Annotated in this window: 49 protein-coding genes (1 of these 49 cut by a window edge); 25 read left to right on the top strand and 24 right to left on the bottom strand. The window is 48.3% G+C overall.

Annotated elements, in window-relative coordinates; translation table 11 throughout:
• The 8 genes from alaS to BLS44_RS08915 all read left to right on the top strand — a co-directional run.
• A protein-coding gene (gene alaS, locus BLS44_RS08950) for an alanine--tRNA ligase (RefSeq protein WP_218127718.1) crosses the window boundary here: on the top strand, positions 1–690 show its 3' end. 1932 nt of this gene lie to the left of the window's left edge; the window shows 690 of its 2622 coding nt (coding positions 1933–2622); the start codon falls outside the window, past its left edge; the stop codon is at positions 688–690.
• Between the two features lie 1153 nt (positions 691–1843).
• Positions 1844–2719, top strand: coding sequence for an ion transporter (locus BLS44_RS08945; RefSeq protein WP_090389733.1), 876 nt, complete (start codon positions 1844–1846; stop codon positions 2717–2719).
• A gap of 2 nt (positions 2720–2721) precedes the next feature.
• On the top strand, positions 2722–3327 hold the full coding sequence (locus BLS44_RS08940; protein ID WP_090389732.1) for a hypothetical protein: 606 nt from the start codon (positions 2722–2724) through the stop codon (positions 3325–3327).
• A gap of 100 nt (positions 3328–3427) precedes the next feature.
• Positions 3428–4423: a PDZ domain-containing protein gene (locus BLS44_RS08935; protein ID WP_090389731.1), complete on the top strand. Its 996-nt coding sequence runs from the start codon at positions 3428–3430 to the stop codon at positions 4421–4423.
• 187 nt (positions 4424–4610) lie between these two features.
• Entirely contained in the window at positions 4611–6056 is a 1446-nt protein-coding gene (gatB, locus tag BLS44_RS08930; RefSeq protein WP_090389730.1) for an Asp-tRNA(Asn)/Glu-tRNA(Gln) amidotransferase subunit GatB, read from the top strand.
• A 70-nt stretch (positions 6057–6126) separates the two neighbouring features.
• Positions 6127–7296 carry a TlpA disulfide reductase family protein gene (locus tag BLS44_RS08925; RefSeq protein WP_090389729.1) on the top strand — a complete coding sequence of 390 codons (1170 nt, stop codon included), beginning with the start codon at positions 6127–6129 and terminating at the stop codon, positions 7294–7296.
• Between the two features lie 160 nt (positions 7297–7456).
• Positions 7457–8599: an ATP-binding protein gene (locus BLS44_RS08920; RefSeq protein WP_090389728.1), complete on the top strand. Its 1143-nt coding sequence runs from the start codon at positions 7457–7459 to the stop codon at positions 8597–8599.
• A 106-nt stretch (positions 8600–8705) separates the two neighbouring features.
• The gene (locus tag BLS44_RS08915) at positions 8706–9233 is read left to right on the top strand and encodes a YceI family protein (protein ID WP_090389727.1); all 528 of its coding nucleotides are present in this window, start codon (positions 8706–8708) and stop codon (positions 9231–9233) included.
• Between the two features lie 136 nt (positions 9234–9369).
• On the opposite strand, the gene BLS44_RS08910 is transcribed toward BLS44_RS08915, so the two are convergent.
• The 3 genes from BLS44_RS08910 to kbl all read right to left on the bottom strand — a co-directional run bounded on the left by BLS44_RS08910 (position 9370) and on the right by kbl (position 13252).
• Entirely contained in the window at positions 9370–10908 is a 1539-nt protein-coding gene (locus BLS44_RS08910; protein WP_090389726.1) for a S10 family peptidase, read from the bottom strand.
• Between the two features lie 135 nt (positions 10909–11043).
• Positions 11044–11862 carry a hypothetical protein gene (locus BLS44_RS08905; protein ID WP_176954359.1) on the bottom strand — a complete coding sequence of 273 codons (819 nt, stop codon included), beginning with the start codon at positions 11860–11862 and terminating at the stop codon, positions 11044–11046.
• A 202-nt stretch (positions 11863–12064) separates the two neighbouring features.
• A complete protein-coding gene (gene kbl, locus BLS44_RS08900; protein ID WP_090389991.1) occupies positions 12065–13252 on the bottom strand; it encodes a glycine C-acetyltransferase in 1188 nt (395 codons plus the stop codon).
• A 221-nt stretch (positions 13253–13473) separates the two neighbouring features.
• Between kbl and BLS44_RS08895 the strand changes: the two genes are divergently transcribed.
• The 4 genes from BLS44_RS08895 to BLS44_RS08880 are packed head-to-tail and all read left to right on the top strand — an operon-like array spanning position 13474 to position 20508.
• Positions 13474–14184, top strand: a complete 711-nt coding sequence (locus BLS44_RS08895) for a hypothetical protein (RefSeq protein ID WP_090389725.1) — start codon at positions 13474–13476, stop codon at positions 14182–14184.
• On the top strand, positions 14184–16937 hold the full coding sequence (locus BLS44_RS08890) for a TonB-dependent receptor (RefSeq protein ID WP_090389724.1): 2754 nt from the start codon (positions 14184–14186) through the stop codon (positions 16935–16937). Before BLS44_RS08895 ends, BLS44_RS08890 begins: the two co-directional genes overlap by 1 nt.
• Position 16938: 1 nt before the next feature.
• Positions 16939–18090, top strand: coding sequence for a DUF4249 domain-containing protein (locus tag BLS44_RS08885; RefSeq protein ID WP_090389723.1), 1152 nt, complete (start codon positions 16939–16941; stop codon positions 18088–18090).
• A 15-nt stretch (positions 18091–18105) separates the two neighbouring features.
• On the top strand, positions 18106–20508 hold the full coding sequence (locus BLS44_RS08880; protein WP_090389722.1) for a hypothetical protein: 2403 nt from the start codon (positions 18106–18108) through the stop codon (positions 20506–20508).
• Positions 20509–20653: 145 nt separating this feature from the next.
• On the opposite strand, the gene BLS44_RS08875 is transcribed toward BLS44_RS08880, so the two are convergent.
• Entirely contained in the window at positions 20654–22186 is a 1533-nt protein-coding gene (locus BLS44_RS08875; protein WP_090389721.1) for a helicase HerA-like domain-containing protein, read from the bottom strand.
• 212 nt (positions 22187–22398) lie between these two features.
• On the opposite strand from BLS44_RS08875, the gene BLS44_RS08865 reads away from it, so the two are divergent.
• From BLS44_RS08865 to BLS44_RS08850, 4 genes are all read left to right on the top strand, one after another.
• The gene (locus BLS44_RS08865) at positions 22399–22797 is read left to right on the top strand and encodes a hypothetical protein (protein ID WP_090389719.1); all 399 of its coding nucleotides are present in this window, start codon (positions 22399–22401) and stop codon (positions 22795–22797) included.
• 112 nt (positions 22798–22909) lie between these two features.
• Entirely contained in the window at positions 22910–23215 is a 306-nt protein-coding gene (locus tag BLS44_RS08860; protein ID WP_143019707.1) for a hypothetical protein, read from the top strand.
• Positions 23212–24258 carry a radical SAM protein gene (locus tag BLS44_RS08855; protein ID WP_090389717.1) on the top strand — a complete coding sequence of 349 codons (1047 nt, stop codon included), beginning with the start codon at positions 23212–23214 and terminating at the stop codon, positions 24256–24258. The genes BLS44_RS08860 and BLS44_RS08855 overlap by 4 nt, the downstream gene beginning before the upstream one ends.
• A 250-nt stretch (positions 24259–24508) precedes the next feature.
• Complete coding sequence (locus tag BLS44_RS08850; protein WP_090389716.1) at positions 24509–25207, top strand: response regulator transcription factor; 699 nt, start codon at positions 24509–24511, stop codon at positions 25205–25207.
• A gap of 321 nt (positions 25208–25528) precedes the next feature.
• On the opposite strand, the gene ruvB is transcribed toward BLS44_RS08850, so the two are convergent.
• On the bottom strand, positions 25529–26530 hold the full coding sequence (ruvB, locus tag BLS44_RS08845) for a Holliday junction branch migration DNA helicase RuvB (RefSeq protein ID WP_245729154.1): 1002 nt from the start codon (positions 26528–26530) through the stop codon (positions 25529–25531).
• 254 nt (positions 26531–26784) lie between these two features.
• Between ruvB and BLS44_RS08840 the strand changes: the two genes are divergently transcribed.
• The gene (locus BLS44_RS08840) at positions 26785–27252 is read left to right on the top strand and encodes a hypothetical protein (protein ID WP_090389714.1); all 468 of its coding nucleotides are present in this window, start codon (positions 26785–26787) and stop codon (positions 27250–27252) included.
• Between the two features lie 5 nt (positions 27253–27257).
• Here the strand turns inward: BLS44_RS08840 and BLS44_RS08835 are convergent, their stop codons facing one another.
• The 6 genes from BLS44_RS08835 to BLS44_RS08810 form a co-directional block, all read right to left on the bottom strand.
• Complete coding sequence (locus BLS44_RS08835; RefSeq protein WP_090389713.1) at positions 27258–28457, bottom strand: aspartyl protease family protein; 1200 nt, start codon at positions 28455–28457, stop codon at positions 27258–27260.
• Between the two features lie 206 nt (positions 28458–28663).
• Entirely contained in the window at positions 28664–29842 is a 1179-nt protein-coding gene (locus BLS44_RS08830; RefSeq protein ID WP_090389712.1) for a cysteine desulfurase family protein, read from the bottom strand.
• A gap of 56 nt (positions 29843–29898) precedes the next feature.
• Complete coding sequence (locus tag BLS44_RS08825; protein ID WP_090389711.1) at positions 29899–30414, bottom strand: LIC11966 family surface protein; 516 nt, start codon at positions 30412–30414, stop codon at positions 29899–29901.
• Positions 30415–30535: 121 nt separating this feature from the next.
• Positions 30536–31264 (bottom strand): ribonuclease III, encoded by a 729-nt coding sequence (gene rnc, locus BLS44_RS08820; RefSeq protein ID WP_090389710.1) that lies wholly within the window; start codon positions 31262–31264, stop codon positions 30536–30538.
• A 6-nt stretch (positions 31265–31270) separates the two neighbouring features.
• On the bottom strand, positions 31271–32521 hold the full coding sequence (fabF, locus tag BLS44_RS08815; protein ID WP_090389709.1) for a beta-ketoacyl-ACP synthase II: 1251 nt from the start codon (positions 32519–32521) through the stop codon (positions 31271–31273).
• 113 nt (positions 32522–32634) lie between these two features.
• Complete coding sequence (locus BLS44_RS08810; RefSeq protein ID WP_008587437.1) at positions 32635–32871, bottom strand: acyl carrier protein; 237 nt, start codon at positions 32869–32871, stop codon at positions 32635–32637.
• Between the two features lie 165 nt (positions 32872–33036).
• Between BLS44_RS08810 and BLS44_RS08805 the strand changes: the two genes are divergently transcribed.
• Positions 33037–33465, top strand: coding sequence for a GNAT family N-acetyltransferase (locus tag BLS44_RS08805; RefSeq protein ID WP_090389708.1), 429 nt, complete (start codon positions 33037–33039; stop codon positions 33463–33465).
• A 4-nt stretch (positions 33466–33469) separates the two neighbouring features.
• On the opposite strand, the gene BLS44_RS08800 is transcribed toward BLS44_RS08805, so the two are convergent.
• From BLS44_RS08800 to BLS44_RS08785, 4 genes are all read right to left on the bottom strand, one after another.
• Positions 33470–33946 (bottom strand): YcxB family protein, encoded by a 477-nt coding sequence (locus tag BLS44_RS08800; RefSeq protein ID WP_090389707.1) that lies wholly within the window; start codon positions 33944–33946, stop codon positions 33470–33472.
• A 186-nt stretch (positions 33947–34132) separates the two neighbouring features.
• Positions 34133–35092, bottom strand: coding sequence for a TraR/DksA family transcriptional regulator (locus BLS44_RS26485; protein ID WP_176954358.1), 960 nt, complete (start codon positions 35090–35092; stop codon positions 34133–34135).
• A 5-nt stretch (positions 35093–35097) separates the two neighbouring features.
• Positions 35098–38520, bottom strand: a complete 3423-nt coding sequence (gene ileS, locus BLS44_RS08790; RefSeq protein ID WP_090389706.1) for an isoleucine--tRNA ligase — start codon at positions 38518–38520, stop codon at positions 35098–35100.
• Positions 38521–38655: 135 nt separating this feature from the next.
• Positions 38656–39840: a TlpA disulfide reductase family protein gene (locus tag BLS44_RS08785; protein ID WP_262492847.1), complete on the bottom strand. Its 1185-nt coding sequence runs from the start codon at positions 39838–39840 to the stop codon at positions 38656–38658.
• 156 nt (positions 39841–39996) lie between these two features.
• Between BLS44_RS08785 and BLS44_RS08780 the strand changes: the two genes are divergently transcribed.
• Positions 39997–40440: a hypothetical protein gene (locus BLS44_RS08780; protein ID WP_090389704.1), complete on the top strand. Its 444-nt coding sequence runs from the start codon at positions 39997–39999 to the stop codon at positions 40438–40440.
• A 4-nt stretch (positions 40441–40444) separates the two neighbouring features.
• Here the strand turns inward: BLS44_RS08780 and BLS44_RS08775 are convergent, their stop codons facing one another.
• Both BLS44_RS08775 and BLS44_RS08770 read right to left on the bottom strand, forming a co-directional pair.
• Positions 40445–42376 carry a family 2A encapsulin nanocompartment cargo protein cysteine desulfurase gene (locus BLS44_RS08775; RefSeq protein ID WP_090389703.1) on the bottom strand — a complete coding sequence of 644 codons (1932 nt, stop codon included), beginning with the start codon at positions 42374–42376 and terminating at the stop codon, positions 40445–40447.
• The gene (locus BLS44_RS08770; protein WP_090389702.1) at positions 42360–43280 is read right to left on the bottom strand and encodes a family 2A encapsulin nanocompartment shell protein; all 921 of its coding nucleotides are present in this window, start codon (positions 43278–43280) and stop codon (positions 42360–42362) included. The genes BLS44_RS08775 and BLS44_RS08770 overlap by 17 nt, the downstream gene beginning before the upstream one ends.
• Before the next feature lie 216 nt (positions 43281–43496).
• Between BLS44_RS08770 and BLS44_RS08765 the strand changes: the two genes are divergently transcribed.
• The 3 genes from BLS44_RS08765 to BLS44_RS08755 all read left to right on the top strand — a co-directional run bounded on the left by BLS44_RS08765 (position 43497) and on the right by BLS44_RS08755 (position 48179).
• Complete coding sequence (locus BLS44_RS08765) at positions 43497–45893, top strand: TonB-dependent receptor domain-containing protein (RefSeq protein WP_090389701.1); 2397 nt, start codon at positions 43497–43499, stop codon at positions 45891–45893.
• A 66-nt stretch (positions 45894–45959) separates the two neighbouring features.
• A complete protein-coding gene (locus BLS44_RS08760; RefSeq protein WP_090389700.1) occupies positions 45960–47126 on the top strand; it encodes a PepSY-associated TM helix domain-containing protein in 1167 nt (388 codons plus the stop codon).
• Between the two features lie 9 nt (positions 47127–47135).
• Entirely contained in the window at positions 47136–48179 is a 1044-nt protein-coding gene (locus BLS44_RS08755; RefSeq protein WP_090389699.1) for an alpha/beta hydrolase, read from the top strand.
• A gap of 85 nt (positions 48180–48264) precedes the next feature.
• On the opposite strand, the gene BLS44_RS08750 is transcribed toward BLS44_RS08755, so the two are convergent.
• From BLS44_RS08750 to BLS44_RS08735, 4 genes are all read right to left on the bottom strand, one after another.
• Positions 48265–48549 carry a hypothetical protein gene (locus BLS44_RS08750; protein WP_143019706.1) on the bottom strand — a complete coding sequence of 95 codons (285 nt, stop codon included), beginning with the start codon at positions 48547–48549 and terminating at the stop codon, positions 48265–48267.
• 558 nt (positions 48550–49107) lie between these two features.
• Positions 49108–49731, bottom strand: coding sequence for a DUF998 domain-containing protein (locus BLS44_RS08745; RefSeq protein ID WP_090389697.1), 624 nt, complete (start codon positions 49729–49731; stop codon positions 49108–49110).
• A 64-nt stretch (positions 49732–49795) separates the two neighbouring features.
• Positions 49796–51010 carry a TlpA disulfide reductase family protein gene (locus BLS44_RS08740; RefSeq protein ID WP_090389696.1) on the bottom strand — a complete coding sequence of 405 codons (1215 nt, stop codon included), beginning with the start codon at positions 51008–51010 and terminating at the stop codon, positions 49796–49798.
• Positions 51011–51162: 152 nt separating this feature from the next.
• Positions 51163–52548 carry a sulfatase family protein gene (locus tag BLS44_RS08735; RefSeq protein ID WP_176954357.1) on the bottom strand — a complete coding sequence of 462 codons (1386 nt, stop codon included), beginning with the start codon at positions 52546–52548 and terminating at the stop codon, positions 51163–51165.
• A gap of 288 nt (positions 52549–52836) precedes the next feature.
• Here BLS44_RS08735 and BLS44_RS08730 point away from each other — a divergent pair, with 288 nt between their 5' ends.
• On the top strand, positions 52837–54123 hold the full coding sequence (locus tag BLS44_RS08730) for a DEAD/DEAH box helicase (protein WP_090389694.1): 1287 nt from the start codon (positions 52837–52839) through the stop codon (positions 54121–54123).
• 92 nt (positions 54124–54215) lie between these two features.
• Here the strand turns inward: BLS44_RS08730 and BLS44_RS08725 are convergent, their stop codons facing one another.
• The gene (locus BLS44_RS08725) at positions 54216–54596 is read right to left on the bottom strand and encodes a plastocyanin/azurin family copper-binding protein (RefSeq protein WP_090389693.1); all 381 of its coding nucleotides are present in this window, start codon (positions 54594–54596) and stop codon (positions 54216–54218) included.
• Between the two features lie 6 nt (positions 54597–54602).
• Positions 54603–55142: a DUF4142 domain-containing protein gene (locus tag BLS44_RS08720; protein ID WP_090389692.1), complete on the bottom strand. Its 540-nt coding sequence runs from the start codon at positions 55140–55142 to the stop codon at positions 54603–54605.
• Between the two features lie 450 nt (positions 55143–55592).
• On the opposite strand from BLS44_RS08720, the gene BLS44_RS08715 reads away from it, so the two are divergent.
• Positions 55593–55817, top strand: coding sequence for a hypothetical protein (locus tag BLS44_RS08715; RefSeq protein ID WP_090389691.1), 225 nt, complete (start codon positions 55593–55595; stop codon positions 55815–55817).
• Positions 55818–55987: 170 nt separating this feature from the next.
• Positions 55988–57058 carry a 3-oxoacyl-ACP synthase III family protein gene (locus BLS44_RS08710; protein ID WP_090389690.1) on the top strand — a complete coding sequence of 357 codons (1071 nt, stop codon included), beginning with the start codon at positions 55988–55990 and terminating at the stop codon, positions 57056–57058.
• Positions 57059–57132: 74 nt separating this feature from the next.
• Here the strand turns inward: BLS44_RS08710 and BLS44_RS08705 are convergent, their stop codons facing one another.
• A complete protein-coding gene (locus BLS44_RS08705) occupies positions 57133–57408 on the bottom strand; it encodes a hypothetical protein (RefSeq protein ID WP_090389989.1) in 276 nt (91 codons plus the stop codon).
• Between the last annotated feature and the right edge of the window lie 263 nt (positions 57409–57671).

Here is a 57671-nt window from a genome sequence, read left to right as displayed (position 1 = left end):
TTTGGGGAAAAATACGGAGATACAGTACGCGTGGTGACCATCGACCCCAATTTCTCTGTGGAGCTTTGCGGGGGCACCCATGTACCGCAAACCGGAATGATCGGCCTGCTCCTGGTCACTTCCGAATCCGCCGTGGCAGCGGGTGTACGCCGGATCGAAGCATTGACCGGTCCGGCAGCCTTCCGTTACCTGAGTGAAAAAGTAGCCGAATACAAACAGGTGGGCGAATTGCTGAAAGCCGCTAATCCTTTAAAAGCAATTGAAAAATTAATCACTGATAAGGCCGCACTGGAAAAGAAAGTGGAGCGACTGGAAGCCAAAGAGCTGGTGGGCATCCGTAACAGTCTCCTGCAAAAAGATGAAATCATCAACCAGGTGAATTTTATCGGCGATATCGTGGAAGTGAGCAACCCGGATGCATTGAAAAAGCTCTGTGGTGATCTGAAAAACCATCTGCGCGATTTTGTAGTGGTGCTTTGCGCCAATATCGGCGGTAAGGCTTCCGTAGCCATTGCCATTGCCGACACGGTGATAGCCGCAAAAGGCCTGGATGCCGGGCAGATCATCAAACAACAGGTAGCACCCATCATCAAAGGCGGTGGCGGCGGACAAAAAACCCTGGCCACGGCGGGCGGACAGGAAGCGGGCAACCTGGATCAGGTGATCCATGCGGTGAAAGCGTTGCTTTGATCCGGATCGGTGATATCAGATTTTTACCGTATATAATAATCCTTATTAACCGCATCGATCAGAAGACGCGGAGGTTGAGGCTATATCAGAAGTCTTTCATTTGTCATACTGAGTTTTTGATTTGCATAGCAAGATCGATGAGGCAATGACAAAATACGCTTACGGTCATCCTGTCCGCCGCGGCGGATCAGGATCTTGGGAATTCATGCATAGATGCCGAAACAATTGCCAATAACAGATTGCATTATGCATTGAAAATCAATTATACTTCTTTTTTTCTTCTTCCACTTTTTCTTGACAAAAAGTGGAGCAAAAGTCAAGGCCAAACGAATGCTCCGCCGTTTGGCCGGCCACGTACTGCACACCCGGATCGAAAAGCAACTTTACTCCTTTTGCGACGTAGTAGGTTGAAGATCCTGCTGCCTACTAAGAGCCTGTTTAAATTTTATTGATGGAATTTATTATGAAGCTATTTTGGAGCGAAACAAGGAAAATTTTGCAGGCATAGTAGGCCACTATGGCGAAAAATTTAACGCAGTTGCAGCCCAAAACAGCCATAATAAAGCCATTGAATGAATTTTAAACAGGCTCTTATTTAACAACACTTACTGCACTGCTTTTTTACCACCATGATCGCTTTTCGATAAAATAACCCGCGATGTAAAACGAGGCGCTACGCAACTTGCTGATTGCAGTAGGTACCATTCCGTTCCGGAGTAATTGTAGACAGAACCCGCTCGATGAAAGAGGAACAAAAAGGTGAACGTGTTCTTTCTTAGAAAGCAGTCTGCCGGGCAGTGAAAAGGGAACGCAAGCGGAATGGCGGCGGCGGATAGCGCGGAAAGTGTGTGGCCCGTCGCCAAAGCCTGAAGCGCCGGTTTCCCTGGTCCCGCCTCCCAGCGAAGAACAAACAGGCGGGATTCACCTCCTGGCGGACAAGATTTTTGCTCCGCTTTTCATCGACTGGAAAAGTGGAAAAGAAAGAAGCACGACCTTGAAATATTCCGATTTTTCGGGATCAGTTGTCATCTCCGCATTGATTAGGTTCATCTATCAAAAACTCGGCATGACAAAAAAAAGATTTTAAAAATAGATCCGGCCGTTCCGTATTGCCGACAGCCATAAAAACAGGCCGATTTATTATATTTGACCTATGTCTTTATTCCGGCTCATCCCCGACAGACCCGACGTGGTACAGGACCAGAACCGGCCCGACGAAAAAGGAACCTTCCGGGAATGGCTCTATATCACCATCTTCCAGGCCACCACCACAGCCGGAAAAATCTTTGATATCGGGCTTTTTATACTGATCCTATCCAATATTAACCTGTTGATGCTGGAAAGTGTTGAGTCCCTTGCCATACAGCATGCCCGGCTTTTTAAAACACTGGACACTGTTTTCCTGGTACTATTCTCTGTAGAATACCTCCTGCGCCTCTATTGTGTCCGCTCCGCAAAACGGTATGCTGCCAGTTTTTACGGCATCATCGACCTGCTGGCCATTTTGCCTTCCTATATGGAATTCTTCTACCCGCAATGGCATGTATTCATGATCGTACGCAGCTTCCGGCTGCTCCGGATCTTCCGCATCTTCCGGATGGTAAAGTTCCTGGATGAAAGCCGGATCCTGATGTTTGCACTGATCCGCGGGTTCCGGAAAATTGTGGTATTCCTTTTTTTTGTGGTGCTGCTGGCCATCTTCCTGGGATCGATGATGTATGTGGTCGAATTTCCGCATAACCCCGGGTTTCGCTCCATCCCCCAAAGTATTTACTGGGCCATCGTAACCATCACCACTGTAGGCTATGGCGATGTGGCCCCGATCACCGCCGTGGGAAAAGTCATTGCCTCTTTTATCATGATCCTCGGCTATTCCATCATTGCCGTTCCTACCGGCATTATGTCGGCCTCGGTGATCCAGGAAGAAAAAAGGAACCGTGGAAAACGATGCCCTCATTGCGATGCGGCCGGACATACACCCGGTGCTGTATATTGCAGTCATTGCGGGGAAAAACTTAAACCCGACTAACCATGGGGCCTTCAATGATCCTGGCGCAATTAACGCCTTTTGGCTGGACATTAATTGCCGTAATGATTGTATCCGTTTTTATCGCCCTGAAATTTCTTAAAAGAACCAACCCGGAGTCCAAACCCGGATGCGCCGGTGTGGCATATGTGGCTACCATCTGTTTTATTCTGTTTTTGTTTGTGCTCGTTTTTTTGCCCCTTTTATCACAGCGGATTTACCAGGGAATTACGGGCGAGCGGTCCGGCGGCTTTTTAGAATGGATAACGGTGGGCGGTTGTTTTGTAATGGTATCGGGTATGTTTTACCTGATGAGCTGGGGCATTGCCTTCGCCCTGGGGCGCAATACCCGGCGGTTTGCAGCCGTGGGCAGACAGCTCCTTGCCTGGTTCCTGATTCCGATGGCCATGCTCTTTATGTTTTCCGTGCTGTGTTATGCCGTATACCTCCATTTTGCGGGTCAAAAACAGCAACCTTTTTGGGTAATAGCCATCTGCCTGTTATTTGCGGTCGCACTCTTCTTCGGATGTTGGGGATACCTGAAAATGCTGGCCGATCAGCAGCGAACGTTGCGGAACAACAAAAACAACCGGCGCGGCAATAAACTTTAACATTTCCGAACATCTTCGTATTTCTCAAACCGCTTAACTTTGATCTACGAAAAGAAACGTATTTCTAAAACCTGGGTAAATTCCATAAATTATTAAAAAAATGAAGGCTCATTATGTACTTCTTGCGTTGCTGCTGCCCACAATGGGTTTTGCGCAAAACCGCAATCAAAACAAGGAAGCAGAACAGATCATCATTACAAAAAAAGGAGCAACCGATGGTCCCATGAACATCGTGATCGATGGCGATAAAGTTACCGTAAACGGCAGGCGGGTTGATGCCGACAAAGAAGCCGACATTACGGTCAAAAGAAAAAAGATCAAGGACCTGGATGTGTACAATGAGGAGGGCTTTCAGGATCGCGGGCGCTCTTTTAATTTTAATATGAATGGGGAGCGCGGGTTGGCACCCAACAAGGCTATGCTGGGAGTGGTAACCCAAAAAACCGATGACGGTGTAACGGTGGTGAACGTTTCGGAAGAAAGTGCCGCTGATAAGGCGGGTCTTAAAGAGGGGGATATCATCACTGCTGTAGACGGCAAAAAGATTGATGCACCGGATGAACTTTCAGCGGCCATAAAGGACAAAAATCCCGGAGATAAGGTTTCTATTGCCTACAAAAGGGATGGCAAAAGCTATACATCCCAGGCAACACTTACCAAATGGAAGGCCCCGGATACCATGGACCTGAACCAGGGTGGCGGCAACTCCTTTTCCGTACCGGATATTGATTTTAATGACCTGATGCGCCAGCTGCCCAACCAGCAGGGCAACGGGAGCCGCAACTTCAGATTTTATGGTGCGCCTGCCATGGAATCCAACGCGCCTAAGATCGGTATCCGCATCCAGGACCTGGAAAAAGGCGAGGGTGTCAAGATCCTGGACGTGGATAAAGGTTCTGATGCCGACAAAGCAGGCCTGAAAAGCGGAGACATTATCCGGGAGATCAACAACCAGGAGGTGAACAATACGGATCAGGCATCCAGGGCGATCCGCGGTACCCGGAAGGCATCTCTGGAGTTCAGGATCAGCCGGAACGGGAAAAGCCAAACCCTGACCGTCACCCAGTCTGCAAGAATAAAGACAGCTGATCTGTAGTTTTTTCAACCTTTCTTCCCGAAAAGCGTTATATCAGTAGCATAGCATCTATATGCTGATAGTTTTTAAGTTTTCGTGATTTAGGGTTAAAAGGCCGCCCCGGTTGAATCGTGGCGGCTTTTTTATGGCCGGTAAAACCGATCTCCTTGCGTATCTTCGCGGACCTGAACAATTGATACGGTAACACATGGAATGGAGTGAAAAATATGAAATCGTGATTGGCCTGGAAGTGCATGCCCAGCTGCTGACGGAAAGCAAACTTTTTTGCGGAGACAGTATTGCATTTGGTGCGGCACCCAATACCCATGTAAGTCCCATCACCCTGGCGCATCCCGGCAGTTTGCCCAAAATGAACCGGAAAGCGATCGAATACGCGGTAAAACTGGGACTGGCCTGCCAGTGTGAAATTGAACAAAAGAACTATTTTGCCCGTAAAAATTATTTTTACCCCGATCTTCCGAAAGGCTACCAGATATCGCAGCACACAACCCCTATTTGCAAAAACGGGCATGTAACCATTAAAACAACTTCCGGCACCCGGGACATTCGTCTGAACCGGATCCACATGGAAGAAGATGCGGGAAAAAGCATCCATGATGTAGATCCGTATAACACAGCAGTAGATTATAACCGCGCAGGCACTCCCCTTGTTGAAATTGTAACGGAGCCTGACCTGCGCAGCAGCGAAGAGGCTTTTGCCTATGTAACGGAATTGCGCAAACTGGTGCGTTACCTGGAGGTATGCGATGGTAATATGGAGGAGGGCAGCATGCGTTGCGACGCCAATATCTCCGTTCGTCTGAAGGGGACTGAAAAGCTGGGTACCAAGGTAGAAGTAAAGAACCTTAACTCCATCCGCAATGTAAAACGGGCTATTGATTTTGAAGCAGAGCGTTTAATGGGCCTGCTGGAAGCAGGAGAACCCATCCGCCAGCAGACACGGAGTTTTGATGCCGGCAATGGCACTACTTTTGCCATACGCGACAAGGAAGATGCCGAAGATTACCGGTATTTTGCCGACCCGGACCTGCCTCCCTTTGACCTGGAGGACGCGTTCATTGAAGATATCCGCCGGATGATACCGGCCCTGCCCGCCGAACGTATTCAGCAGTATATGACAGAATACCAGCTACCGGAATATGATGCGCACGTGATTACCGAAGAACGGGGTACCGCCGATTATTTTGAAACCATCCTGCAGCATACAAAAAATTATAAGGCAGCCTCCAACTGGATGCAGGGACCGGTAAAGACCTGGCTGAATGAAAACAGCCAGCCAATAGAAGCCTTCCCGCTAACACCGGCACAGGTAGCAGCCCTGATCCAGTGCGTAGATTCCGGGAAAGTGAGTTTTTCCATCGCCTCCGCAAAGTTATTTCAATTGCTGTTACAGCACCCGGAAGAACAGCCCCTGGCGCTGGCAGAAAAAAACAACCTGATCCAGCAATCGGATGCTGCAGACCTGGAACCGGTGATCGATGCTGTACTGGAAAAACTGGCCGCCAAAGTAGCGGAATACAAAAAAGGCAAAAAGGGATTGCTGGCATTGTTTGTTGGAGAGGTGATGAAGCAAACCAAAGGCAAGGCTGATCCGAAAAAGACCAACGAGATATTGTTGAAAAAATTGCAATAAACACATAGGACCTGTAAGGTGTTTTGCGTCGGCCCAAACCTTACAGGTCTGTTTTTGAAAAATCAAAATAATGAAACAACTCATCGCGATAGCATTCCTGGCGATCGTTTTTGCAGGATGCAAACAGGACAACAAAAAGAGTTTTACCGTAAACGGAGCCATTACCAATACCGAGGCCAAAAAAGTCTACCTGGAAGAAGTGCCCGTAGCTTCCATGCAACCTGTGATCGTAGATTCTTCAGATATTCAGAACGGGAAATTCACATTAAAGACCGAGGCGCTTGAAGCTGCCATTTACAATATCCGGCTGGATCAGCTCGATTTTCCGGTAGCATCCGTCATCAACGACGAAGCAACAGTGGACCTGAGCATTACGATGAGCACCCACAACCCCCAGTTACCTGAGAAGTTCGATGTAAAAAATTCTCCCGCAAGCCAGGCCATGAAGGAGTTTATGCTGGCCTTTAATGATAAAATGATCCGGTTGGTTAATAATGCGCATAAACTGGACAGCCTGCGTACCACAAAAGTAGCCGACAGTACCCTGGCACCGTTAATGCAAACCATTAAGCAGGATGGCACAGCGCTCCGGGCATATGCGCTGGGCGAGATCAAAAAAGGCGTGAACCCGGCCCTGTCTATGTTTGAGCTGGGATATTACCAGTCAACGGCAAACGGACAGGCCCTGGGACTAGAACCGCTCGATAATAAACAGGTGCTGGCCCTTATTGATGACGTTACCAAAAAATTCCCGAACCACGTGGCCGTTGCCGGATTAAAGATCAACCTGCAGCAGGAAATGAAAGCCGCGGAAGACCGTACCTGGATCGGAAAACCGGCACCCGACTTTACCCTGCCGGATGTTTCCGGAAAACCGGTGGCACTGAATTCCTTTAGGGGACAATACGTGCTGGTCGATTTCTGGGCCAGCTGGTGCCGCCCCTGCCGCGCTGAAAATCCGAACGTGGTAGCCGTTTTCAATAAGTATAAGGCCAAAGGATTTACCGTTTTAGGCGTTTCGCTGGATGACGACGCCAATTCCTGGAAGAATGCCATCCAAAATGATAAACTGGCCTGGACCCAGGTGAGCGATCTGAAAAAATGGGATTCACCGGTAGTCCCCATGTACAAATTCGGCGGTATTCCGTTTAACGTATTGATTGATCCGCAGGGAAAAGTTATCGCAGAGGGGTTGCGCGGCATGGACCTGGAAAATAAGCTGGCAGCCGTTCTCCCCTGATCCTGAACTTTTTAACAATTATCAGAATATCGTTTGTGTTTTTTGTGGATTACAATCCACAAAAAGAAATCATTTTATAGAATATACTCCACAAAAACAACACTTTTTAAGGAATACAATCCATAAAAGATAGTATATTTATGGAACACATTCCATAAATATGAAAAAAGAGATCAACCGGGTATTGGAAGATGTTTTATATAAACGCGTTGATTATAAAAAAGCCATTCTCCTCTTAGGTCCCCGCCAGGCGGGCAAAACCACGCTGGCCAGGCAGCTGGGAGCCCGGCTATCCAGCGATTATATCTATTTCAACGGGGATGAGATACAAACCCGTAGTTTATGGCAATCGCAACAGTTAACCCTGTTAAAACAGACCATTGCCCCTCATTCTATTATTCTTCTTGACGAAGCGCAAATGATCGAAGATGTGGGCCTTATCTGCAAGCAACTCCTTGATGCAGACCTGAAGAAGCAGCTGATCATAACAGGTTCCGCTGTGCTGGATATTGCAAACTCAACCCAGGAACCATTAACCGGCCGGAAATGGGAGTACAACCTCTATCCCATCAGTTATGCGGAATTGTATCAACACCAGGGGTTGCTGGAAACCAACCGGAACCTGGATGCCTACCTGGTATATGGGACCTACCCGGAAGTGGTAAGCGATCTACCCAATGCCATTGCCCTGCTCAACAATCTTACCAGCAGCTATCTTTACAAAGATGTGCTGGCCCTTACCGGTCTGCGAAAACCACAATTGCTGGATAAACTTCTGCAGGCCCTGGCCCTGCAAACAGGCAGCGAGGTATCCCTAAATGAGCTGGCGGCACTGGTAGGCGCCGATGTAAAAACGATAGACCAATACATTTACCTGCTGGAACAGGTTTTTGTGGTATACCGGCTCAATGCCTTTTCCCGCAATCTCCGCAACGAGATCAACCGTAAAAAAAAGATCTATTTTTATGACAACGGCATCCGGAACGCGGTCATTGGCGATTACAAACAACCGGCGCTTCGAAACGACCGGGGCGCGCTTTGGGAGAACTTCCTGATCACCGAACGTAAGAAATTACTGGCCTATAACGGTTTTTACGGGCGAACCTATTTCTGGAGGGATAAACGGGCCGAGATCGACTATATTGAAGAGATCAATGGTGAGATCTATGCCTATGAGTTCAAATGGAACCCGGAAGCCAGGACAAAATTCCCCGTTTCATTTGTAGAAGCCTATCGGCCCAAAGAGACAAAGGTCATCCACTCCAATAACTACCAGGAATGGTTGACTACTTATCCCTACTAAACGGGATCTTTACAAAATCTTAACCATCAATCTTAATCTAGGTTATTTTCTGTCCCTTGTTCCGGTACTAATTTTGTGTTATCAAATCACAAAAACAAATACGACTATGGCTACATGGACAATGGACCCGATGCATTCGGAAATAGGTTTTAAAGTAAGACACCTGGTAATTTCAAACGTATCCGGGAAGTTTACCAGCTTTGAAGGCACCGTTATTGCAGACAATGAAGATTTCAGTGATGCAAAAGTAACTTTTAGTGCAGATATCGACAGTATTTCAACCGGCCCTGCACAGCGCGATGAGCATCTGAAATCTGCTGATTTTTTTGATGCAGCCAACCACCCTAAGTTAACTTTTGAATCAACGGCCATCACTCCAAAAGGAGGCGATGAGTTTGAAATGACCGGGGATCTGACCATCCGCGGAACAAAGAAAAGTGTTACCCTGAATGTGGAACTGGGCGGTATCGGCCCCAATGCATACGGACAAACTGTTGCCGGTTTTGAACTGAACGGCAAAATAAACCGTAAAGATTTCGGACTGAACTGGAGCGCTGTTACTGAAGCAGGCGGTATTGTAGTGGCAGATGAAGTGAAATTACATATTAACGCAGAGCTGGTAAAACAGGCCTGATCCCCTAAAGGGAATGCTGTATAAGGCACTTTAAATATTAAATGTAGAAGGAGATCGTCTCTCAGGGAATGTTCCCGGTTTACTGAGAGATTTTTTTCCTTCTACATTTTTTATTTTGCAGTTATCATTTCATATTTCAATACCGGGCGGCCTTGCTGGGGATAGAAGCCCTGATAAATGCCCGGATCTGTTCCGTGCTTGTTTTCAGATCTTCTTTCCGCAGGTACATCATATGACCGCTGCGGAACCCCGCCCACTGGATGCGGTCTTTTAACTTACCGGAAGGATCCATCTGCCAGAGGTTATACTTGGCGTTAAAATAATCGCAGGCGCCGTCATAGTAGCCAGACTGCACCAGCAGGTGCAGGTAAGGGTTGGTAGCCATGGCACTCCGCAGGTTTTCACCGGTACGGTCATTGTCGTTATCCCAGGGCCATACGGATCCAAACACATTATAGGGATAATCCGTCTTATAATTCAGATCCTTCCTCAGGTACATATTGATCGGGGGGGTAAACGCATGCAGCCATGCAGTGAGTTCGGCATTAAAGTCCGGCCGCTCACCACCGTCCTTTTTATCAACGCCTTTATAGCGGGAGTCCAGGCGACCGATGGTAAACCCTTCATTCCGCAACAGTTCTTTCCAGAACAGGTTGGGGGAAATATCGAGGTTATTCTGCAGGATCACCTGCTGCGACAGCCCGGAGTAGGTTGCCATTTTCTCCGCAACAGACTTCCTGATCCCCTCATCCAGCTGGCTGCCCTTATTCAATGCAGGTAATAGCTGGTTCATGGTAAAATCTTCCACCTCCGGCAAAAAAGCCTCCAGCTCCTTCTGCTGAAAATTTGCAGCCAGTTTTTTATGATACCAGGCCGTGGCCGCAAAATAAGGCAGGCGCAAAGCAGCATCCGTTGCGGTTCCCCGCTCAATGCCCAGGGTGGTGGGCGATACCAGCACTACCCCGTTCAGGTACATCCAGTGTGCCTGTTGCAGCTCCAGCGCCAGCCCTGAAACCCGCGTGGTACCATAACTTTCCCCGATAAGGTACTTGGGTGAGCCCCAGCGTTCATACCGGGTCACAAACGTATTGATCCAGTCGCCCAGGTATTTAATATCAGCATTTACACCAAAAAATTTTGTTTTGGGCACCTCCTTTCCCACGATCCTCGAATATCCCGTGTTTACCGGGTCCACATATACAATATCCGCTACATCCAGTATAGAGTACGGATTTTCCTGGTAGCCGTAAGGTTGTACCGGGTAGCCTTCATCATCAATATTCAGCAGTACCGGGCCTGTGTAGCCGATATGCATCCATACGGAAGCAGATCCGGGTCCGCCGTTAAAGGAAATAACCAGCGGCCGGCTGGCCTTGCCCACATCCGTACGCTCATAATAGGTGTAAAATAATCCTGCAATGGCCTTACCATCTTCATCCCAAACAGGAAGGGTGCCCGCTACAGCCTTGTAGGGAACCTTCTGTCCTTTAATGGTTACCGTGTGATGGGTAATTACTGCGGCATCGGGGTTAAAACTCAGATCCGGCGATGCATTCTTCTTTTCTTCAGCCGGCCGTTCCTGTTTCGCGGGCTCTGTTTTGGGTTTGGATGTTTGCGTATATGCACTATTAAAATACAGGAGGGCCACACAGCAGCAGAAAATAAATTTATTCATCTGTTTATTTTTTTATTTGTCAGATGTCTTTTCACAGCATCTTTATTAAACCAAAACGGAAGGATCAAACCTACCGATTTTTTTTTAAAGGCAGATCCGTCAACAATATCGGAGATGGATGAGAACCGGCCATTCTTAAAGCAGTCTGCGGAGGAAAAAAGGCAACCCATGAAAATGATCCACATGGTCCGGAGCCGAATTTCCTGCAAACCCAAGCACTTTAAAATTCCCCTTATCAGCCTCGCTGATCTGCTGCATTCCTCCCGGGCCCTCTTTTAAAACAGGGATCGCCTTTAACTGCAGCAGCAGCAGCAGATAGTCCGCCGCTTCCGTGGTACTTACAAAAGTTCCCGGAAAAATCTCCGAATGTGTAAACAGCATTTGCTTGCCGGTTACCGGCAAAACGGCCTTCCGGGCAAATGCCAGAAAAGGTTCCAATCCTATGGAATCAATTAGGCCACCCTCTGCCAGTACTTTCCGTTCCGGAATATAGCTGGCGTGCAAGCCATCCAACAGCAATATGGTGTTTACAGAAGCAAAATCATCCGCGTCAGACAGAATGCTTCTGATAGCACCATACCCGGCACTGAATCCGCTTAAAATGATCTTCCGTTGCCGGATCCGGCTTTCCATATGTTCCTGAACGGTGTTCCAGATGGCTGTCACCAGCTTTTTAAACACCGTATCATTTTGAAAAGGCCGGGCATAGGCCCCGGATCCGGATCCGAGGTTTACCGAAACAGCAATGAGATTGGTTTTACTTTTTTCAGCTGTATAAGCCGGCACATAGTTCAGTCCGTGAAAGTGGATCAGCAGATCAGCCCATGCTGCCTTTTTTAGCCGGTTGGGAATGTATACAAATACCGGTTTGGCTAAAACACTGTCGATCGTATATGTAATGCCTTGCTGTACATCAAAGGCGATCCGCTTATGCCTGCGTGTGGTTTCCTGCATAGGTGAGGGATACTGATCCGGCACTTTTGCGGACTGAGCCGCTGCCGGACAGGACCAAAGTACGAATACAAAAACCGGGAGGCATCGCTGTAACAAAGTCATTTTACCAACGGTTCAGAAAAGATTGATATTCTAAAAACAATTCTCCGATAACTGGCAGCCGAAGACTGCCCCGAAGTTTGGGGGGGCTGATTGCTGCGCGCTATTTCAGTACTCCCAGCGCTTTCCCAACTTTTGTAAAGGCTGCAATTGCTTTGTCAAGATGTACCTGCTCATGACCCGCGCTCAGCTGCACCCTGATCCGCGCCTGCCCCTTGGGCACCACAGGAAAGAAGAACCCGATCACATAGATGTCCTCATCCAGCAACCTGGCAGCAAACTCCGCCGCCAGTACGGCATCATATAACATAATAGGTACAATCGGGTGATCGCCCGGTTTTATATCAAAACCTGCGGCCGTCATTTGAGTACGGAAATACTTTGTATTGGCCTCCAGCTTATCCCTGAGCGCCGTTGAAGAAGAAAGCATATCCAGCACCGCTATAGAACCGCCGACAATGGACGGCGCCAGGGTATTGCTGAATAAATAAGGTCTCGATTTCTGGCGCAGCATATCAATGATCTCCTTCCTCCCGGATGTAAATCCGCCGGAGGCACCGCCCAGCGCTTTGCCCAGGGTACCGGTAATGATATCGATCTTTCCCATTACGCCCCGGTATTCGTGCGTGCCGCGACCGGTTTTGCCCAGGAACCCGGAGGAGTGGCATTCGTCAATCATGATCACCGCATCGTATTGTTCTGCCAGTTCCACGATCTTATCGAGCTGGGCAATAGTGCCATCCATACTAAATGAACCGTCCGTTACAATGATCCGGCTGCGGGCGCCGGAAGCTTCTTTTAATTTTGCTTCCAGGTCCTCCATATTATTATGCTCATACCGGTAACGTTGTGCTTTGCAAAGACGCACCCCGTCAATAATACTTGCATGATTCAGTGCATCTGAGATAATCGCATCCTGGTCATTAAACAACGGCTCAAAAACACCACCATTGGCATCAAAAGCCGCTGCATATAAAATCGTGTCTTCTGTACCCAGGAATGCGGATATCTTTTGCTCCAGCTCCCTGTGAATGTCCTGCGTACCGCAAATAAACCGAACGCTGCTCATGCCATACCCGCGGGAATCGATGGTAGCATGCGCCGCTTTGATCACATCGGGATGGGAGGACAGCCCCAGGTAATTGTTTGCACAAAAGTTGATAACGGTTTTACCATTCACCAGGATCTCGGCGCCCTGCGGGCTTTCGATGATACGCTCTGTTTTATACAAGCCTGAAGTTTTTATTTCTTCCACCTCAGCTCCGATACGTTTTGTAAAATTTTCGTTCATATGAAAGAGTTTAGCTGCGCCGCAGGATCTCCGGGCACCCGGCAAAGGTGTTGAAAAAAGCCATACAAAAGAACGTTTTTACCGGCTTTGTTCAATCGGTTGAACCCGGCCCGGCTGTTGACAGACCCCACCGCCTGTTAAAATAACCACTGAAAAGATTTGCACCGGAACTGTATTTGCCTTATTTTTATCAATACAGCAACGACCATTGTTGACCGCCCATGAAAAAAGAAACAGTTCTAACGCTTTTTTTTATACTGCTTGCTACTGCCGATCTTTATGCCCAGCGGAGCGGTTCTTCGCTTTTCAAGGATCCTGTTTACCTGCCCGAGCGGTTCTATACCACATTTAGCAATGACCTGCCGATCTACAACGGACGGCTGTACCAGGGATACCTGCCTACCATAACCGGAACGCCGTTTATGGATGACGACCAATGGATGGAAGGCACGGTATTTTTTGACAGCACCTGGTACAAAAATACCCGGTTAAAATATGATGTGGTAGCCGGCGAGCTGGTGATTGAAAATCCCAATAAAATGCCGGTCATCCTTCCCGGGAGCCCGCTGTATGCATTTACCCTGGGGCAGGAACGGTTTATAAAACTGGGCCCCGGAAACAGTACCGTACTGCCTGCCGGCTTTTATGAAATACTTGACGAAGGTGCATTGACCGTATTAGCGCTGCGGAAAAAGATCATCCGCGAAACCACCGGCCAATCAACGGTAGAGCGGGAGTTCACCTGGAATAACCGGTTTTATATTTACAGGGATAAGGTATTCTACCCCGTTTCTTCCAAAAAGAACCTCTATGCCCTTATAAAAGAAAAAAGATCAGCCATTCATAAGGCTTTAAAACGAAAAAAGGCCCGATTCAGAAAGGATCCCGAAGCGACAATCCGAATGGCCGTTCAACTTTATAACCAGGACTAATGTTAAAACGGCTTTTTATATTCATCTTTTTTTCCAGCCTGTGCACCGCTATAACGGCACAAACCACGGTATCAGCGGCACAGGACAGTATCTTTGTCAAAGCTTATTTCTCGCAGCTGGAGCAGGAGTCCGGCTATTTTTTTTACTATAACAGGGAACAGATCGATTCCATAAAGATCCCCACCCCCCCTGCCGGCGGTTCCTTGTCCGAACAGTTGCAGCACGCGCTGAGCAAAACAATGCTGGCCTATGCTGTTGACCACCATGGAAAAAAAGTATACATCACCGGCAATTTAAAGATCCAGCTTTCATTGCCTGCCGGCACCTACTACCGTACCGGTGCGGCAATACCCGCATCAAAGACTGCTCCTTCGGCCGATTACGGATTGAACGATAAAGACCGGAAGATCATTACTTCAGAAGAAAAGATCTATGAAATCGGCAACCGGAACGGCCTGCATCATTCGCAGGCATTGCTTACCGGGAACATAAAAAGTGCCCGTACGGGTGAGCCCTACCCCAATGCCTCCATTGCCATCGACAATGCCTATTTTGCCAACTCTGATGCATATGGCAATTATTCGTTAAGCATTCCGCCGGGAAAGCACGTGCTCAACATTGTAGGACTGGGTATCCGGGAAATGAACCTGAACCTTGTAGTATATACGGACGGGCGCATGGATGTTTCTGTACAGGAACAGGTGCCCACGTTAAAGGAAGTGATCGTATCCTCTACCCAAACCCGGAACATCCGGAATGTGCAGATGGGCGTAGCGCGCCTGAGCATCCAGGAAATCAAGCGCATCCCGACTGTTTTCGGAGAAGCTGATATCCTGCGTGCAGTAACTACCCTGCCTGGTGTAAAAACGGTGGGAGAAGCCAGTACCGGCTTTAATGTAAGAGGTGGCTCCACGGATCAGAACCTGATCCTTTTCAATGATGCCACCATTTATAATCCTGCACACTTTTTTGGCATGTTTGCAGCGTTTAACCCCGAGATCGTAAAGGATGTAGAACTCTATAAAAGCTCGATACCTGCAAAATACGGCGGCCGCCTGGCGTCAGTACTGGATGTGAACAGCCGGGAAGGAAATAAGAAACAGCTGACCGGGTCGGCCGGGATCGGGCTGATCACCAGCCGTCTTCAGCTGGAAGGCCCTATTGTAAAGGACAAGACCTCTTTTATTTTCGGGGGACGTACAACCTACGCCAACTGGCTGATCAATCTTTTACCAAAGGAGTATGATCAAAGCCGGGCTTCGTTCCAGGATCTGAACCTCGGGATCAGCCACCGGATCGATTCCGGCAGCAGTATCTACCTGAATGCCTATTACAGTAACGACCGGTTCAACCTGAATAATGATACTACTTATGGCTATACCAACCGGAATCTTTCGCTGAAATGGAAAAAGAACTTCACCCGTCGTTTGCAGGCGGAATTCATCGGGGGGTATGACTATTACCGCTATAAGATCAGCGCCGATTCCAATATCATTAACGGGTTTAAACTCTTCTTTGATATACGCCAGCTTTACGGCAAGCTGAACTTCGTATATTTTATGAATCAGAAACATTCGTTTGATTTCGGGCTCAGCTCATTATCGTACTTGCTCCAGCCGGGCACTTTTGATCCGGCCAGCAGCCAATCGCTTGTACGACCCGATACAGTAAGCGCAGAACGGGCGCTCGAAAATGCCGTTTATGTTACGCACCGGTTCAATGCCACGGGGCAGCTCTCTTTCAGCACCGGCATCCGCTATTCGTTTTATTCTTATTTAGGGCCACAGGACGTGAGCAATTACCGGGAGGGCCATCCCCTCACGGATGACACCCGCACCGGCATTACCCACTATAATAAAGGGAAGTTTATTAATAATTACCAGGGCCCCGAGATCCGGTTTTCCATGCGCTATGCCTTTACACCTACGTTCTCAATAAAGGCAGGGTATAATACGTTAAGGCAATACATTCACTTACTGTCCAATACAACCGTTATTTCCCCCACTGATATCTGGAAACTAAGCGACCCCAATATCAGGCCCCAGATCGGCGACCAGGTTTCTATCGGATTCTATAAGAACCTGAAATCAAACACGATTGAAACATCGGTAGAGCTCTATTATAAAAATATAAAAAACTACCTGGATTATAAACCCGGCGCCACCCTGTTGTTGAATCATCATATAGAAACAGATGTGATCAGCACCAAAGGCAAGGCTTATGGTCTTGAGTTCCTGATCAAAAAGCCGGTGGGCAAGCTGAATGGCTGGGTCGGATATACTTATTCCCGTATCCTGCTGCGGTCTACCGATCAAAGTCTTGGCTTTGTGGTCAATAACGGAGCCGATTATCCGGCCAACTATGACAAGCCGCATGATATAACGATCGTTGGCAATTTCAGGATTAACCACCGCTTCAGCCTGTCGCTGAACTCCACCTACAGCACCGGGCGTCCCATCACCTATCCGATAGGCCGCTTTTACTACCAGGGATCAGAAAGAATGCTGTATTCCGACCGGAATCAATACCGGATACCGGATTATTACCGGACGGACTTCTCCATGAATATCGACGGCAACCATAAAGTGCACCAGAAGACCCACAACTCGTGGACCATTGGCGTATACAATCTTTTGGGAAGAAGAAACCCCTATTCGGTCTATTTTATCTCTGAAAACGGTGCTGTGAACGGGTACAAGCTATCCATTTTCGGAAGCGCCATACCATTTATCAATTATAACATACGTTTTTAAAATGAAACAGGGATCTTATTTTCAGATACTGGTCATCATTATTCTTTGCCTTTCATGCAAGGACCGGTATTACCCCGGGATCAATGCCCCCGGGACCGGCTACCTTGTGGTGGAAGGAACCCTGAATGCCGGCAACACCGCAACAAGCCTGCTGCTGTCCAGGACCGCCGCGGTTAACGGCGGCAAGGGAATCACCCCGGAGCTCAACGCAAGCGTTGCAGTAGAGGGTAACGATAATTCCGTAAAGCAATTAATCATGAATGCGCCGGGTAATTACCAGAACACCCTGGAATTATCTGCCAACAATCTTTACCGCGTCCGGATTAAGACTTCCGACGGAAAGGAGTACCTCTCGGATTTCGTACCGGTAAAAAAAACCCCGGAGATCGACAGCATCGGCTGGAAGCAAAACGAAAAAGGGATGCAGCTATATGTGAATACGCACGACCCGGCCAACAGTACCGTCTATTACCGGTGGGATTTTGATGAGACCTGGGAGATCAACAGTTACTACCACTCCTCGCTTATCTATGATTCGGCATCGCCCGACGCAGACAAGGCCGGGGTAAGGCCCCGGATCTTTCCGAAGGAAGACGTTTTTTATTGCTGGAAATACGGCCGGTCCAGCAATATCTATATCGGAAATTCTGCCAAACTCACATCGGATGTTATTTTTCAGCAACCACTTAACCAGATACCAGCCGGCGATGAGCGCCTGTCTGTAAAATACAGTATCCTGCTGCGCCAGTATGCTATGGATAAAGCCGCCTACGAGTTCTATGATCTGATGAAAAAGAATACGGAATCCATTGGAGACATCTTTGGTCCCCTGCCTTCCGAGCTAAGAGGGAATATCCATTGTACCAGCGATCCCGGGGAGCCCGTTATCGGGTACATTTCAGCAACGGCGCCCACCCAAAAGCGGGTATTTATCAGCCGGCCCGACAGATGGCCGTTCCAGCAATTCTGCGAAACAAAATTTGTGATCCAAAACAGGGACAGCACCCGGGAGGCTTTTTCTTCGGGAGTCTTTATCCCGATCGAAAATACTACGCGGGAGCCCCGCACGGATGGGTATTCGGCTTCTTCCGCATCCTGTATCGATTGTACGGCAAGAGGCGGAAACCTTCAAAAACCATCTTACTGGCCCTGATAATTTTGAGCAAACATGTATACGATCCTTCCTACTTTTCTTCGTTGTTCCCGGTTATTAATGCTCCTCATCGGTATGTATGCGCCCCAGGCTGCAATGGGGCAGTTGCAGGCAACAGAACCGGGATCAGCAAAAGAACAACCGGGGCGCGAAATCATTTTTGTTCACAGCGATAAGGAAGCCTACCTGGCCGGTGAGCTGCTCTGGTTCAAAGTGTACCTTCTGAATGCAGGCACACATATACCGGCCGGATACAACAGCATCCTTTATATTGAATTGGTAAATGACCAGGGACGGTCGGTCATCCAATCCAAGATCCAGACCACCCGGGGCACAGGAAAAGGCAGCTTTTACCTGCCGGTTAATATAGCCACCGGGGCCTACACACTTATTGCCTACACGAATCAGATGAAGCTGGGCGACGAAAGAGCGCTCTTTAAAAAAAGGATCCTTGTATCCAATACCATTGCCGCAGCAAACCCTCCGGCCCGCACGCCGCAGCCGGAGCCCATCATCCGTTTTTTTCCGGAAGGCGGCGCGCCGGTTGAAGGCAGCTCCTCAAAAACCGGGGTACAGGTACTGGACCCTCACACGATAAAAGGATTGCCGGCTACGGGGTATATTATAGAAAACAGTACAGATACCGTTGCCCGTTTTGAACTGCTGAAATTCGGCCTGGGCCAGTTTACCTATACACCGCTGCCGGGCAGAAAATATACTGCAGCAGTAACGGTGCCGGGAAAAGGCGTTATTAAAAAAGAACTGCCGGCGCCCAGGGCCGGCGGCTCCCTTTTGAGCATAACTGACAACGGAAACGATACTTACCTGGTCAAAGTAATACTCCAAAACACAGGCCCGCAAAAAATGACGCTGGTTGCACACAGCGAGCAAAAGAACAAATTTGCCACTACCATCGATCTGCAAACCCGCAATATTGCCGAGATCCCTGTCAGCAAATCCAAACTCGGAACAGGTGTGATCTGCTTTACGCTGTTTGATCAGCATCTTCAGCCCGTAAATGAACGCCTGGTATTTATCCCCGGCAAACGGCCTTCAAAAGCCGTAACCATCAGTGCCGGCAAACAGGAGCTGACTGCCAGGGACCGCACCTCTATACAGCTGGCATCTGCATTAGGGGGAGACAGTCTTGAAACCATACAGGGCTCCCTTTCTGTATACGCGATGGACAACAACAACAGTCCCGCAGCACCGGATATCCGCGCCTATCTGCAGCTTACAGCCGGTCTTTCAGGAAGTATTGAATCCCCGGAGTTTTACTTTACACCAGAAGCGGCCAACGGAAATTATATTGAGAACCTGATGCTCGTGAACGGGTGGCGGCGCTTCGATAACCAGGCACCTCTTTTTGACCCCGCTTTGAAATACCTGCCGGAGTATGACGGGCATATTGTTGCTGCAAGGGTCTTCAGCAACTGGAACCATCAGCCGGCTCCGGGGGTTTCCTGCCTGCTTACGGCGCCCTCGATCCCCTTTGGTCTTTACAATGGCACCAGTGACTCCTCGGGTATTGTCCGCTTCAATATAAAAAAATACTATGGACCGGGAGATATCTTTATAAAGCCAACCCCATCGGCCAACGCTGCCAACAATTATACTACGGCTGTCATTTCACCGTTTATCGACAGCGCCAACCGGTCTTTTACCCAGCCGCGCTATTTTCCTGACCCCGCAGACAGCGCGTACCTGCTAAAGCGCAGCATTGCGATGCAAACCGTCAACATTTATTATAAAGACAAGATCAATACCTATACGCCCCCCCCGGTAACGGATACCCTACCCTTCTATGGCAAGCCGGAGATCAGCTATCTCCTGGATGACTATAAACGTTTTTCCACAATGGAAGAAGTTTTGCGTGAGTATGTACAGTCGATCAATGTGGTGATGCGTGACCGCAAACCCCATATGACGATCTATGATGAAAAATACCAAAACGTGTACCGGTATGCCGTGCTCGTTTTGCTGGATGGGGTGCCCCTGGCAGACTATAACAGCATCTTTAACTATAACCCGTATAAAGTAAAAAGGCTGGACGTGGTTCCCCGCAGGTATGTGATCGGTTCATCCCTGTACTCCGGGGTAGTAAGCTTCCAGACCTATGAGTCCAAGTTTGACGGGTTTGAGCTGGATCCTTCTGCCATTGCGATCGACTATGAAGGGCTGCAGCTGCAGCGGGTCTTTTATGCACCCGTTTATGCCAACGGGGACAAAGGTGATCTGAGAGTACCTGATAACCGCACTACCCTTCTTTGGGAGCCGGATATACAGCTGACCGGCGGTCAGCCCTTAAAATTGGATTGTTTTACTTCAGACTTCAAGGGCACTTATAAGATCGTATTGCAGGGTATTTCCAGCAAGGGATCACCCGTTTTTTCGGAAGCAACATTTATGGTAAAATAATCCGGGGAAAGTGTACCATTAAAATATGGAATGTCCCCGGAGCCTGAGGGTAAGATCAAGAAGGGCATCCCCTCAAGTCTGAACACAGCGGCTTCCAACCAAAAGGTCCTTTTTTATTTTAAATTCCTCATTGGATATTCCAAATTTAAAAGAACCCCTTTTTTCTTCTGCCTCCCAGTCCTATAGCGCCCAGCAGCGAGCGTACAATGGTATTGCCCGCCGTACGTGCTACGCTTTTTACAATCGGGTTATCAAAAAAACCTTTCTCTTCGGCCACGCGTTTTGCGGGTTTTTCTTCACGCTCCTGTGCTGCTTTTTCAGCTGCATCATTCAGCTTTTGGGTCAGCAGTTCGTAGGCGCTTTCGCTATCGATCACTTCATTGTAATGCGCGGCAATTTTTGACCGAGCGGTAATACTGTCGATCTCCGCATCCGTCAGTACATCCATCCGGCTTTGAGGGGCCCGTAACATGCAATGCACCAGCGGTGTGGGAATGCCTTTTTCATTCAGCATAGTAATAAGGGCTTCCCCGATCCCTACCTGTGTAAGCAATTCATCCGTTTTGTAAAACGCACTCAGGGGATAGTTCTCGGCCGTCTGTTTGATCACCTTGCGGTCAGCCGCTGTAAAGGCCCGCAGTGCATGTTGCACCTTTAATCCCAGCTGGGCCAGTATAGAAGCCGGCACATCCATCGGGTTCTGCGTACAAAAAAACACCCCAACACCTTTGGAACGGATCAGCTTCACAATAGTTTCGAGCTGGCTGAGCAACGCAGCACTGGCTTCATTAAAGATCAGGTGTGCCTCATCAATAAACAATACCAGCTTGGGCTTATCCAGGTCTCCCGCCTCCGGAAGGGTGGCATAGAGCTCCGCCAGCAACTGCAGCATAAAGGTAGAAAACAACTTGGGACGATCCTGCAGGTCGGTAACCCTAACAATAGAGATCATGCCACGCCCGTCGTCACTGATGCGCATCAGGTCCTCGACATCAAAGCTGCGCTCGCCAAAAAACTGGTCGGCGCCCTGCTGTTGCAGCTCAATCACTTTTCTCAGGATCGTTCCGGTTGAAGTGGTCGATATTTTTCCATACGTTTTTTCGAGTTCGGCCTTTCCTTCATCACTCACATATTGCAATACTTTGATAAAATCTTTCAGATCCAGGAGCGGCAACCGGTGATCATCGCAGTACTTGAAGATCATGGCCACAAAGCCCCCCTGCGTATCGTTCAGGTCCAGGATCTTGGAAAACAGTACCGGGCCAAACTCCGTTACGGTGGCCCTCAGTCGGGTACCCTTTTCCTGGCTCAGCGTTAAGAACTCAATGGGATATGCTTCCGGCTTAAAGTCGATGGCCAGTTTCTGACAACGCTCTGCGATCTTATCATTGGCAACACCGGCTGCCCCTATGCCGCTCAGATCCCCTTTTATATCCATCAGCAGTACCGGGATACTGGCATCACTGAGCCCTTCTGCCAGCACTTGCAGCGTTTTTGTTTTACCCGTTCCGGTAGCCCCTGCGATCAGGCCATGCCGGTTCAGCGTTTTAAAAGGAATGTTCACATCCGCATCCGGTACCACTTCCCCGTTTAAAATACCCCTGCCTATTTTATAGCTTTCTCCTTTAAATGTATAGCCATCTTTTACGGCCTGTAAGAATTGCGCTGTGTCTGCCATGATTTAAAATTTGGTATTGCAATATTCCTTAAGTTTTTTGAAAAAAAGAATAAAAACGGAATAACCGGAATAGAAACCGTAGTTTTTATACGGTATTTACCCGCTCCAAAATACGTATAAATACGATAAAAAAACCGCAAATCTGCGCTGGTATCGCCCCTGCCGCCGGGATAATTTTGGGTCATTGAATCTAAAACAAAAAATACAATATTATGAAATCAAAATTATGGGTTGCTGCAATAGCTGTATTCATCCTTGCCGGGTGCAAGAAAAAAAAGGAAGACCTGCCCCCGGCTCCAAGCGTTGTGGGTTATTGGGAAGGTAAATATGGCAACGGAAATGCGGTGCCCGGGCAGCCTTATTTCTTCCTCTTCCGTTCCAACGGAACCGTAAGGGTTTATGCCGATAATGCCGATACCGCCTCCGCAGGTAAAGCAGAGGGCACATATATTGTAAGCGGCAACACGGTTAAAACCACTTATACCTACCCGCCCGCCACCTCTTATTCAACGCAGGCAGTAGTGGATGCAGGTTTTGCCACCATGGATGGCACCTGGGGAAGCGGAGCCAGCGTAAGCGGCAATGGAACCTTTCGCATTTTCAAAAAATAAGCATTCAAAGCCTTCCTTAAATATAGAGCGGAGTAGTCTGAAAATCCCCAACAGAGTAAGACGTGCATGCTGAAAAACGACAAGAGTAAGCGTAATACACAAAAAAATGATCATGGACAACATTAAAGAATTTGAAGCCGGTTTATTGAAAAAACTTGAAGCCAAAGACATGGATAAGATCGTTATCCGAAACATTTCAAGGGAGATCGTAAACCTTAAAAAAAGCGGGCTGTTAATTGACCAGGTCTATGTAAAAGGCGTGCCCCGGTTGGACCGCTATATCATCAACGGTATTGTTGATCCTGAATTCTGGAGCAAGTTCAATAACGTAGGCGGTATCTTCTCCCGGTTTGAAGTGTTTCCCTATGGCGTCATTGCCCACCAGGGATTTAAATTCAATGCTGAAATCGAAAGATGATGAATGAGCATTTTACAAAAGGGAGTTCTGCATGTGCAGCTCCCTTCCGTACCATCCAGCTGCACCCCACCCGCCGGTGCAACCTCTGCTGCAAACACTGCTATTCCAGCTCCTCCCCGTTGTTAAAGGAAAGCCTTGACCTCACAGCGCTCAAAACTTTTCTAAAATATGCCTATGACCAGGGATTTAACAATATTTCCCTGTCCGGGGGCGAGCCGTTACTATACAAAGATCTTGAGGCGCTGCTGCGGTTCACAAAAGAGCTGGGATACAACAATACAATGGCTACAAACGGGATGTTGCTGGGCGGTGCCAGGAACCGGTCGCTGCTGCAGTACCTTGACCTGGTTGCGGTGAGCGTTGACGGGCCTCCTCAGCTCCACGACTATATCCGCGGCCAGCAGGGTGCCTTTGAAAAAATGCAGCAGGGCCTGCAGATTTTAAAGGAACTGAACAAACCCTTCGGGCTGATCCATACCGTAACACCCGAAAGCTGGAAGGAGCTGATCTGGCTGGGAGCATTTGCCGCCGATGCCGGGGCCAAATTATTGCAGCTGCATCCGCTGGAGCTGTTTGGAAGAGCCCGGCAGGAGCTTGCCCAATGGGCCAATGATGACCTGCACCTGCACCGCACTTATATACTGGCCAACTATCTCAGCAGCAAATACCAGGGCCGGATGGTGATCCAGGCCGACCTGCTGCACCGGGACTATCTTCAATCCTTTCCCCAGGTTGTAAATGGCTTTGCAAGAAGCTGCAGCAATAAAGACCGGCTGGCCCAGGTGATCGATAATATTGTTATTGACGAAACGGGCGCAATTACACCGTTCGCCTATGGTTTTGACCCCCAGCTGTCGATCGGAACGCTCCATGATTTTGATGATACACTATTCGACCGCTACCTGGCGCATAACGCTGCAAAAATTGAAGCGATGATGGAGCAAACGCTCGCCCATGTCTTCGAAAACAAGGACCAGGACATTATTAACTGGAATGAAGTATGGGTTTACAACAGCCGGAACCCGCTGCAGGTATCTGCCTGAACGGGCGGGCTGTATTTCCTTGCAAAGGGCCCGTTTACAATGCGCCCGGCTATCCTATGGCGGATTAACGCCCTTTTTCCGGTTTCTCATTTATAAAGCAGCGCAGGCCCGGCCTGCAACCAAAGGCGGTACTCCTTATTGTAACCAATACAGGATACCGCCCGCTTTTTAACAAAAAATTCGTCTCCATTTGTTAGTCTATTAAAAAGCATTAACTTTATTTGCCATCTAATAACTCAAACGCAACAACATGGAAACAAAAAAACCGAGGATATTATTGTGTGAAGATGATCCCAATCTTGGGAATGTATTGAAGAATTACCTGGAGCTGAATGACTATGATGTTACCCTGGAGCGGGATGGCCGTCTGGGTCTGGCTGCTTTTCAGCGCGAAAAGTTTGATCTTTGCCTGCTGGATGTGATGATGCCCCACATGGACGGGTTTACCCTGGCAGAAGAGGTACGCAATGTGGATCCGGATATTCCCCTGTTTTTCCTGAGTGCCAAAACAATGAAGGAAGATATCATCCAGGGATATAAGCTGGGCGCTGATGATTATATCACCAAGCCTTTTGACAGCGAGGTGCTGCTTCTGAAGATCAAAGCCATTCTTAAAAGAAATGAAGAGCTGAACAAGGAAACAGAGAATAAAGAGTACCAGCTGGCGAGTTATCATTTTAATCCCAAACTGCGGCAGCTGATCCATAATGACAATACGCAAACCCTTTCTCCCAAAGAAAATGAGCTGCTGAAAATGCTGGCGGAGCATCTGAACGACCTGCTGCCCCGCGAGCAGGCGCTTAAAAAGATCTGGGGCAGCGATACCTATTTTAACGGAAGAAGTATGGATGTGTATATTGCCAAGCTACGCAAATACCTGAAAGACGATGAAAAGATCGAGATCGTAAACATCCACGGAAACGGATTCCGGTTGGTGGTGCAGGATTAAGTCTTTACCAGATAAAGTAGAAGACCCGCCTTTCAAAAAAAGCGCGGGTCTCTTATTTTAAGAGAAAGATCTTGACCGCTGCCAACCGCAACGCAGCTTTCGGACAACAGCGGCAACCAGGAGGCCTTTAGTATCTCGGCGCTCCGGTAGCAAACATAAAAGATACCTGCTGTATCATATATAAAATATGGTCCAATAAAATGCGAATCCACACCACCTCCCACAGAAACGGAACGTGTAGAAAGTCCATATCGGACCTGGTCAGCAACATATCCAATAAGAATAAACAGGCTGTTTTAACCGTCGTAAAAATGCCCCCTGCTAAAGCCCCAGTTCCAGGTTTACCGCGCCGCGGTTCCCCGGTTTTTTACCCAGGTGCTCATAGGCCTTATGCGTTACCTCCCGCCCCCTGGGCGTCCGTTGTAAAAAACCCTCCTGTATCAGGAATGGCTCGTATACTTCTTCGATGGTACCGGCTTCTTCCCCCACAGCAGTGGCAATAGTGGTGATGCCCACCGGCCCCCCTTTAAATTTTTCAATGATGGCCAGTAAGATGCGGTTATCCATCTCATCCAGTCCATACTCATCCACATTCAGGGCCTTTAGCGCATGTTTTGTGATGCCCGTGTCTATCACCCCATCGTTCAGCACCTGCGCAAAGTCCCTCACTCTTCTTAACAGTCCATTGGCGATCCTGGGTGTGGCCCGGCTTCTGCCGGCGATTTCGGCTGCAGCCTCATGGGATATCTTTACAGCCAGGATCTCGGCCGAGCGCAGGATGATCTTTTGCAACGTAGCAGCATCGTAGTACTCCAGGCGTGATTTGATGGCAAAGCGCGACAGCAGCGGGGCGGTGAGCAATCCGCTCCTGGTGGTAGCCCCCACCAGGGTAAAGGGGTTCAGGGAAAGCTGGATGCTCCGGGCATTGGGCCCGCTGTCCAGCAGGATATCCAGCCGGTAATCTTCCATGGCTGCATATAAATATTCTTCTACCACCGTGCTCAACCGGTGGATCTCATCAATAAATAATACATCATTGGGCTCCAATGAGGTCAGTAACCCGGCCAGGTCACCCGGCTTTTCGATCACCGGCCCGCTGGTCTCCTTTATATTAACCCCCAACTCGTTGGCAACGATCCTGGATAAGGTGGTTTTTCCCAAACCGGGAGGACCGTGAAAAAGGATATGATCCAGCGCCTCTCCCCTCATCTTGGCGGCTCTTATAAAAATAACCAGGTTTTCGATCAGTTGCGGCTGGCCGGCAAATTCCCGGATCTGGCCCGGCCGGATCGTGTTCTCAAAATCACTTTCCGAAGTGCTCATGCCCTGCTTTTCTCTGTTTAAATTGGGGTTGCTCATTGTTTTTCAAAGATATTATAAATAGGCATGGAAGCCCCGCTTCCTACGCCTGCAAACAACTGTTTTTTGCTGAAGCCCGTTTACAAGCGATTGGAGATCGAAGATATAACAAACAATCTCTGAATCATTTACGCCGTTGCTCACACTGTTTTGCCGAAAATCAGGGAATGTTCTGTTTCATTTTTTGTATTTTGCCCGTCTATAGTAAAAAAAGCAGTATGCGATCCCTTTTTTCTCTGGTTTTGGTGGTTTTATTGCTGACGCAATGTAAAAAGGCAGGCGATGCAGGGCCGTCCAATGCGTTTGCCGGTGACTCATACTGTGCCAATTGTAGTTCCGTTCGTTTTCATATTACCCTTTCCGACAAAAATACGGGCGACAGCTACATTGTTGCCCAAAGAATTTCCGGCTCGGACATTGAGATCCGGAATGCCCTGAACCAGCTGATCGGAAGCTCCAATATCTCGGTAACATTCCCGGATGATCTGAAAGGCGTTATCGTTTTCCCAATGCCGGACCGGTCCCGTTTCTTCCTGAAGATCAAGACCAATATTTTAATGGATGTATCCTACACTTCAAAACTCAACAACTCCGGGCAATATGAGATCAGTAATCTTAAAGTAAAAGACCATACGGCGTCCCTTCAAAAAATCGCTGACGGGTACCTCATAAAGATAGACCTGTAGCCCGCCTATTTCCTTAAAATATTGATAACATGCATTTCTGTGGATTGCAGCACCCCGTTGCGGCGGTATATGATCTTTACCTTTCCGTAAGTTGATTGCAGCGCCTGCTTCAGGTCATCCAGCCGCATTCCGAATTTATTATTGATCGCGATGATCTCATCGCCTTCTTTCAGCCCCGCCTTGTCCGCCGGCGACCCCGATGGGATCTTTCCCGTAATGGCGGCACCATCTACCAGGTAGAGTTCAATACCGGAATAGGCATAATCAAACGGTGCATTAAAAAACTGGTTGGGTGTAATATGGATCTGCTGCTTTTCATAGTTCAGGATCACATTAAACCTCCTGAAAATTTCATTGCCGATCAGTCCGCCCAGCGAAGGATAGGAAGTTACATTATAATCATCATTAAAAATATTCACCGGTACGTTCCGGAATTTGTACGGGCCGATACGTAATGATTTCATCACGGTGAGGTACATATCCACTTTTCCCCCCAGGCCTTCTCCCTGTTTCAGGTATTGTTTTCTCCTGGACTTCAGGAAGGAACTGTCATTCATAAAATCATCCGAGAACAATACGGTAAGACCGGCCCCCATGTCAAATAAATAATTAAAGACCCTTTTCCTGCTGTCGGCGATCGTCGATCTTGAATAAGGCAGCATCCGGATATAGGGACGGATCATATAACCGCCTTTCGGATATTTCATCGTTCCCTTTGTATAAAAGCCGATCTCCTGCCTTTCATAGTTGATCTTCAGAATATAGCGGCTCAAAACGGAATAGCCCATGATCCCGTCAATTTTCTGACCATAGAGGGATGTCAGCACCTCATAATCGATGATATGAAAATCCAGGCTGTCAATTTCATAATTCCCTAACCGCAGCCGCTGGTTCTTTAAAAAGCCTACTTTCCGTACGCCCCCGATCCCCCTGATGATCCGCTCCGGTGCACCGGGTTTTAACTTCAGGCCTTCAACGGTTGTGGAATCCAGCGAAATGCCTCCACTTCCCGTATCCAGGATAAAATTGAGCGAATCCTTAAAATCGTCCAGCAGGGCCTTGAACACGATCACCCCGCCGGTGAATTGTACAAAAGGGATGGTAACCAGGTGTTTGCTGGGCGGATCAATAAACTCCTCCTGTGCCTTTGTATAAAAAAAGCAGCACAGACAAAGAGCCGCACAAATGAAACGCAATCGAATCATGCATGATCATTAAAAAAGTACCTTATTAGAGCCTGTTTAAATTTTATTGATGGAATTTATTATGAAGCTATTTTGGAGCGAAACAAGGAAAATTTTGCAGGCATAGTAGGCCACTATGGCGAAAAATTTAACGCAGTTGCAGCCCAAAACAGCCATAATAAAGCCATTGAATGAATTTTAAACAGGCTCTTAAAGTTACTAAAAAATCAGTCACGAAGTAGCCAGGCAGGACTGCTGTTTCTAAGGGCTTCAATGGTATGTGTTACCTGCCGGATGACCAATGGTATTTCCTCCCCGGTGGTCTGCCGCCCCAGGCTAAAACGGACGGTTGCCCTCGCCAGCAGGTCCGGTACCTGCATGGCCTTTAATACATACGATGGGTCCAGCGACCCGGAAGTGCAGGCAGATCCTGAAGAAAGGGCAATATCCTTATTGAGCGCGGATAAGATCTCATTACTGCTCAGGTAGCCAAATGATGCGTTGCATACATGGGGTAGCCGTTCTGATCCATAGCCATTAATATACACTTCCGGAAGTTGCAGCAGCCCTTCCTCCAGTTTGTTTCTGAGGGCTCCAAGCCGCACGGCCTCATCAGACATGACCTCCCGGCAAATAGCAGCTGCTTTCCCAAAGCCTACAATACCCGGTACATTCAGCGTACCGCTCCGGATATTATTTTGCTGCCCGCCTCCTGTGATCTGGGCGGCCAGCTTTACCCGCGGATGCCTGCGGCTGATGTACAACGCACCCGTTCCCTTGGGGCCATACAGTTTATGACTGCTAAAGGCCATTATACCCAGGCCAGCGGCTTTTACATCAACAGGAAGTTTACCGGCGGCCTGCGTGGCATCCGAAAAAAACAGCACCTGGTGCTCCCGCGCAATATCTCCGATCTCATGCACCGGCATTACCACCCCGGTTTCATTATTGGCCCACATTATGGCAATAAGGATCGTGGCTGGTTTAATTGCTGACCGCAGTTCCTGCAAATCGACCTGCCCGTTGGGCCCCACATCCAGCCAGGTAATTTCCATACCATTCCTTTCAAGGTCTTTACAGGTGTCCAAAACAGCTTTATGTTCCGTTTTGGCAGTAATGATATGGTTTCCTGTCCCGGCATACAGTGTGCTAATACCTCTTAATGCCAGGTTGCAGCTTTCGGTAGCGCCGGAAGTAAAAATAATTTCCCCCGGTTCTGCGCCAATCAGGGCCGCTACCCGTTGCTGTGCTTCCTCCACCGCCGCCTGGGCCTTCCACCCGAAAGCATGGTTGCGGCTGGACGCATTCCCATAGTACCGGGTAAAATAAGGCAGCATTTCGGCTACCACCCGTTCATCGCAGGCAGTTGTGGCACAGTGATCAAGATATATCGGTAACCGGAGCATAAATCAAAAAAGCGCTGCTGGTTTTTTCCCGGCAGCGCCTTCTAAATTAACAAAAATTATTTGACCGGCTCTTCTTCCAGCCGGATCTTGTTCCTGGCTGCAAATGCTTCACGCTCCTTGACAAATGCATCATCCGCCAGGGTTTCCTCTTCCTGGAGCTTAATAATCAGTTCATTGACCTTGTTGTCGGCCATTGTTGTATCCTTTACATCCTTATATACCTTTGCAATTTCCGTATACGATCCGCTTACCGACTTCTTATAAAAATCGGCCAGCCGTATTGCAGCGTCCCGGTAGCTGATGTTCCCGTTATAATCCGGAAGCTCTTTAAGGTTTTTTGTAACAGAATCTATCTGGAGTGCAAACCTGCTCAGGTCGCCGGATGCCGGGTCCTCGCTACCCGTCACTTTCTGAACGGCAAACAGGATTTGCTGCATCTGGGTGATACGGGATGTTATATACCGGTCGTAATCTTCTGCACGGGTAAATCCTTTTTTACCTGTATCGCCACAGGAAGTAAGGGCGGCCATAAAGCCTGTAAACAGTGTTGCCATCAATAGGAAATGTTTCATTCGCATGATTTTTTGTTTTTAAATGACCCGAGAGCAATGTACCTGCCGGAGCAGAACCTTCTACGGGAGAAGCCGCTCCCAGCCGGATCTTTTGTATGTACGGATCTTATGAGCGCCAGGGTTACGTGCCCTCCTCATTGTTATTGATCCCAAGCGTAGTTACGGCAAGACTCGCCGCTATCTGGGATGCATCTTTTTTGTTGAAGGCTTTGCCCTGTGCTATTATTGCACCATCAACAACTGCACCAATTGTAAATAACCGCCGGCCATTTTCCAGTTTTTCTTCAATGGTTACAAATTCCAGTACCTTTCCCTGCTTGTTAGCCCAGCCATACAGCTTGTTTTTATGGTTAATTTCCCTGGATTCCAGTTCATCCATAAACATGTGCGGCGCTATAATGTAATTATAGACCCATTTGCTGGTTTTTTTATAACCCAGGTCCAGGTAAATAGCGCCTACCAGCGCTTCCAGTGTGTTTCCAAAAATATGGCTGCCCCTCAGTGTATGATCCTGCTTATTAAAGTGCGCCACCTTTTTCAGGTCCATTTTCAGCGCAACTTCGTTCAGTTGCTGCCGGTTCACCATTTTGCTGCGCATTTCGGTTAAGAAGCCTTCTCCCTGATAAGGATAACGCTTAAAAAGGTAATCGGCCACCAGGGCACTCAAAACGGCATCTCCCAGGTATTCGAGGCGTTCATTGTTTTCATCAACGCTTTCCCGTAGGGAACGGTGGGTAAGGGCGGTTTTATATAAGGAAATATTATCGGGTGCAAATCCCAATATGTTTCGTAACTGCTTTTTTAAAGCCGCATCGTTTTTCTCTTTAAAAATCTCTCTTATAAAATTCACAGATAACTATGAATATTTTTTTACGATCACACAGGCATTATGGCCACCGAACCCGAAGGTATTGCTCAGCGCAATATTCACAGGGCGCTCCTGCGCTTTGTTAAAGGTAAAATTCAATCGGTGATCCAGTTCCGGATCATCGGTAAAATGGTTAATAGTCGGAGGCACTTTATTGTGTATCACACTTTTGATACATGCAATGGCCTCAATGACCCCAGCTGCACCCAGGCAATGACCGGTCATGCTCTTTGTGGAGCTGATGTTCAGCTCATAGGCATGCGGGCCAAATACTTCAAGGATGGCCTTGGTCTCTGCAATATCCCCCAGCGGTGTGGATGTTCCATGTGTATTGATATAGTCCACATCTGTTGGCTGAATGTTGGCATCTTTTAATGCCTCTATCATTACATTCTTTGCACCCAGTCCTTCAGGGTGCGGGGCTGTAATATGATGGGCATCGGCAGTGGCGCCTCCCCCGATCACTTCGCAATAGATCCGGGCACCGCGTTTTTTTGCATGCTCCAGCTCTTCAAAGATCAGAATACCGGCGCCTTCCCCCATTACAAAGCCATCCCGGTCCTTATCATAAGGGCGGCTGGCCGTTGCGGGGTCATCATTACGCTCACTCATGGCCTTCATAGCATTAAAGCCACCTACTCCGGCTTCGCTGATCACCGCCTCACTGCCCCCGGTTACAATAATATCTGCTTTTCCCAGGCGGATAAGGTTCATCGCGTCGATCATGGCATTGGTGCTGCTGGCACAGGCACTTACCACGGCATAGTTAGGCCCCCGGAAATTATGCCGCATGCTGATCTGCCCGGCAGCAATATCCAGGATCATCTTGGGGATAAAGAACGGGTTAAAGCGCGGCGTTCCGTCTCCCTTTGCAAAATCCACTACTTCATTCTGGAAGGTGATGAGCCCTCCAATACCACTCCCCAGTACCACACCAATCCGGTCGGGGTTAATATTCTCTTTTGTAAGACCGGCATCCGTAACAGCCTGATCGCTGACTACCAGGGCAAACTGGGTAAAGCGGTCTACCTTGCGCGCTTCCTTCTTATCGAGGAACTGCGTAGGATCAAAATTCTTTACTTCGCAGGCAAATCGTGTTCTGAATTTACTGGCATCAAATAAGGTGATCGGTGCTGCACCTGAAACTCCATTCAACAACCCGTTCCAATAGTCATCAACCGTATTGCCCAACGGTGTTAATGCACCCATTCCGGTTACAACGATCCTTTTAAATTCCATAAATGGTTGTCCTTATTTTTTATGATAAAACCGCCTTTGTATATGGAGGACCACAGTCAAAGGCGGTGTATTTGTTGTTTTACTTTACCAAAGCCAAGTTGGCTGCCAAAAAACTACTTGGCGTGCTCTTCCAAATAAGATACAGCCTGACCAACAGTAGTAATTGTTTCGGCTTGCTCATCTGGAATAGAAATATTGAATTCTTTTTCAAATTCCATGATCAGTTCTACGGTATCCAATGAATCGGCACCCAGATCATTTGTAAAAGAAGCTTCATTCGTTACTTCTGCTTCGTCAACGCCCAGTTTGTCAACGATGATTTTTTTAACTCTTGATGCAATGTCTGACATATCTTATTAATTTAGTTATTGGTGCAAAAATAGAGTTTTTGACCAAAATTGCATCGGAAAGAAAAAAAAAACTAAAAATGCTCCGGAACACCTAAAAATCCTTAATTTACGATATAAATTCCAGCTTTAGCCACCTATGATCTTTATCAAATCTTAAACCGTTTTATGGCATTAAAAATTATAGATCATGGTTCAAAAGAGTACGGGCAGATGGTTGATCTCCGCAACGAGATCCTGCGAAAACCATTAGGGTTGCTGTTGACGGAAGAGGATCTTAATGCTGATAAAAACCATATCCTGATCGGAGCTTTTGAAGATGAAAAGATGCTGGGATGCTGTATGCTGGTAAAGCAGCCTGGCCAGGTGGTCCTATTACGGCAGATGGCTGTGATTTTCGATCTCCAGGGCAAGGGGATCGGCCGGGCGCTGATGCAGTTTGCCGAAAACATCGCCCGGGATATGGGATACCGGGAGATATCGATGCATGCCCGGAAAAATGCAGCCGGCTTCTATGAGAAAATGGGCTACCAGGAATCCAGCAACGAATTTACGAACCTCAGCATTCCCCACATTGTAATGAAAAAATATATCTGAGGCGTTACTTCCGTGTCTTATTCATCAGCAGGTTCCGGAATCCGGATACTTCATCACCGTTGGCAAAGGCTGATTTAGGCACCAGCAAAAACGATCGTTCATCAAAATACAGATGGAAGAAATGGGGACTTTCCTTAAACGAGTGCAGGGCGGTGTAGGGCCAGCTTCTTTTCCCCTTTGTGTGTTCCAGGGTAAAGTCCACATCGCTGAAGTACATGGTAAAATCATGTTTGAACGTTTCCGCACGCCGGTACACAGCTCCGGGCAGGATGAACCAAAAACTGATCATCAGCAGGAGCCATAAAAAAGAGTTGATCAGGAACGCTACAGGCGTGATCTTATGCAGTCCATACAATACCAGGGAAAGCATCGCAAATACATTTACCAGGATGATCATGATCCTGATCTCTTTTTTCGAAATAAAATGATAGCGTAATGCCTGGATCACCTGCTTTTTATTATAGCCGAAATGTATTGTCATTGTGTATAATTTGAGGCACGGGGCTAAAGATAAGTTTTAAACAGAAAACCGGGAGGAGGTTTGCCGATGCGTGCATAACTTTTGCGGACCGGCTTAAAAAGTGCGGCCTCCTTATGGTTCATGTTAAATATAAAAAGCGAACCCATTGTACAGGTTCGCCTTTTAATCTATTTTGATCTGATAAGATTAACGGTTCATCATCGATTTTGCCTCAATGCTTAATGTAGCATGCGGCACGGCACGCAGGCGGGCTTTGTCGATCAGGTGACCGGTTACCCGGCAAATGCCATACGTCTTGTTCTCAACACGCATCAGCGCTTTTTCCAGGTGATCGATAAAGGTGATCTGGCGGCTGGCCAGCTGGCTCAGCTGTTCACGCTCCATACTTACACTTCCATCCTCCATGGTCATGTAGCGCCCTTCATCCATATCGCCGCCTTCATCTCTGCGGGTGATCAGCCCCTGCAGGTATGCCAGTTCTTTTTTTGCTGCATCCAGCTTCCTTAAGATGATCTCTTTGAATTCAGTAAGGTCGTTGTCTGAATACCGTACCACAGAAGTTGCTTTTTCTATGGCTGGCGTATCCAGCACGCTCTTTGTGAAATCAGGCTGATATTTTACAGAGCTCTTTGTAGACAATTTTGGGACCACTACTTTTTTAGGAGCTTTTGCTGCTTTTTTATCTTCTTTTGTTTCTTTTTTTGCCACGCTTTTTTCTATTACAGGTACCAATTCTTTAACTGCAGGTTTCTTTACCGCAGCTTTCTTTTCATGCGCCGGGGCCGCTTTGCTAACCGGTTTGGGCGCCGTTTTTGCCGTTTTCGTTACCGCCGCCTTTGCGGTTTTTCCGTTGGCCGTGTTTACCGGCTTTGCAGGCGTTTTTGCTGCTTTACCTGCTGCCGGGCGTGCGGAAGCTCCGCTGCGCACAGCGGCTGTTTTTGGTGTTGCCTTGCTGCTGACCGCTGGTTTTGAGGCTGCTTTTGCCGGCGTTTTAGGTTTGCTGGCTTTCCCACTTGCTGCACTCGCGGATTTTGCCGGGGCTTTTGCCACCTTTCCGCCAGCCGCCTTTACAGGCGCTTTTGCAGAAACAGCTTTGCTGCCGGTAGCACGGGCAGGTTTTGCTGCGGTTTTCTTCTTTGTAGCCATTGTTGTTACCCTTTTTTTGTTACAATCGTATATAACTTATGTTCGTTCACTTCAATTTCGGTTCCGCCGGCTGAAATTGGACTAAATTCCAGCGCATCTGCCAAAATTTCTGCGCAAATATAGTCTTTATACGTGGTTAACGAATTTTTTAATGTAGGATTTGTGTCAATTTGCACAGTGATCCGGTCAGTTACATCGAAATCACTGTCCTTCCGTATTTTCTGTACCCTGTTCACAAATTCACGGGCATCTCCCTCCTGTTTCAGGTCTTCGGTTATTGTAATATCCAGCGCCACGGTCAGGGCTCCCTTGTTGGCCACCGTCCAGCCGGGAATATCTTCGCTGCTGATATCCACTTCGTTAAGCAGGATGGATACTTTTTCGCCATCGATATCCAGCTCCACAGCACCATTCCTTTCCAGTTCACTGATGTTCTCCTGGGTAAAGGCCGCCAGGGCACCGGAAACAGCTTTCATTTTTGCACCCAGCTTTTTACCCAGCGCCACAAAGTTCGGCTTGATCTTCTTTTTTATAAATCCTTCGGTATCAACCAGGTATTCTACTTCCTTGATGTTCACCTCGGATTTAATGAGTTCCTCCACTTTTTCCAGCTGTGCTTTCATTGCCGGGTTTAAAACAGGGATCAATACCTTATGTAACGGTTGACGCACTTTAATGTTCACTTTCTTGCGCAGGGAGAGGATGAGCGAGGAAATATCCTGTGCCAGCTGCATCCGTTCCTCCAGCTGCTGATCGATAAGGGTTTCATCAGCTTCCGGGAACAATACATGGTGCACCGATTGCAGGTTATAGCGGCTTGCTACCTCATTCAGGTTGCGGAACACCGCATCGCTGAAGAAGGGCGCAACAGGGGCCATCAGGCGTACCACGGTTTCCAGACATTCAAACAGGGTCTGGTAAGCGGCGATTTTATCTGCTTCATATTCTCCTTTCCAAAAACGGCGGCGACAAAGCCTTACATACCAGTTACTTAAATGTTCATCCACAAAATCTTCGATCAGGCGGCCGGCCTGTGTGGGCTCATAATCATCCATTGCCCGGGTTACATCCTTCACCAGTGTATTTAAGGAAGAGATGATCCAGCGATCGATCTCGGGACGCTCCGCTACCGGGATCTTTGCTTCACTATAAGTAAAGCCGTCCACATTGGCATAAAGCGCAAAGAACTGGTAGGTATTATATAAAGTACCAAAGAATTTGCGCTGCACTTCTTTGATGCCGTCGATATCAAACTTCAGGTTATCCCAGGGGGATGCGTTGGTAATTAAGTACCAGCGTGTTGCATCTGCTCCAAAGGTTTCAATGGTGGCAAAGGGATCTACCACATTGCCCAGGCGTTTGCTCATTTTGTTGCCGTTCTTATCCAGCACCAGCCCGTTGCTCACCACAGTCTTAAAGGCCACACTGTCAAACAGTAAGGCGGCTATTGCATGCAGGGTATAGAACCAGCCGCGGGTCTGGTCAACCCCCTCGCAGATAAAGCTGGCGGGGAAGTTGGTATCAAAGGGCTGGTTGAACGGATGCGGATCACCTGCCTTTAATTTTTCATAATTCAGCCCCCACTGGGCATAGGGCATGGCGCCACTGTCGAACCAAACATCGATCAGGTCCGGCTCCCGGTGCATAGGCTTGCCGGAATCGCTTACCAGCACTACTTCATCCACATAGGGCTTGTGCAGGTCAAGAATGCCATCATGCAGGTAATGTTTATTGACATCACCGCCCAGTACTTCGCTTGCTTTTTTGATCTCGGTATTCAATTCCTCTACAGAACCGATGCATTTCATGTCCGCGCCATCCTCTGTTGACCAGATGGGCAGCGGCGTTCCCCAGAAACGGCTGCGGCTCAGGTTCCAGTCTACCATATTCTCCAGCCAGTTGCCAAAGCGGCCTTCCCCGGTGGATTTGGGTTTCCAGTGGATCGTTTTGTTCAGCTCCACCATCCGGTCGCGCAGTGCCGTGGTCTTGATGAACCAGGCATCCAGCGGATAGTACAGGACGGGTTTATCCGTGCGCCAGCAATGGGGGTAATTGTGCTCGTATTTTTCCACTTTGAAGGCGCGGTTCTCCTTTTTCAGTTTTACGCTGATGTCTACGTTCACATCCACATAGTCCTTCTCATCTTTATAATCCTTTACATAGCGCCCGCTGAATTCACCGGTGCCTTCAATAAATTTTCCCTCACGGTCTACCAGCGTGAGGATACCGATATTGTTTTTCTTCCCTACTTTATAGTCATCTGCACCAAAGGCCGGCGCCGTATGAACGATACCCGTTCCGTCCTCGGTGGTCACAAAATCGCCCACCATTACCTTAAATGGAGTGGCGCCCGGGGTGATCTCCTGTATCTTTTCAAGGGAATTGGACTCAAAGGGCAATAATTGCTCATATTCCAGGCCATCCAGCTGACTGCCTTTGAATTCCGCAAGGGTCTTCCAGGGCAGCAGCTTGGTTTCAGCGGTGTAATTTTCAAGATCACCGTTTTCCCCCTCGGCTTTAAAATATTTAGATATCAATGCTTTGGCGATCACTACATTTACAGGAAGATGCGTATAAGGATTGAAGGTCTGTACCAGCGCATAGTCGATATTACCACCTACGGTCAGCCCCAGGTTGGAGGGCAGGGTCCAGGGTGTGGTGGTCCAGGCCATGAGGAAGACTTCGGCAGGCTCAGTCTCGGCAGGCTCAATCCCGGTGGGCGCAGAAGCAACTGCCTTTGAAAGGGCCTCAAAAAGAAAGATACTCTTTTCATTATGCAGGGCTTTGAACAACACAGTAGCACTGGTATCTTTTACATCCTTATACGTGCCTGGCTGGTTTAGTTCGTGCGAGCTTAAACCTGTGCCCGCTGCCGGGGAGTAAGGCTGTATGCTCACGCTTTTGTACAGTAACCCTCTGTTGTACAGCTGCTTCAGCAGGTACCAAAGCGTTTCGATGTATTCGTTCTTAAAGGTGATATAGGGGTCGTTCAGGTCTACCCAATAACCCATTTTGCGGGTAAGGTCATCCCATTTATCCTTAAACCGCAATACGGCTTCCCGGCATTTCTGGTTGTATTCCTCCACGGAGATCTTCTTTCCGATATCTTCCTTGGTAATGCCCAGCTCTTTTTCAACGCCCAGCTCTACCGGCAAACCATGGGTATCCCAACCGCCTTTGCGTTTTACCTGGAAGCCCTGCATGGTCTTATACCGGCAAACCAGGTCTTTGAGCGTACGGGAAATAACGTGGTGAATACCGGGCATACCGTTGGCACTGGGCGGACCTTCGTAAAAAACGAATGATTCAGCACCATCCCGGAGGGATACACTTTTCTCAAATGCCTGCTGCTCATTCCATTTCGCTAATATCTCCTGCTCTATGGAGGGCAGGTTCAAACCCGAATATTCTCTGTATTTCACACTCATAGTAGGTAAAAAATGAGTGCAAAGGTACGAAATATGGCAGAGTTGGAAGACGGAAAGTCTAAAGCCGGTAAGTTTAAAATGGCGCCCCGGTGCATGTAGTTTCGCCGGATATTTTTTGCGGGTTGTTTTAAGTATTTATTTTTGCCGTAACGCAATCCGGATCGCATCTTCAAGTGACTGCGTTCTTTCCTGATATCCAGTGCTTTTATACCGCACAACCCCATCCTGATCGATTAAGATCGTTGCCGGAATAGTATCACAGGCATATCCTTCAAAATCGCCGCCTGGAATGCACTGATCCGCAGATCCCTGCGGGGTATTGTATACGTGCACCCATTTTTCGAGCCTTGCTTTCGAAATATAAGCAAGCAGCTTCTGGTGGAATGTGTCCCATTTATCTATAACGCTTATAATTTCAAATCCCCTGCCTGCATATTTTTTACGCAGGTTTTCAAGATGCGGATTATAGGTAAGACAGGGGATGCAGGTAATACCCCATTGTTCTATCAGCACCACTTTCCCTTTGAATGTATTCAATGTTAAAATACTATCCTTCGTATACAGGATTTTGAAATCCGGGGCCGGTCTATCCAACTGAATTTTATCAAATGGAGTTGCAGGCGACACGACAGACGACTGTTTTTTTAACCTTTGGATATAATTAAAGCATAACACGCCCAGCGCGCTTTTTTGCAGTGTTTCCGGGAACCTGTTGTAAAACCTCAGTACCGAATCCGGAGATATTTTGGTTTTGTATTGATAGTACAAAAGATACAAGCTAAGTCCTGAGGTATTGTTCCCGGAAATATAGCGCAGGTCCATCTGTTTTATTTTCCCCCTTACAGGTGCTCTCTGCTGATCATTCAGGATGAGTTGCCGCCTCAGTTCATCAGCATTCCCGGAACCTGATCCGATCGCCTTCACCAACGAATCATGCTTACGGTCAAGCACATCAAGCTGACCTGAAACATCCTGCTTCATACGATCCCATGCAGCTTTCTCATCATACACTTTACTGCCCAGATAGTGCGCATGTTTCAGGTCGCCGTAATTATAAATCATAGATTGCTCCCCCGGTTCCAATACAAAGAAAATATTCAGGGTCTCATCATAGATAGGATATTTAGGATCGTTGTTTATAAGCGCCAGATCCAGACCCTTTACAGTGCCTGAAAATGTAAACCGGCCGTCCTGTATGGTGGCGGTGTCGGTCACCCATTGGCCATTACTATCCGTATGCCCCAAAATGACGGTTCCTGTATCGCGATCAGTTACTGTACCGTTTAGTACAAATTCCTGGGCGTTGGCAGTTCCATACAGTAATAAAAGGATCGCTATTATTATTTTTTTCAGATCGGAAATTTTCAGATATTAACGTTTTTACTAAGTTCGGTTTTTGGTTTGATTAAAACAAGCCCTTTAAAATTCAGATAAACGTTTGAACCCGCTGTTGCGAACCGGGATAAAAACGCGTTTATGTATAAAACAATCTCCATGAAACCGGTCATCCTTTTATTGGCAATTGCATGTCTTATATCCTGCGACAGGAAAAGCCCGGTTTCCGATGACGGGTATAATAAGGAGGGGCTGATCGTAAGTGAGAAAAAATACCAAGCCGTTACTACCAATAATTACACCATTTCAAACGCAACCATTGAGGGTGACTCGCTCTTTATCAGTTTTAGCGCCAGCGGCTGCAGCGGAATCAGCTGGGAAACTGCTGTTGTTGATGCAGGCAGGATTGCAGAATCCAACCCTGTACAACGCTACATAAAATTAAGCCTGAGCAATAAGGAATTGTGCGCTGCCGTATTTTCTAAAAAGGCAGGCGCTAACATCCGTTCCTTAAGGATGCCGGGCAGTAACACCATTTCCTTTAACCTGGCAGGCTGGAACCAACCCCTGCTATACCATTATTAATGGCTTACACCAGTTTCCACAAAACGGCAATAAACCGGTCTACGTCCTCGCAGGTGTTATAAAAAGCCAGGGATGGTCGCACCGTGGTTTCTACCCCCATCCGTCGCAGGATAGGCTGTGCACAGTGGTGTCCCGTTCTTACTGCAATGCCCTCATCGTTTAATGCCCTGCCTACCTCATCATTGCTGTATCCATCCATTGTAAAAGACAATACACTGGCCTTATGCGCTGCGGTGCCGATCCGGCGCACACCGGGTATCTGTTTAATCAGCCCTGTAGCGTATTCCAGCAGAAAATGCTCATATTGCCCGATATTTTCCATGCCGATCCGGCTGATATAGTCGAGGGCGGCTCCCAGCCCCACGGCATCCGCAATGTTACCGGTACCGGCTTCAAAACGGCCGGGTGCATTATGGTACCGGATCTCCTCAAAGGTTACGTCCTGTATCATGTTACCCCCGCCCTGCCAGGGTTGGGTGGCGTTCAGCAGGCCTTCTTTGCCATAAACCACTCCAATACCGGTTGGACCAAACACTTTGTGGCCGGAGAACACAAACCAATCAGCATCGAGCGTCTGCATATTTACCGTCATGTGCGATACGGATTGTGCCCCGTCTACCAGCACTCTTGCGCCCGCTGCATGTGCCATGGCTACCATTTGCTGTGCCGGCGTTATGGTACCCAATGCGTTGGATACCTGGGTAAAGGCCACCAATTTGGTATGCGCATTGAGCAGTTTCGCATATTCGTCCAACAGGACCTGTCCGTCATCATCTACCGGGATCACCCGCAGCTTCAGCCCTTTTTTATCCGCCAGCCGTTTCCAGGGTACGATGTTGGCGTGGTGCTCCAGGTGACTCACCACAATTTCATCCCCGCTTTGCAGGTACTGTTCGCCCCAGCTTTGGGCTACCAGGTTGATGGCTTCTGTAGCACCGCGCACAAAAATGATCTCACTGGCCGATCGTGCACCTAAAAATGCCCGTACTTTTTCCCTTGCGGCCTCGTAGGCATCCGTAGCCCGTGCGGCCAGTTCATGTGCGGCACGGTGGATATTGGAGTTTTCATGCTCATAGAACCAGGTGATCCGGTCCATTACGGCTTTTGGCTTTTGGGTGGTAGCAGCATTGTCGAACCACACCAATGGTTTCCCGTTCACGGTTTCGTTGAGAATGGGAAAGTCTTTCTTAAACAGGTGCGCATCAAAGGAAGACAGTCCCGCCTGCTGTTTGACCGATGTGCTGTTTACCTGCGGCGCTGTTCCAAAATAATACGAAGGAGTGGCCCTGTCAAAACCCGGCAACTGCGGGGTAAATGATGGTGTAATGATGTTCTTTAACAGGGTATCCATATCGGCCCAGTAGGGCTGTTCCTTTTCAAGCGGCAGCACGGATCCTGGTTGCGCCGGTTGGGAGGCCCTGTTGAGGTTGGCATCCGGGAAACCGGTTTCGGGATCGTTGATGTTGAAATGTTGCCCCTGCTCCAGGTGCGATGGTGATGCGCCACTGCCTGCAACCGATGCCGGTATCCGTCCGCCGTTGGCACTGGTATGCTGAGGGCCGCCAGATCTGTCTTCTTCTGTTTTGGGCAGATCAGCCAGTGGCACATAACTTATAACCGAGGAGGAAGCACCCAGCCCGGTAGCCGAAGGGGGTGTTTGCAAACCGCTGAAAGGATGTTGCGGTACCGGGGGCGTTTGTTGCGGTGCCGTTCCCGACTGCCCGGTCACCAGATCATGATTGGTTGTACTCAGATCCGGCAGGTTTCCGTTGCCCATTATTTTTCCGGCCATGGCTGTGGCATTGGGGTGATCTTCCGGATGCAGCGATGCTGTATGTTGCGCATCACCCGGCAATGCCCTGAAAAAGGTATTGGCCAGCTGCTGCAGCTGTGCCAGGTCCGGCAGTCCTGTTTGCTCATCAATATTTATACTCATGGTATTTGTCTATTTCCACATCGTCCAGTACGGCAATGGCATCATCTACCAGCACCGCCAGCGAACAATATAATGAAACCAGGTAGGATGCAATGGCACGGTCGTTAATGCCCATGAACCGTACGGACAATCCGGGGGTCTGCTCTCCCTGCAAACCCGGCTGGAACAGGCCCACCACGCCCTGGCGGCTTTCGCCGGTGCGCATGAGAATGATCCTGGTTTTACCGTTTACGATCGGCAGCTTATCGGAAGGGATCAGCGGAATACCCCTCCAGGTTAAAAACTGCGAGCCAAAAAGCGAGACCGTTGGAGGAGGTACACCCCTGCGGGTACACTCACGGCCAAAGGCTGCGATCGCTCTTGGGTGCAACAAAAAGAAGCCCGGCTCTTTCCACACTTTTGCGATCAGCTCATCCAGGTCATCCGGCGTGGGTGCTCCCGTGCGGGTCTTTATCCGCTGCCCGTCTACTACACTGTGCAGCAGACCATAACCGGCATTATTGATCAGTTCGCTTTCCTGCCGCTCTTTAATGGTTTCTATGGCCAGCCGCAATTGCTCCGATATCTGGTTGTACGGCTTGCTGTACAGATCCGATACGCGGGTATGTACATCCACAATGGTTTGTACAGCCGCCAGGTTGTATTCCCGCGGATTTTCGATATAGTCCACAAAGGTTTGCGGCAGTACCCGCTCATCGCGGGCCGAGCAATCCACTTCGATCTGTGTGGCATTCTTTACCTTGTTTAAGCGGTATACACCCGATTCTACCGGCACCCAGCTCATCAGTTGTGTTAACCAGCGGGGCGAGATGGTAACCATCTGCGGAACGGTACGGGTGGCAATGGCGAGCTGTCGCGCAGCCACATCGCCGAGTGCGGTTTGTTGATGTTTTGCTTCTGCCATATTCTTATGTTTTAGTCGTTTTGTGAAATACGTGTTTTCATTCTTTCGTTCTTCGAACTTTTTACATTATAAATATAAGCCAGTATCATCAAAAAGCAAGCTTATCAAATATTCCGGATCGCGGTCTAAATATTCCTGATCTCGTAAGCTGGCGGTGATACCCGCTTCTATTTTTGCAACCCGTTAATAATTACTTTTTAACCCAATATATCACCCATGTCAAGATCAAAAACTGCACAATTTTTTGTTTCACTGTCGTTCGTCTGGCTGCTTCTGGCAATACAATCCAACGTTTCTGCCCAGGCAAAACAAACAGGTGTCATTGAAGGCCGGATATTAAGCGCTGACCGGCACCCGGAAGAGAACGTTATTGTCGTACTGACCCCCTCCTCAAGACAAGTTATGTCTGATGATAATGGTCATTTTGAATTCAGGAACGTTCCTTACGGCCAATATACCATTTCCATTAAATCACTGGGGGTAACGGCCGAACCCGTTCCTGTGGAGCTGTATGCAGCAAAGGCATCGGCCGGCACCATCCGGTTGAATGAAAACGCCAGTACATTAGACCGGGTGATCGTATCCTCTTCTTACCGGCACATTAACAAGAACAGTACACAGGTGGCGCGGATGCCCCTTACCTATACGGAAAACCCACAGAATTATGCGGTTATTCCAAAAGAAGTACTCCAGAACCAGCTCGTCACCACCACAGAACAGGCACTGGTCAACATCCCCGGTGCAAGCAACCTGTCCATCGTAGGTGGTAGCGGTGGCTCATCCCTTACCTTCATGTCCCGTGGTTTCTCCAGCGGCTCCGTTATGTACAGGAACAGTGTATCTACAGGATATGTAGCCCTTACAGACATGTTCAATGTAGAACGCATTGAAGCCATCAAAGGCCCCTCCGGCACTTTGTTTGGCGGAAACGAAGCGGCTTCCTATGGTGGCGTATACAACCTTATTACCAAACAGCCTCTGGAGGTAAAGCGCGGTGAAATTTCCTTCACTACGGGTAGCTACGAACTGGCAAGAGCCACATTGGATTATAACACACCCCTGAACGAGGATAAAACAGCATTGCTGCGCTTCAACGGTTTTTACGACAACAGGAATACGTTTCAGCAGCTTGCGCAGAACAATGTGGGCTTTGCACCATCCCTGCTGGTAAAGGCCACGGACAGGCTCACCTTACATTTCGACGGTTATTACTATAAAAGCATCCGCCCCATCGTACTCTTTGGATTTGGCGCGCCTCCCGGGGGCACCACAGAAACCAGCACCTATGCCGGCAATGTCAAAGACCTGGGCATCGATCCGTCTAATTCCTACATCAACCCCGATTTCAACAGCTCCCAGCAAACCTGGTCAGCTACCGGAAAAGCCGAATACAAACTCTCTGAGCAATGGCTTTCACAAACCAATTTTTCAGTAGCCCGGAACAATAACGTAACACATTACATTAACCTGGTAGCCAATAAAAAAACCGCTACGGATACGGCCGTCATCACGCGCAACATCCTGGAAATACCTTTCAGCCAGCTGTATACCCAACAGTTCCAGCAAAATTTTATCGGCGACTTTAAGATCGGCTCACTACGCAACCGGCTGCTGGCAGGGCTGGATTATTTCCGCACAAATGTAGGCCAGGCCCGGGGTACGGTTATCTACGACAAAATTTATGCTACCGCTACAGAAACACAGAAATTGATTAAAAAAGCCAGGGTCGACAGCATTGGCGCCAATATCGCCTATAACGCCACCCGAAGCATCGCCAATAGCTATGGAGCTTATGCGTCTGAAGTGCTGAATATAACAGACCAGTTGCTGCTGATGGCGAGCCTGCGTATTAACCGGTTTGTAGATGTAAACAATGATTACATGCAAACTTCTTATTCTCCCAAACTCGGCCTTTCATATGAGATCGTAAAGAACATCCTTTCCGTTTACAGTAACTACAATAATGGCTATCGCAACAACAGCAATTTAGACTCGTCAGGCAACCTGCTCAAACCTACCTACGCCAACCAGTGGGAAGCCGGTGTGAAGTTTGATGCCTTCCATCATCGCCTTACAGGTACCGTCAGCTACTACGACATCAAAGTTAAAAACATGCCGCTGGCAGTTCCCAACACCACCTATTATATACAGGACAATAAACAACGAAGCCGCGGTATCGATGTGGACATCCTGGCCAACCCTGTTCCGGGTCTGAATATTGCCATGGGTTATGGCTATAACAACATCCGTTATACCGAATTCACTGCTATCATTAACAAGGCGCCTGTTGTGCTGAACGGTAACAGGGTAGAAGGCACGCCACATCATGCCGGTAATATCTGGGCCAACTATGGCTTCACCTCCGGCTCGCTGAAAGGTTTCGGTTTTGGTGCAGGTGGTAACGGACAAAGCAGCTCGTTCACCAATAATGTGAATACGATCACTTTAGACGGTTTTACCGTTTTTGGAGCAAGCGTATTCTATGATGCGCCCAAATTCCGGCTCACCGCCAAGATCGATAATATTGCCAACAAAAAATATTATACATATAGCTCCTGGCTGTTGCCCGGAGCCACAAGAATGCTGGCATTCAATGCTACTTTCCGGTTCTAATATTTTGTAAATGATCAAACGCACAACCCTTTACCGGGTTGTGTTTTGCTTTTGAAATAATCAGGCATGAATAAAGGAAAAAAATCTAAAAAAACGGTATTCAGCCGCGTTAACGCCTGGCTGCATCTCTGGCTCGGAATTTTTTCCGGCATCATATTGATATTCGTTGCGCTCACCGGTACGCTGATCGTATATGGCGACGAGATCATTGAATGGTCTGCCGGTAAGGCCCGTTACACGGAGCAGGTGCAACCCGAACGCCTGCCGATGGAAACCCTGATCGCCAATGTGAATAAGGCCTACCCGCAGGCTAAACTTTCCGAAGTGACCGTGTATAAGGATCCCGAAAGAACGGTGCGCTTCAGAACCTTTGCCAAAGGCAAGGGACTGGGTTTTGCATATGCAGATCCTTATACCGGCAAGGTGTTGAAATATGACCGCACCGCTAATTTCTTTTATATCATGGCGCACCTGCATGCTTCTTTTTTGTGGCATGGCACGGGTGAATGGATCGTGGATATTGCAACCATCATCTTCCTCATCGAACTTATTTCGGGGATCATCCTCTGGTGGCCCCGCAAGTGGAACAGGCACACCCGCGATGCCAGCTTTAAGATCAAATGGAAGGCGCGCTTTAAACGGGTAAACTACGATCTGCACAATGTACTGGGTTTTTACTCTTCCATCCTGGCACTGATCCTGACCGTTACCGGTCTTATCATCGCCTTTCACCCTTTAGCAGCCACTACCGCAAAGATCTTTGGAGGCGACGTTGAAACAAAATGGCAAAAGGCAATGCCGAAGAACGATACTGCCCGGTCTGCCATTGCCATCAATACGGTCTTTGAACGGGAATTTTCCAGGCACCCGCAACAAAAAGCAGGACAAATCTGGTTGTACAACCTGGACTCCGCCGGTTTTTATATGGTGACCACCGCCAGCAAACTTGGCTTAAAAAGTGCAGAAAATGCCCGGCTTGCCTTTATTAACAAATATACAGGCAATGATCTTGTACTGCCGCCCAAAAGCCTGAAGGGCGAGTACGTGGAAAATACCGTATGGCAGTTGCATATGGGCACCTGGATGGGCCCGGTGGGCAAACTGTTCACATTTATCTGCGGGCTTATTTGTACTTCCCTCCCCATTACCGGTTTCCTCATCTGGTGGCACAGGGGCAAAAAGAAAAAGAAACCACAACCGGTAAAAAAAATGGAAGTCCTTGTACCTGCATAAAAAAAGGTTATGAAAATAAAGTTATTCCTTCTTCTTTCGCTTTTTACAGGTATTGCCGGAGCTCAGGACCTGAACCGTCTTTTCAATACCACAACATTGCATTCAAAAATACCGGGCGGGGAACGGGAGGTCTGTATTTCGCTGCCGCCCAATTATGATAATGCCCGGTACGTACATGAGCGGTACCCCGTGCTGTATTTTTTTGACGGGGAAACCAGTATGGGTTTTTATAAAGCCGTTACCCAGTTCTTAAGCAAGGGCGTATATGCCCGCATGCCGGAAGTGATCCTGGTAGGTATCAGGAACAAAGACCGTACCCGGGATCTTACGCCTACCCGGTCTTTTATAAAATCGCCGGATGACAGCACCAAACGGTTATTTGAAAACAGCGGGGGCAACGAACGATTGGTACAGTTTATAAAAGAAGAACTGTTCAGCTATATAAATGCGCACTACCGTACAGACGGATACACCATCCTGAGCGGGCATTCTTTCGGAGGGCTGGCCGCTTCCAATATCCTGTTGCATCATACCAACCTGTTCAACGCCTACATCCTCATAGATCCGAGTATCTGGTGGGACAACGGGTATATTGCCCGTGAAGCCGCCTGCATTATTCCTTCAGGAAAAGCAAGACCTGCCGTTGTATACATGGCTGTAGCCAATAATAAAGAAAAGACAAACGGCTTTAACGCAGGCGACCATGCATCCCAAAAGCTGCAAGAGATCCTGGCGGCGGGTCAGGATTCAGCCCTTCTTTTCAGACACCAGTTTTATGAGCAGGAAGATCACGGAACCATACCGCTTCCGGCGCTTTATGATGCCCTTAAATTTATTTTTGATGGCTATGCGATCGACTTTAAAGAAGTAACAAACCGGTCTTCTGTAATTACCGATACTTATACGGCTTTTTCGGAAAGAAACCACCACCACTTTATACCATCGCTGCAAAAATTCGATTTTATCATTCGCTATTTTAAGGAAAACAAAAAGATGCGGGAGGCGCAGATCGTCCTGGAGCAATGCAGGCAGCTCTACCCCAATGCGGAATGAACATTTCGATTCCTCCAAATTTTTGAGAGCCTCTCTGGCTTTAGTGCATTCCGCTCAGGGCGACGAAACGGGATCTCGTTCCGCGTCATGCAGCGCTCAGGATATTTGCACCGCCTGTAGACAGGTCCTGCGAAAAACGGATATTTAATTGCATATTAAAAATATCCTGCAAACGGGCAGGCGCCATCCTCCGGATCTGTTCTGCTGTGATCACCCGCACCTGGTAAACAGATTGCTTTACAGACTGTGCGCGATACTGACCCGTGGTTACCATTACCTCATCCATCGCTTGTGCAGTGCTGTCTGTGATTATTGTTTGTGTTTGTGCGCAAACACAAACCGGCAAACAAAGACCCAGTCCATACTTCATCAAAGTTTTAATTGCATTCATACTAATGAGGCAGCAAAGCTCTGCCAAGAACCACAGAAGCTTTTCCACATTCGGGAAAAGAAATTTCGAGATCGGGAAAAAATCCGGATGATGCCGCTGAAGTACTGAGTTCTTTATCCCATTGGGCACCTCATTCGCTTCAATCCAAAAGTCCAAAGCCTTCCATGTTTCTGCGCTTCAGTGGCAACTAAACCCTGATGCCTTAATCACTCACAAAAAAACCGCACCGATAAAAATCCGTGCGGCTACTTGATTGCTTGTAATGAGAAGGTTACCGGAGGTGTTTGAATGCCCCGGACCAGTGCCACAGGTTGCAGTACTTTATCCACTAACAATGCTACAAAGGTGCAACATCCTGCAGGCAGTTGTTTTCAAAATCGGGAAAAGATGTTTCGCGATCGGGAAAAATCCGGATGATGCCACTGAAGCACAGAAGCACAGATTTTTGATGCTGCTTTTAGCAAGAACCCTTCATGCCTGAGTGACGCACCGGGCCTCATGCAAAAGCTAAACCTTTAGTGCTTCAGTGGCAGCGCCTCAGCGGCAATCCCGCATACGCCGGCAGATCCAACAAACCCAGACCAGGAACAATAAAAACGTGATCTTCTGAACCAGGGGAAGCATCCGGATGAGGGATGGTGTATAATAGAACAGGTTATTGATCAATACCAGAAACAGGTTAAGCATCCCCAGCCAGAACAACCGGCTCCATTTTAGACGGTACAGCCCTGTAAAAGTGGCCGCCATTGCCACAACGCCCAGCAAGCCGGATATCATTACCAGTATATCATGTGCCGCCGTGGACAGGAACAATGACAGCAACATCGCCATTGCCCCGCAGGCAGTCATAAGATACCGGACCGGGCGTGCAAAGCCGGCATACCGGAAAAACAACCACCAGAAAACACAGAACGTACCCCCTAACACAACCATACCCATCCGGGCCCACCATTTGCCGGCATTGGGCTCTCCGTTAATGCCCGCATCGTTTAACAGGTTACACCAGTAATTATGCAGCCAGCTAAATCCTGCTGCATTTTTATCGGCCTGTGACCCGCCCGGGTAAAGAAGCGCGGCAATAACATACAGCAGCACAAAGAGCAGCGCCCCTGCCACCGGAAGCAGGTACCGGGGGCGGTACGTTGTACGATCGTTGTTCATCTTGCGCAAATGGTAATGATCCTTTAAAGATACCGGATTCTTTCGTTAAGGAAATCCTGTTTTGTTATTGCCCGTCTACCACTCGCTTCACTTCCTGTTTAAGCTTCGCAAGCTGCGTCGGGTCAAAGCTGGTACTTTTATAACGCACGACCCCGCTGCGGTCTACCAACACCGTCGCCGGAATAGCATTCACCTGATACCCTTTAAATGTACCTCCTGGTATCGGAGCATCGCCTGCAATGTCACTATAAACATGCAGCCATTTGCCAAGGGAGGCATTGGATATATATGCCAGTAATTTCGAATGAAGACCATCCGTCTTATCAATAACACTCAGCACCACCAGCCCCTTACCGGCATATTGGCCGCGTAATTTTTCAAGATGGGGGTTATAGCGCAGGCAGGGGATACAGGCAAGATTCCACTGTTCGATCAAAAGTACCTTTCCCCTGAAAGTTCTGAGGGTTTGCACACTGTCTTTTGAATATATAATGCTAAAATCAGGAGCGCGCTGTCCTGTCCGGATATTATCAAAAGCCGCAACAGCAATATCCGTTTTCAACGCACCCTTTAACTTCTTTTGCGCATAGTTAAAAAGATAGACTCCCAACGCACTCTTTTGCAACGTCTGAGGAAACCGGCCGTATAAAATCATTAAAGAATCAGCAGACATCCAGTTCACATATTTTGCATACAACAGGTATAGACTCAATTTAGAGCTGGGGTTGCCGGTAATAAACCGGTAATCCATTTGTTTAATTTTTTCCTTTAATGGGGCTGCCTGCTGGTCTATCAGGACCAGTTGCGGCTGCGGATCAGCATTCATCGATCCGGAGCGCATCTCGCTTAAGAGCGAATCTCGTTTACGATCCAATAGTGCGAGGCGATCCAGTTCATCTTTTTTAATACTATCCCAGGCCGCTTTTTCCCTGTATGTTTCGCTTCCTGAATATTGAGCTTCCTTCAGATTGCCATATCGGTAAACAACAGATTGGAGACCTGGCTCCAGAACAAAAAAGGCATTAAGGGTTTCATCTTTGATACTATACTGCGGATCGTTTTGTAAAAAAGCGAGATCCATTCCTTTCACCGTCCCTTTAAAGGTAAATTTTCCTCCACGCACTTCTGAAGTATCCTGTACCCATTCTCCATTCATGGCCGTATGATTTAAAATGACGGTTCCTGTGTCACGGTCGGTTATAGTGCCATTCAATATAAACTCCTGGGCGTGTACACTCTGGCACAGTAATAAAAAAAAGGCAGGCATTATCGCTCTCATAACGTAAAATTTCCCAGGCTGTTTTTGCGTATACCCTAAGTTAACACAAATTTGATACGCAAACGCAAATTTCCCCGCCGGACCCGGAGCTGTACCTTTTATGACGGAACATCCCGGACGGCGGCGGCTGTTATACTTCCTGTATTAAAACACTATTCATAAAATACCGGCATCGGATCCTTTGCCTTCCCATGCCATCGTTTCATCGCTGCACGCATCACCTGCAACTGTTTTTGCATACGTTTTTCACCGGCCAGGTTCCACCGCTCCCAGGGGTCGGCATCCAGGTTAAACAGCTGGGTATGCCGCTGACCTTTTACCAGGTATTCGATCAGTTTATAGGACCCCATGCGCAGTCCGCGCTGGTAGTTTGCATAAATGTAGTATTCCGATTCACGCCCTTTATAGGCTATCCCCTGAAGTGCAGGCAACAGGCTCTGCCCCAGCATCTGCTGCGCCCCCGGAACGGGAAGATGCAGGTACGCACAAAGCGTGGGAAAAATATCGGTAAGATATGTAAGCGCCCTGCTCGTTTGCCCCGGCTTTATGCCCGGGCCGGAAAACAGGAGCGGCACGCCCACGCTGTGCTCATACAGGTTCTGTTTACCCATTAACCCATGCTGCCCTACGGCCAACCCGTTATCTGCTGCAAAAATGATCAGGGTATTGCTTTGAAGTCCCCGTTCTTTCAGGGTGTTCAGGATATCGCCGATACGCTGATCAATATGCGTGATCATTGCATAATAATCGGCAATATGCTGTTGTATCTCGGCGGGGTTGCGGGGGAGGGCCGCCAGCTGTTCATCCCGGATCCTCAGGTCGCCGTTATCAAAAGGGTGTTCTTTTAAAAAATTCGGTGGCAGCCGGGCATCCCGGTACAGCTGCTGATAGGCCGGTGCTACCGTGCGGGGATCATGCGGTGTTTTAAATGCAACATAGGCAAAAAAAGGGCGTTCATCCTGGTATTGTTCCAGGAAGCGGATGGCCTCGTCCGCAAACAGGTCCGTAGCATGTATCCCCTTTACCAACCGGCTGTTCTGTGGGCTGTAGATCCCGTCTTCCCTGAAATCATGCACCCTGAAATCATACTGCGGGCCCATACCGTTAAAGAAGAGCGAAGCACCACCATCAAAGCTCCTTACAAAGGAGGCATATTCATTGTGCCATTTACCTGTCATCCAGGTGTAATAGCCATTGTTCTTCAGGTATTGGGGTAGGAGGATCAATGAGTCCGGGATCTGCTGTCCATAGCTGCCCCCCATTTCAAAAACGCTGTGGCCGGTGAGCATACTTCCCCTGCTGGGCGCACACACCGCCCCACTGGTGCCCCCCATAATATAGGAGTTCAGAAACTGAACACCGCTGTGCGCCAGGCTGTCCAGTACCGGGGTCTTTAACAGGTCCGGCGCCAGGAAGGTACCACCCCGACGCTGATCATCCGTTAATATAAAAAGGATATTGGGCCGCTTTCCGATGCGCTTTACAGGCTTTCCCTGCGCATGAACCGGCGCACCCAACAACAGGAAGAACGCAATCATTATTAAACATTGCCGTATCATTGAACGATCATTTATGAGCAATTTATCGTTTATCATTCAAACCGGAAAATTCAGCCCGTTGCCCTTTTACAGCCAGGTTAAAACAGGATAAAAGCGCTAAACCCGGAAAATCTGCCTATCTTTGCGGCCTTCTATGTTATTCCAGCACTGGATTTGTTTCACATTCCTCCATTCAAATTATAGTGGCGGCTTAACGTAAAGCCGGTATCGTACGGGCAACTTTTGTTGCTGACGCTGCCTGATTGATTCATCTTAAATTTTAAATAATTGTCATTTAATAATCTACAACTTATAGACCCCATTCTTAAAGCATTAAGCAATGAGGGTTATACAACTCCTACGCCGGTACAGGAAAAATCCATACCGGTGATCTTACAAAAAAGAGACCTGCTGGCCTGTGCGCAAACCGGTACCGGAAAAACCGCATCCTTTGCCCTGCCGTTATTGCAGTTGTTATACGGCCAGAAACAGGCCCCCTCCCATCACCCGAAAGTACTGGTGCTGGTGCCCACCCGGGAGCTGGCCCTACAGGTATCAGAAAGCTTTGCCGCCTATGGTAAGTACCTGCCGCTGAAACAGGTGGTCATCTTTGGCGGTGTATCGCAACACAACCAGGTGAGGGCATTGCAACAGCCGGTGGATGTTCTGATCGCTACTCCCGGCCGCCTGCTGGACCTCATCAGCCAGGGCTACTCCCTGGTAAAAGAAATTCAATACCTGGTCCTTGATGAAGCAGACCGGATGCTGGATATGGGTTTTATCCATGATGTAAAAAAGATCCTTGCCCGGTTGCCACAGCAACGCCAGACCATCTTTTTTTCCGCTACCATGCCGCCGGAGGTACAAAAGCTTTCCGACTCGCTGCTGAAGCAACCGGTAAAAATTGAGATCACCCCACCGGCAACAACGGTGGAGAAGATCGAGCAATCCGTATACCATACAGACAAACCCAGCAAGCCCTCCCTGCTGTTGCATGTGCTGAAAGACTTTGCCGGGGAATCTACCCTGGTTTTTGCCCGGACCAAGTATGGTGCTGATAAGATCGCCAAAGGTCTGAACAGGGCCGGCATCAGCGCAGCAGCCATCCATGGCAATAAATCCCAGGGGGCGCGGCAAACCGCCCTCAGCAATTTTAAGACCGGAAAAATAAGCGTGCTGGTAGCTACCGATATTGCCGCGCGGGGTATTGACATTGATGGCATGGGCTGTGTGATCAATTATGAACTGCCCAATATACCGGAAACCTATGTACACCGTATTGGCCGCACCGGGCGGGCAGGCGCCAGCGGCATTGCCATTTCGTTCTGCGATGCAGAAGAGCAGCCTTATTTAAAAGACATTCAAAAACTGATCAATAAGACCATACCGGTAGTAAAGGGCCATCCCTTTGAGACAGCCCATCCGCAACCCGCTGTGCCTGCACCAAAAGCGCCGGCCCCGGCTCAAAAGCCGCAGCAAAACCGGAAGCAATGGAAAGGACATCATTTTCATTCCCGGCATAAAAAAACCGGTCAGCAAAGCCCGGCCATGCGGGGCAACAATATGGCCGGATAACCATCCAGGCCCGGACTGCATGAAGCGGGGCGCACGGATCTACTGATCTGTGCGCCCCGCAACTGTTTAAGCCTCCGCCGCCTTCCGGCGGTTTAGTGTACGGTAATGCGTCCTTTCATAACCACGTGAATGCTGCAAAAATAATCGCCATCCTGCCGGGGTACAAAGCGCCAGCTGCTTCCGGGCGCAAGCGTTCCGGATGCCCAGTGCTGATCAACGCCCGTAACATCATGCGGCACTATATCTTTATTCACAAACAGGATCGTATCTCCTTTTTTAACCGTAATGGTATCGGGTACAAATTTCATTTGTTCAATAACAACCACGCGCGCCTGTTCTGTTACATTCCCGGCAGGGGTACCAGCCGCTTCTGAAACAGGATCCGGCTTATGGCCTGCTGTCTTATCTGTACCGGAAGTACACCCGGTAGCCATTGCAAGCGCAAAAGCTACCGGCAAAATCTTTATACGCATCGGATCTTATTTTAATGCTTTCTGAACCATCTTTGCATGCTCCAGGTGCGCTTTTAATGCCGGCAGTACCTGTACAAGCAATGCTTTCAGCTCTGCGTTTTGGGCCTGCGGAATCAATACCTTTTCAACAGCATCGATCACCGCTTGGTGATACGCAACTTCATTATCCATATACGCGGTATTAAAGGCCTTTCCTGATTTACCGTTTAATGTTGCCTTTGTTTTCTTTGCCCCTTCCAGCAGGGATTTCGTTACGGAATTGGTTTTGGGAGTAACCTTTAATTTTTTTACCAGTTTGGTGGCCATGTCTATAACACCCAGGTGGTCGGTCTTCATGGTCTTTGCAAAATTGAGGATCGCTGCATCCGCAGACTTCCGTTGCGCAATACCCGCATAGTCCACATCGATCTGGTTGGCGGTTACCGCTACGGATGCTATCTCCGGATCGGTCAGCTTCGGCGTGCTTTGTCCAAAGCTGTTGATGGCAAAGAAAAGTGTACCCATCAGGGCCACACCCCGCCATTTTAGCACTGTTGTTGCTTTCATTCTATATGATTTAAATGTTGTTTACACCCTTTAAAATTCACCGGGTCCTTCAAACAGGACCATACTGCCGGCACCAGGCACCATTCAGCACCGGTTGGGTTGAAAAGACATTGGACCGGCCTCATTAATCCTTTCATTAATACCCCCGCAGCTACCGGGCCGTATAACAGAAGCTCCTTTGCCGTATGCTCTTTTTTATTAGAGTAACTGCGTGATAAAAAGGTTACAAACCAACCGGGCGCGCGGGTATTGCATCATCAACATTCAACCTTCTATAGGCTTGTGGCATTGCGCAATAGCAACAATAAAATAAAACCGTTAAACTATTTGCCTGAACCGTTGTTATACGATTGTATATCGCTAACCCGTTCGTTTTGAAGGTTGTTTTGAAAATTTGCAGTCCATCGCGGGTTGTCTTCAATCCGGTTCACACTTTTAAATTAAACAGAAATGTCCAACACATCGCTTCCGCATCAACCCACCTTAACGGTCCTGCTTAAAAATGTAGAGATGGTTGCTCCCAATATCTGTTTTACAGGAGATGCCATTGCCTTGCTGGGTAAGTATACCGGCAACGGCGCTGTGGTAAACCTGGACGAGTGGCACTGGCATAAGGAGCAAAGAGGGGAGATAACCTTTTACATCATCACCAGCCTCAAACAGGCACAGGCATAACAGCAGGAACGTTCTTTCTACTGTACGATGACAATATTTAACAGCGGCCCTGTCAAAAAAAATAGTACATTCAGCAACTGTTAATTACTCCACTGATTGTTCTACTGCTTTAGTAAGGCAACCGTATAGTAACCCTGACGCGTACATCGCTTTACTTAAAACAACGACAAATGAAATTTGCTTCAATCATTACAGGGTCCGGTGCATATATTCCTAATGAGATCTGCAAAAATGATGCATTCAAAAGCAGTACTTTTTATGATGCAACCGGCGCGCCTATTACGGCTGATGCCAGTGTGGTCATTGATAAATTCAGATCCATCACCGGCATTAACGAGCGGCGCTATGCACCAGCACATATCAACGCTTCCGATATGGCTGCAGCAGCCGGATGGCAGGCATTAACAGACAGCAGCATCGATCCGGAAACACTGGACCAGATCGTGGTGGCGCATAATTTCGGAGATGTTACCCATGGTACCGTACAGTCGCAGAATGTACCGGCACTTGCCAATAATGTAAAGCATATACTCGGCATCAGCCGGCCGGAATGTATTGCCTATGATGTGCTCGTAGGCTGCCCGGGATGGCTGCATACCGTCATCCAGTCGCACGCCTGGTTTACCGCCGGCATGGCCCGCAAAGTGCTGCTGATCGGCACCGAAACACTATCCCGCGTTATTGATGCCTCCGACCGGGACAGCATGATCTTCTCAGATGGGGCTGGTGCTATTGTACTGGAATATAAGCCTGCAACGAATGGTGCCGCCGGCATATTGGGCTGCAGTGCACAGAGCCATAGTACTGAAGAAGCCGACTATATCAACATGGGCAGGAGTTATAAACAAAACGGCAGCGACACCCTGTTTATAAAAATGAAAGGACGGAAGGTATACGAATACGCACTAAAGCACGTACCGCTTGCTATGAAGGAGTGCCTTGATAAAAGCGGGGTTCATATCAGCGAAGTACATAAGATCCTCATCCACCAGGCCAATGAAAAAATGGACGAGGAAATAGTGAAACGGCTTTATAACCTGTATGCAGCTACGCCTCCGGCCGACATCATGCCTATGAGCATCCAGTGGCTGGGCAATAGCTCAGTAGCTACTATCCCCACCTTGTATCACCTGATACGGAGCAATAAGATCGCAGGGCATGCTATTTCCGATGGAGATATTATTTTGTTTGCATCCGTGGGCGCCGGCATGAACATCAATGCCGTTTGCTACCGGGCCTGACCCCGGTAGCGCCTGATCGCTCTGATTTTAAACAGGCCCCGGAATGCTCTACATGCAAGGATGAGACCTTCCCTTTACTCCGAAATAAAAAGATGCCACCTCAGCCAGTTAAAAACGGAGAGCTCGCTCTTGGCATCTTCCGGCACATCCGAATGAATTTTTTGCTCTATGAGCTTTCCTTCCCGCAAAGTAAACCGGTCACTAAGGGAAGCATAAAAATTGATCAGGAACAGTACCTGGTCTCCGTTGTTCCTGTCAAAGCTCCGTCTGCTGGGCTGCCCTTTAAAAACATGCTCACCATTTGTCCAGCTATAATGTTTGTGCACCAGGTCCTGTTTTTGAAAATGCATGGTCATCTCTTTTTAAACGTTTGTTAATGATCACAGGCAGGCCTCAAATAACGTCAATATGCAGTTCATTGAATATTCTCCCCAAAAGTGGGTTACCCCTTTATACGGCATACTTTTTTAACCAGGGAAATGCAACATTCATGAAACACTACAGGGAACCATCCTCCCGGCCGGAACAATGTATACATCCCTGCCATTCTTTGTTAAATGCAGCCTACTGCTCCCCCGCGACATGCGTTCTTAACACCAGGTACCATAAAGTG

It is taken from the genome of Niabella drilacis (assembly GCF_900101395.1).
In the GTDB taxonomy this organism is placed as follows: domain Bacteria; phylum Bacteroidota; class Bacteroidia; order Chitinophagales; family Chitinophagaceae; genus Niabella; species Niabella drilacis.
Note: the sequence above shows the minus strand (reverse complement) of the source record. Positions and strands in the feature narration are given on the sequence as shown.

Coding starts and splice junctions, on each gene's coding strand:
- BLS44_RS08850 (WP_090389716.1), top strand. CDS start 24,509: ATGGAAACAAAAAAACCGAGGATATTATTGTGTGAAGATGATCCCAAT.
- BLS44_RS08710 (WP_090389690.1), top strand. CDS start 55,988: ATGAAATTTGCTTCAATCATTACAGGGTCCGGTGCATATATTCCTAAT.
- BLS44_RS08750 (WP_143019706.1), bottom strand. CDS start 48,549: ATGAAGTATGGACTGGGTCTTTGTTTGCCGGTTTGTGTTTGCGCACAA.
- BLS44_RS08910 (WP_090389726.1), bottom strand. CDS start 10,908: ATGAATAAATTTATTTTCTGCTGCTGTGTGGCCCTCCTGTATTTTAAT.
- BLS44_RS08890 (WP_090389724.1), top strand. CDS start 14,184: ATGTTAAAACGGCTTTTTATATTCATCTTTTTTTCCAGCCTGTGCACC.
- BLS44_RS08735 (WP_176954357.1), bottom strand. CDS start 52,548: ATGATTGCGTTCTTCCTGTTGTTGGGTGCGCCGGTTCATGCGCAGGGA.
- BLS44_RS08775 (WP_090389703.1), bottom strand. CDS start 42,376: ATGAGTATAAATATTGATGAGCAAACAGGACTGCCGGACCTGGCACAG.
- BLS44_RS08830 (WP_090389712.1), bottom strand. CDS start 29,842: ATGCTCCGGTTACCGATATATCTTGATCACTGTGCCACAACTGCCTGC.
- BLS44_RS08945 (WP_090389733.1), top strand. CDS start 1,844: ATGTCTTTATTCCGGCTCATCCCCGACAGACCCGACGTGGTACAGGAC.
- BLS44_RS08935 (WP_090389731.1), top strand. CDS start 3,428: ATGAAGGCTCATTATGTACTTCTTGCGTTGCTGCTGCCCACAATGGGT.
- BLS44_RS08860 (WP_143019707.1), top strand. CDS start 22,910: ATGGACAACATTAAAGAATTTGAAGCCGGTTTATTGAAAAAACTTGAA.
- BLS44_RS08745 (WP_090389697.1), bottom strand. CDS start 49,731: ATGAACAACGATCGTACAACGTACCGCCCCCGGTACCTGCTTCCGGTG.
- BLS44_RS08800 (WP_090389707.1), bottom strand. CDS start 33,946: ATGACAATACATTTCGGCTATAATAAAAAGCAGGTGATCCAGGCATTA.
- BLS44_RS08760 (WP_090389700.1), top strand. CDS start 45,960: ATGAATAAAGGAAAAAAATCTAAAAAAACGGTATTCAGCCGCGTTAAC.
- BLS44_RS08835 (WP_090389713.1), bottom strand. CDS start 28,457: ATGATTCGATTGCGTTTCATTTGTGCGGCTCTTTGTCTGTGCTGCTTT.
- BLS44_RS08740 (WP_090389696.1), bottom strand. CDS start 51,010: ATGAGAGCGATAATGCCTGCCTTTTTTTTATTACTGTGCCAGAGTGTA.
- BLS44_RS08920 (WP_090389728.1), top strand. CDS start 7,457: ATGAAAAAAGAGATCAACCGGGTATTGGAAGATGTTTTATATAAACGC.
- BLS44_RS08880 (WP_090389722.1), top strand. CDS start 18,106: ATGTATACGATCCTTCCTACTTTTCTTCGTTGTTCCCGGTTATTAATG.
- BLS44_RS08725 (WP_090389693.1), bottom strand. CDS start 54,596: ATGCGTATAAAGATTTTGCCGGTAGCTTTTGCGCTTGCAATGGCTACC.
- BLS44_RS08895 (WP_090389725.1), top strand. CDS start 13,474: ATGAAAAAAGAAACAGTTCTAACGCTTTTTTTTATACTGCTTGCTACT.
- BLS44_RS08755 (WP_090389699.1), top strand. CDS start 47,136: ATGAAAATAAAGTTATTCCTTCTTCTTTCGCTTTTTACAGGTATTGCC.
- BLS44_RS08715 (WP_090389691.1), top strand. CDS start 55,593: ATGTCCAACACATCGCTTCCGCATCAACCCACCTTAACGGTCCTGCTT.
- BLS44_RS08885 (WP_090389723.1), top strand. CDS start 16,939: ATGAAACAGGGATCTTATTTTCAGATACTGGTCATCATTATTCTTTGC.
- BLS44_RS08805 (WP_090389708.1), top strand. CDS start 33,037: ATGGCATTAAAAATTATAGATCATGGTTCAAAAGAGTACGGGCAGATG.
- BLS44_RS08865 (WP_090389719.1), top strand. CDS start 22,399: ATGAAATCAAAATTATGGGTTGCTGCAATAGCTGTATTCATCCTTGCC.
- BLS44_RS08915 (WP_090389727.1), top strand. CDS start 8,706: ATGGCTACATGGACAATGGACCCGATGCATTCGGAAATAGGTTTTAAA.
- BLS44_RS08925 (WP_090389729.1), top strand. CDS start 6,127: ATGAAACAACTCATCGCGATAGCATTCCTGGCGATCGTTTTTGCAGGA.
- fabF (WP_090389709.1), bottom strand. CDS start 32,521: ATGGAATTTAAAAGGATCGTTGTAACCGGAATGGGTGCATTAACACCG.
- ruvB (WP_245729154.1), bottom strand. CDS start 26,530: ATGAGCACTTCGGAAAGTGATTTTGAGAACACGATCCGGCCGGGCCAG.
- BLS44_RS08705 (WP_090389989.1), bottom strand. CDS start 57,408: ATGCATTTTCAAAAACAGGACCTGGTGCACAAACATTATAGCTGGACA.
- BLS44_RS08770 (WP_090389702.1), bottom strand. CDS start 43,280: ATGGCAGAAGCAAAACATCAACAAACCGCACTCGGCGATGTGGCTGCG.
- gatB (WP_090389730.1), top strand. CDS start 4,611: ATGGAATGGAGTGAAAAATATGAAATCGTGATTGGCCTGGAAGTGCAT.
- BLS44_RS08875 (WP_090389721.1), bottom strand. CDS start 22,186: ATGGCAGACACAGCGCAATTCTTACAGGCCGTAAAAGATGGCTATACA.
- BLS44_RS08780 (WP_090389704.1), top strand. CDS start 39,997: ATGTATAAAACAATCTCCATGAAACCGGTCATCCTTTTATTGGCAATT.
- BLS44_RS08765 (WP_090389701.1), top strand. CDS start 43,497: ATGTCAAGATCAAAAACTGCACAATTTTTTGTTTCACTGTCGTTCGTC.
- BLS44_RS26485 (WP_176954358.1), bottom strand. CDS start 35,092: ATGGCTACAAAGAAGAAAACCGCAGCAAAACCTGCCCGTGCTACCGGC.
- ileS (WP_090389706.1), bottom strand. CDS start 38,520: ATGAGTGTGAAATACAGAGAATATTCGGGTTTGAACCTGCCCTCCATA.
- BLS44_RS08940 (WP_090389732.1), top strand. CDS start 2,722: ATGGGGCCTTCAATGATCCTGGCGCAATTAACGCCTTTTGGCTGGACA.
- BLS44_RS08855 (WP_090389717.1), top strand. CDS start 23,212: ATGATGAATGAGCATTTTACAAAAGGGAGTTCTGCATGTGCAGCTCCC.
- BLS44_RS08810 (WP_008587437.1), bottom strand. CDS start 32,871: ATGTCAGACATTGCATCAAGAGTTAAAAAAATCATCGTTGACAAACTG.
- BLS44_RS08905 (WP_176954359.1), bottom strand. CDS start 11,862: ATGCAGGAAACCACACGCAGGCATAAGCGGATCGCCTTTGATGTACAG.
- BLS44_RS08825 (WP_090389711.1), bottom strand. CDS start 30,414: ATGAAACATTTCCTATTGATGGCAACACTGTTTACAGGCTTTATGGCC.
- kbl (WP_090389991.1), bottom strand. CDS start 13,252: ATGAACGAAAATTTTACAAAACGTATCGGAGCTGAGGTGGAAGAAATA.
- BLS44_RS08720 (WP_090389692.1), bottom strand. CDS start 55,142: ATGAAAGCAACAACAGTGCTAAAATGGCGGGGTGTGGCCCTGATGGGT.
- BLS44_RS08840 (WP_090389714.1), top strand. CDS start 26,785: ATGCGATCCCTTTTTTCTCTGGTTTTGGTGGTTTTATTGCTGACGCAA.